At 75.2% G+C, this 55,412-nt stretch carries 49 protein-coding genes (1 of these 49 running past the window's edge); 22 read left to right on the top strand and 27 right to left on the bottom strand.

Annotated features, from left to right (window positions below; all coding sequences use genetic code 11):
- The 3 genes in view from ACWCOM_RS15020 to ACWCOM_RS15010 are tightly spaced (at most 38 nt apart) and all read right to left on the bottom strand, a layout consistent with a single transcriptional unit that may run on beyond the window.
- On the bottom strand, nt 1-694 hold the 5' portion of the coding sequence (locus ACWCOM_RS15020) for an FAD-dependent oxidoreductase (RefSeq protein WP_454549557.1). The gene continues 560 nt to the left of window position 1, outside the view; only the first 694 of its 1,254 coding nucleotides appear in the window; its start codon is at nt 692-694; the stop codon falls past the left edge of the window.
- 10 nt (nt 695-704) lie between these two features.
- Complete coding sequence (locus ACWCOM_RS15015) at nt 705-2,357, bottom strand: RecQ family ATP-dependent DNA helicase (protein WP_454549577.1); 1,653 nt, start codon at nt 2,355-2,357, stop codon at nt 705-707.
- A 38-nt stretch (nt 2,358-2,395) separates the two neighbouring features.
- Nucleotides 2,396-3,859, bottom strand: coding sequence for an aldehyde dehydrogenase family protein (locus tag ACWCOM_RS15010; protein WP_454549556.1), 1,464 nt, complete (start codon nt 3,857-3,859; stop codon nt 2,396-2,398).
- Nucleotides 3,860-3,984: 125 nt separating this feature from the next.
- Here ACWCOM_RS15010 and ACWCOM_RS15005 point away from each other — a divergent pair, with 125 nt between their 5' ends.
- The gene (locus tag ACWCOM_RS15005; protein WP_454549555.1) at nt 3,985-4,737 is read left to right on the top strand and encodes a TSUP family transporter; all 753 of its coding nucleotides are present in this window, start codon (nt 3,985-3,987) and stop codon (nt 4,735-4,737) included.
- A 17-nt stretch (nt 4,738-4,754) separates the two neighbouring features.
- On the opposite strand, the gene ACWCOM_RS15000 is transcribed toward ACWCOM_RS15005, so the two are convergent.
- Nucleotides 4,755-5,177, bottom strand: coding sequence for a ChaB family protein (locus ACWCOM_RS15000; protein WP_454549554.1), 423 nt, complete (start codon nt 5,175-5,177; stop codon nt 4,755-4,757).
- 38 nt (nt 5,178-5,215) lie between these two features.
- Nucleotides 5,216-6,118: an SDR family oxidoreductase gene (locus ACWCOM_RS14995; RefSeq protein ID WP_454549553.1), complete on the bottom strand. Its 903-nt coding sequence runs from the start codon at nt 6,116-6,118 to the stop codon at nt 5,216-5,218.
- 199 nt (nt 6,119-6,317) lie between these two features.
- Here ACWCOM_RS14995 and ilvD point away from each other — a divergent pair, with 199 nt between their 5' ends.
- Nucleotides 6,318-8,009: a dihydroxy-acid dehydratase gene (gene ilvD, locus ACWCOM_RS14990; RefSeq protein ID WP_454549552.1), complete on the top strand. Its 1,692-nt coding sequence runs from the start codon at nt 6,318-6,320 to the stop codon at nt 8,007-8,009.
- A gap of 69 nt (nt 8,010-8,078) precedes the next feature.
- Here ilvD and ACWCOM_RS14985 read toward each other — a convergent pair whose 3' ends face one another.
- From ACWCOM_RS14985 to ACWCOM_RS14970, 4 genes are all read right to left on the bottom strand, one after another.
- Complete coding sequence (locus tag ACWCOM_RS14985; RefSeq protein ID WP_454549551.1) at nt 8,079-8,906, bottom strand: SRPBCC family protein; 828 nt, start codon at nt 8,904-8,906, stop codon at nt 8,079-8,081.
- Between the two features lie 135 nt (nt 8,907-9,041).
- Nucleotides 9,042-10,001 (bottom strand): GNAT family N-acetyltransferase, encoded by a 960-nt coding sequence (locus tag ACWCOM_RS14980; protein WP_454549550.1) that lies wholly within the window; start codon nt 9,999-10,001, stop codon nt 9,042-9,044.
- 85 nt (nt 10,002-10,086) lie between these two features.
- A complete protein-coding gene (locus ACWCOM_RS14975) occupies nt 10,087-10,878 on the bottom strand; it encodes a nitroreductase family protein (RefSeq protein ID WP_454549549.1) in 792 nt (263 codons plus the stop codon).
- 25 nt (nt 10,879-10,903) lie between these two features.
- Nucleotides 10,904-11,290: a hypothetical protein gene (locus ACWCOM_RS14970; RefSeq protein WP_454549548.1), complete on the bottom strand. Its 387-nt coding sequence runs from the start codon at nt 11,288-11,290 to the stop codon at nt 10,904-10,906.
- A 123-nt stretch (nt 11,291-11,413) separates the two neighbouring features.
- Here ACWCOM_RS14970 and ACWCOM_RS14965 point away from each other — a divergent pair, with 123 nt between their 5' ends.
- The 4 genes from ACWCOM_RS14965 to ACWCOM_RS14950 all read left to right on the top strand — a co-directional run bounded on the left by ACWCOM_RS14965 (nt 11,414) and on the right by ACWCOM_RS14950 (nt 15,728).
- On the top strand, nt 11,414-12,181 hold the full coding sequence (locus tag ACWCOM_RS14965; RefSeq protein ID WP_454549547.1) for a methyltransferase domain-containing protein: 768 nt from the start codon (nt 11,414-11,416) through the stop codon (nt 12,179-12,181).
- Between the two features lie 49 nt (nt 12,182-12,230).
- On the top strand, nt 12,231-13,445 hold the full coding sequence (locus tag ACWCOM_RS14960; RefSeq protein WP_454549546.1) for an NAD-dependent epimerase/dehydratase family protein: 1,215 nt from the start codon (nt 12,231-12,233) through the stop codon (nt 13,443-13,445).
- A gap of 8 nt (nt 13,446-13,453) precedes the next feature.
- Entirely contained in the window at nt 13,454-14,641 is a 1,188-nt protein-coding gene (locus ACWCOM_RS14955; RefSeq protein ID WP_454549545.1) for a glycosyltransferase family 4 protein, read from the top strand.
- Nucleotides 14,642-14,924: 283 nt separating this feature from the next.
- The gene (locus ACWCOM_RS14950) at nt 14,925-15,728 is read left to right on the top strand and encodes a hypothetical protein (RefSeq protein ID WP_454549544.1); all 804 of its coding nucleotides are present in this window, start codon (nt 14,925-14,927) and stop codon (nt 15,726-15,728) included.
- Between the two features lie 123 nt (nt 15,729-15,851).
- On the opposite strand, the gene ACWCOM_RS14945 is transcribed toward ACWCOM_RS14950, so the two are convergent.
- Nucleotides 15,852-16,919, bottom strand: coding sequence for an FUSC family protein (locus ACWCOM_RS14945; protein ID WP_454549543.1), 1,068 nt, complete (start codon nt 16,917-16,919; stop codon nt 15,852-15,854).
- 109 nt (nt 16,920-17,028) lie between these two features.
- Between ACWCOM_RS14945 and ACWCOM_RS14940 the strand changes: the two genes are divergently transcribed.
- Both ACWCOM_RS14940 and ACWCOM_RS14935 read left to right on the top strand, forming a co-directional pair.
- Entirely contained in the window at nt 17,029-17,451 is a 423-nt protein-coding gene (locus tag ACWCOM_RS14940; RefSeq protein ID WP_454549542.1) for a fluoride efflux transporter FluC, read from the top strand.
- Entirely contained in the window at nt 17,448-17,819 is a 372-nt protein-coding gene (locus tag ACWCOM_RS14935; protein WP_454549541.1) for a fluoride efflux transporter FluC, read from the top strand. Before ACWCOM_RS14940 ends, ACWCOM_RS14935 begins: the two co-directional genes overlap by 4 nt.
- Nucleotides 17,820-17,865: 46 nt before the next feature.
- Here ACWCOM_RS14935 and ACWCOM_RS14930 read toward each other — a convergent pair whose 3' ends face one another.
- From ACWCOM_RS14930 to ACWCOM_RS14915, 4 genes are all read right to left on the bottom strand, one after another.
- Nucleotides 17,866-19,581, bottom strand: coding sequence for a dipeptide ABC transporter ATP-binding protein (locus ACWCOM_RS14930; protein ID WP_454549540.1), 1,716 nt, complete (start codon nt 19,579-19,581; stop codon nt 17,866-17,868).
- Nucleotides 19,582-19,594: 13 nt separating this feature from the next.
- Nucleotides 19,595-20,557 carry an ABC transporter permease gene (locus ACWCOM_RS14925; protein WP_454549539.1) on the bottom strand — a complete coding sequence of 321 codons (963 nt, stop codon included), beginning with the start codon at nt 20,555-20,557 and terminating at the stop codon, nt 19,595-19,597.
- Complete coding sequence (locus tag ACWCOM_RS14920) at nt 20,554-21,558, bottom strand: ABC transporter permease (RefSeq protein WP_454549538.1); 1,005 nt, start codon at nt 21,556-21,558, stop codon at nt 20,554-20,556. The genes ACWCOM_RS14925 and ACWCOM_RS14920 overlap by 4 nt, the downstream gene beginning before the upstream one ends.
- Before the next feature lie 92 nt (nt 21,559-21,650).
- Nucleotides 21,651-23,339 carry an ABC transporter substrate-binding protein gene (locus tag ACWCOM_RS14915; RefSeq protein ID WP_454549537.1) on the bottom strand — a complete coding sequence of 563 codons (1,689 nt, stop codon included), beginning with the start codon at nt 23,337-23,339 and terminating at the stop codon, nt 21,651-21,653.
- 273 nt (nt 23,340-23,612) lie between these two features.
- Between ACWCOM_RS14915 and ACWCOM_RS14910 the strand changes: the two genes are divergently transcribed.
- On the top strand, nt 23,613-23,870 hold the full coding sequence (locus tag ACWCOM_RS14910; RefSeq protein ID WP_454549536.1) for a DUF6480 family protein: 258 nt from the start codon (nt 23,613-23,615) through the stop codon (nt 23,868-23,870).
- 97 nt (nt 23,871-23,967) lie between these two features.
- Here ACWCOM_RS14910 and ACWCOM_RS14905 read toward each other — a convergent pair whose 3' ends face one another.
- The 3 genes from ACWCOM_RS14905 to ACWCOM_RS14895 all read right to left on the bottom strand — a co-directional run bounded on the left by ACWCOM_RS14905 (nt 23,968) and on the right by ACWCOM_RS14895 (nt 27,169).
- Entirely contained in the window at nt 23,968-24,798 is an 831-nt protein-coding gene (locus ACWCOM_RS14905; protein ID WP_454549535.1) for a VOC family protein, read from the bottom strand.
- A gap of 131 nt (nt 24,799-24,929) precedes the next feature.
- Complete coding sequence (locus ACWCOM_RS14900) at nt 24,930-25,946, bottom strand: DNA topoisomerase IB (protein ID WP_454549534.1); 1,017 nt, start codon at nt 25,944-25,946, stop codon at nt 24,930-24,932.
- 110 nt (nt 25,947-26,056) lie between these two features.
- A complete protein-coding gene (locus ACWCOM_RS14895) occupies nt 26,057-27,169 on the bottom strand; it encodes a hypothetical protein (protein WP_454549533.1) in 1,113 nt (370 codons plus the stop codon).
- A 395-nt stretch (nt 27,170-27,564) separates the two neighbouring features.
- On the opposite strand from ACWCOM_RS14895, the gene ACWCOM_RS14890 reads away from it, so the two are divergent.
- The gene (locus tag ACWCOM_RS14890) at nt 27,565-27,828 is read left to right on the top strand and encodes a hypothetical protein (RefSeq protein ID WP_454549532.1); all 264 of its coding nucleotides are present in this window, start codon (nt 27,565-27,567) and stop codon (nt 27,826-27,828) included.
- Between the two features lie 54 nt (nt 27,829-27,882).
- Here ACWCOM_RS14890 and ACWCOM_RS14885 read toward each other — a convergent pair whose 3' ends face one another.
- The 3 genes from ACWCOM_RS14885 to ACWCOM_RS14875 are packed head-to-tail and all read right to left on the bottom strand — an operon-like array spanning nt 27,883 to nt 33,031.
- A complete protein-coding gene (locus ACWCOM_RS14885; RefSeq protein WP_454549531.1) occupies nt 27,883-30,267 on the bottom strand; it encodes a GNAT family N-acetyltransferase in 2,385 nt (794 codons plus the stop codon).
- Nucleotides 30,264-31,568 (bottom strand): lysine N(6)-hydroxylase/L-ornithine N(5)-oxygenase family protein, encoded by a 1,305-nt coding sequence (locus tag ACWCOM_RS14880; protein ID WP_454549530.1) that lies wholly within the window; start codon nt 31,566-31,568, stop codon nt 30,264-30,266. The genes ACWCOM_RS14885 and ACWCOM_RS14880 overlap by 4 nt, the downstream gene beginning before the upstream one ends.
- Complete coding sequence (locus tag ACWCOM_RS14875; RefSeq protein WP_454549529.1) at nt 31,568-33,031, bottom strand: pyridoxal phosphate-dependent decarboxylase family protein; 1,464 nt, start codon at nt 33,029-33,031, stop codon at nt 31,568-31,570. Before ACWCOM_RS14875 ends, ACWCOM_RS14880 begins: the two co-directional genes overlap by 1 nt.
- A 205-nt stretch (nt 33,032-33,236) precedes the next feature.
- Here ACWCOM_RS14875 and ACWCOM_RS14870 point away from each other — a divergent pair, with 205 nt between their 5' ends.
- The 5 genes from ACWCOM_RS14870 to ACWCOM_RS14850 are packed head-to-tail and all read left to right on the top strand — an operon-like array spanning nt 33,237 to nt 38,493.
- Nucleotides 33,237-34,334 (top strand): iron-siderophore ABC transporter substrate-binding protein, encoded by a 1,098-nt coding sequence (locus ACWCOM_RS14870; RefSeq protein ID WP_454549528.1) that lies wholly within the window; start codon nt 33,237-33,239, stop codon nt 34,332-34,334.
- Between the two features lie 13 nt (nt 34,335-34,347).
- A complete protein-coding gene (locus ACWCOM_RS14865; RefSeq protein ID WP_454549527.1) occupies nt 34,348-35,430 on the top strand; it encodes a FecCD family ABC transporter permease in 1,083 nt (360 codons plus the stop codon).
- The gene (locus tag ACWCOM_RS14860) at nt 35,427-36,503 is read left to right on the top strand and encodes a FecCD family ABC transporter permease (RefSeq protein ID WP_454549526.1); all 1,077 of its coding nucleotides are present in this window, start codon (nt 35,427-35,429) and stop codon (nt 36,501-36,503) included. Before ACWCOM_RS14865 ends, ACWCOM_RS14860 begins: the two co-directional genes overlap by 4 nt.
- 53 nt (nt 36,504-36,556) lie before the next feature.
- Nucleotides 36,557-37,435: an ABC transporter ATP-binding protein gene (locus tag ACWCOM_RS14855; RefSeq protein ID WP_454549576.1), complete on the top strand. Its 879-nt coding sequence runs from the start codon at nt 36,557-36,559 to the stop codon at nt 37,433-37,435.
- On the top strand, nt 37,432-38,493 hold the full coding sequence (locus ACWCOM_RS14850) for a siderophore-interacting protein (protein WP_454549525.1): 1,062 nt from the start codon (nt 37,432-37,434) through the stop codon (nt 38,491-38,493). Before ACWCOM_RS14855 ends, ACWCOM_RS14850 begins: the two co-directional genes overlap by 4 nt.
- Before the next feature lie 18 nt (nt 38,494-38,511).
- Here ACWCOM_RS14850 and ACWCOM_RS14845 read toward each other — a convergent pair whose 3' ends face one another.
- The 4 genes from ACWCOM_RS14845 to ACWCOM_RS14830 form a co-directional block, all read right to left on the bottom strand.
- Nucleotides 38,512-39,702 (bottom strand): PQQ-dependent sugar dehydrogenase, encoded by a 1,191-nt coding sequence (locus ACWCOM_RS14845; RefSeq protein WP_454549524.1) that lies wholly within the window; start codon nt 39,700-39,702, stop codon nt 38,512-38,514.
- A gap of 216 nt (nt 39,703-39,918) precedes the next feature.
- Nucleotides 39,919-41,493, bottom strand: a complete 1,575-nt coding sequence (locus tag ACWCOM_RS14840; protein ID WP_454549523.1) for an alpha/beta hydrolase — start codon at nt 41,491-41,493, stop codon at nt 39,919-39,921.
- A 194-nt stretch (nt 41,494-41,687) separates the two neighbouring features.
- Nucleotides 41,688-43,268, bottom strand: a complete 1,581-nt coding sequence (locus ACWCOM_RS14835) for an MFS transporter (protein ID WP_454549522.1) — start codon at nt 43,266-43,268, stop codon at nt 41,688-41,690.
- A 44-nt stretch (nt 43,269-43,312) separates the two neighbouring features.
- The gene (locus ACWCOM_RS14830) at nt 43,313-43,660 is read right to left on the bottom strand and encodes a UBP-type zinc finger domain-containing protein (RefSeq protein WP_454549521.1); all 348 of its coding nucleotides are present in this window, start codon (nt 43,658-43,660) and stop codon (nt 43,313-43,315) included.
- Nucleotides 43,661-43,789: 129 nt separating this feature from the next.
- On the opposite strand from ACWCOM_RS14830, the gene ACWCOM_RS14825 reads away from it, so the two are divergent.
- From ACWCOM_RS14825 to ACWCOM_RS14815, 3 genes are all read left to right on the top strand, one after another.
- Nucleotides 43,790-44,716: a DUF5996 family protein gene (locus ACWCOM_RS14825; RefSeq protein ID WP_454549520.1), complete on the top strand. Its 927-nt coding sequence runs from the start codon at nt 43,790-43,792 to the stop codon at nt 44,714-44,716.
- Between the two features lie 155 nt (nt 44,717-44,871).
- A complete protein-coding gene (locus ACWCOM_RS14820) occupies nt 44,872-45,486 on the top strand; it encodes a hypothetical protein (RefSeq protein WP_454549519.1) in 615 nt (204 codons plus the stop codon).
- Nucleotides 45,483-47,084, top strand: a complete 1,602-nt coding sequence (locus ACWCOM_RS14815; protein WP_454549518.1) for a GMC family oxidoreductase — start codon at nt 45,483-45,485, stop codon at nt 47,082-47,084. The genes ACWCOM_RS14820 and ACWCOM_RS14815 overlap by 4 nt, the downstream gene beginning before the upstream one ends.
- Nucleotides 47,085-47,105: 21 nt before the next feature.
- On the opposite strand, the gene ACWCOM_RS14810 is transcribed toward ACWCOM_RS14815, so the two are convergent.
- The gene (locus ACWCOM_RS14810; protein WP_454549517.1) at nt 47,106-47,903 is read right to left on the bottom strand and encodes an IclR family transcriptional regulator; all 798 of its coding nucleotides are present in this window, start codon (nt 47,901-47,903) and stop codon (nt 47,106-47,108) included.
- A gap of 93 nt (nt 47,904-47,996) precedes the next feature.
- Nucleotides 47,997-48,317 carry a putative quinol monooxygenase gene (locus ACWCOM_RS14805; RefSeq protein WP_454549516.1) on the bottom strand — a complete coding sequence of 107 codons (321 nt, stop codon included), beginning with the start codon at nt 48,315-48,317 and terminating at the stop codon, nt 47,997-47,999.
- Between the two features lie 161 nt (nt 48,318-48,478).
- Here ACWCOM_RS14805 and ACWCOM_RS14800 point away from each other — a divergent pair, with 161 nt between their 5' ends.
- Both ACWCOM_RS14800 and ACWCOM_RS14795 read left to right on the top strand, forming a co-directional pair.
- Nucleotides 48,479-49,204: a FadR/GntR family transcriptional regulator gene (locus tag ACWCOM_RS14800; protein WP_454549515.1), complete on the top strand. Its 726-nt coding sequence runs from the start codon at nt 48,479-48,481 to the stop codon at nt 49,202-49,204.
- A 7-nt stretch (nt 49,205-49,211) separates the two neighbouring features.
- Nucleotides 49,212-51,425 carry a bifunctional anthranilate synthase component I family protein/aminotransferase class IV gene (locus ACWCOM_RS14795; protein WP_454549514.1) on the top strand — a complete coding sequence of 738 codons (2,214 nt, stop codon included), beginning with the start codon at nt 49,212-49,214 and terminating at the stop codon, nt 51,423-51,425.
- A gap of 43 nt (nt 51,426-51,468) precedes the next feature.
- Here ACWCOM_RS14795 and ACWCOM_RS14790 read toward each other — a convergent pair whose 3' ends face one another.
- Complete coding sequence (locus tag ACWCOM_RS14790; RefSeq protein ID WP_454549513.1) at nt 51,469-52,464, bottom strand: formyltetrahydrofolate deformylase; 996 nt, start codon at nt 52,462-52,464, stop codon at nt 51,469-51,471.
- A 185-nt stretch (nt 52,465-52,649) separates the two neighbouring features.
- On the opposite strand from ACWCOM_RS14790, the gene ACWCOM_RS14785 reads away from it, so the two are divergent.
- Both ACWCOM_RS14785 and ACWCOM_RS14780 read left to right on the top strand, forming a co-directional pair.
- On the top strand, nt 52,650-53,783 hold the full coding sequence (locus ACWCOM_RS14785; RefSeq protein ID WP_454549512.1) for an L-talarate/galactarate dehydratase: 1,134 nt from the start codon (nt 52,650-52,652) through the stop codon (nt 53,781-53,783).
- A 151-nt stretch (nt 53,784-53,934) separates the two neighbouring features.
- Complete coding sequence (locus tag ACWCOM_RS14780) at nt 53,935-55,209, top strand: ABC transporter substrate-binding protein (RefSeq protein ID WP_454549511.1); 1,275 nt, start codon at nt 53,935-53,937, stop codon at nt 55,207-55,209.
- Nucleotides 55,210-55,412 lie beyond the last annotated feature (203 nt).

Below are 55,412 nucleotides of genomic sequence, written 5' to 3'. Positions count from 1 at the left end.
GGATGATCAGGGCCGCCTGCCAGTACTCCCCCCGGTTCAGGGCGACCACCGCGCCGTCACCGGCGTTGAACAGCGGCGCCTCGCCGCCCGGGACCCGGGGCACCCGGAACCACAGGACGTCCATCCGCGAGGGCGAGGCGACCGGCCGCAGCCCGGCGGCCTCGCGCAGCACGGAGTCCCGGCCGTCCGTGGCCAGCACCAGCTCGGCGCGCACGTGCACGGGTGCCCCGGCGCGGTCGCGGGCGGTGACGCCGGCGCAGCGGCCGTCCTCGACGAGCAGTCCGTCGGCGGGCGTCGAGCGCAGGAGCCGGAAGGAGGGCAGCTCCGCGCCCCGGTCGGCGAGGAAGTCGAGGAAGTCCCACTGCGGCATGAACGCGATGAAGGGGCACCGGACGGGCAGGCGGTCGAAGCGGCCGACGACGACGCTCTCCCCGCCGAGCCCGATGCTCGCCCGGTCCACCCGCGTGTGCGGCAGGCGCAGGAAGCCGTCCAGCCAGCCGAGCTCGGCCATGAGCTCCGTGGTGGAGGGGTGGATCGTGTCCCCGCGGAAGTCGCGGAGGAAGTCGGCGTGCTTCTCCAGCACGACCACGTCCACCCCCTGGCGCGCGAGCAGCACCCCGGCCATCAGCCCGGCCGGTCCGCCGCCCACCACGCAGCAGGTGGTGCTGACGATCTCGGGAACGGCGTCGTCCATGCGGGCAACGCTACGCGCTCCCGCCCCGCTCGTGCACCAGCAGCCCGTCCCGCTCCTCGATCAGCCGCAGGGAGAGCTCCTTGTAGCCCACCGAGTCGAACAGGACCGTGATCCGGTCCGGCTCCGCGCCCATCACGATCCCGTGGCCCCACTCGCGGTGAGCGACCGGGGTCTGGATCTCCCAGCCGTGCGGGGTGGCCGCGGCCCGCTCCTCGGCCTCGGCCGCGGAGCCCTCCTCCGCGCACTGGTCGCAGTTGCCGCACCACCCGTCGGTCTCCTCGCCGAAGTAGTTCAGCAGCCAGTCCCGCCGGCACCCGTCGGTCTCGGCGTAGCCGCGCATCATCTCGATCCGGGACCGGTCGATCCGGTGCTGCGCCTCGGCGTCCTCGAGGGCGGCGGCCACCGCGGGGCCGGCCGCGGCGCCGCGGGCGGCCCGGTAGCCCCGGCGCTCGGCCCGGACGCCGCCGCTGTGCTCGAGCAGGTGCAGGGCCCGGGCCTGGGCGCGCGGGCCCAGGCCGGTGCGCTCCCGCAGCTCGCGCGCACGCACCGGGCCCTCGCGCCGGACCGCCCGGAAGACCTTCTCCAGGTCCCCCGGATCGGGGGCGGCACCGGCGAAGTACTGCTGGAGGCCGAGGTCCTCGGAGCGGTAGTGCAGCACGGCCAGGGCGGGAGCCCCGTCCCGGCCGGCGCGCCCGATCTGCTGGTAGTAGCTGTCCAGGGAGTCGGGGATGTCCGCGTGCACCACGAACCGCACGTCCGGCTTGTCGATGCCCATCCCGAAGGCGGTGGTGGCGACCACGACGTCGAGGGTGCTGTCGAGGAAGCGGGCGTGCACGTCCTCCCGCTCCGGCTGCCGGCGCCCGGCGTGGTACGCCTCGGCGCGCACCCCGCGCTCGCGCAGCTCGGCGGCGTACTCCTCCGTCTCCCTGCGGGTGGCCACGTAGACCAGGCCTGGCCCGACCAGGCCCTCGACCTGCCGGAGCAGGGCCCGCCGCTTGTCCGCGGCCTCGTGGTGGCGCACCACCCGCAGCTCGATGTTGGGGCGGTCGAAGCTCTGCACGATCACCAGCGGGTCCCGCATGCCCAGCCGCTCCACGACCTCGGCGCGGGTGTGCGGCGAGGCGGTGGCGGTCAGCGCGACCACGGGCGGGTGGCCCAGCCGCTCCACGGTCTCGCTGAGCACGAGGTAGTCGGGGCGGAAGTCGTGGCCCCACGAGGAGATGCAGTGCGCCTCGTCCACCACGAACAGGGACGGCCGGTGGGCGGCCAGACGCTCGACCGTCTCCTCGCGGGCCAGCTGCTCGGGGGCGAGGAACAGGAACGTCGCCCGCCCGTCCTCCACCGCCGCCCACGCCGCGCGCTCGCGGCGGGCGCCGACCCGGGAGTTCAGCGCGAAGGCGGCCTCCGCGCCGAGGGCCTCGTTGATCGCCTCGACCTGGTCGTGCTGCAGGGCGATCAGCGGGGAGACCACCACCGCGGTGCCGGGCAGGGCGGCGGCCACCACCTGGTAGATCGCGGACTTGCCGTGGCCGGTGGGCATCACCGCCAGCACGTCCCGGCCCCCGGCCGCCGCCTCCATGGCCTCGAGCTGCCCCTCGCGGAACTCCTCGATGCCGAAGCGGGACGCGGCGACCTCCCGCAGCTGCCCGGCCGTGCGGCCCATGCCGTCCTCCTGGTGTGTCACGGGTGCTCCGCCGGCGCCTAGAACGGGAACCGGGCGTGGCCCTCCTCCTGGACGGTGATCCACCGCCGCTCGCTGAAGGACTCCACACCGGCCTGACCGCCGAACTTCCCGTACCCGGACTCCTGGATCCCGCCGAAGGGCGCCTGCGGCTCGTCGGCCACGGACTGGTCGTTGACGTGCACGATGCCGGTCCTCAGCCGCTGCGCCACCGCGATGCCCTCGCCCAGGTTCTCGGTGATGACACCGGCGGTGAGCCCGTAGTTGGTGCTGTTGGCGAACTCCACGGCCTCGTCCGGGCCGTCCACCTCGAACACGGTGGTGACGGCGCCGAAGATCTCGTCGTGGAAGATGTCCATCTCGGGGGTCACGTCCGTGAGGACGGTCGCGGGGACCAGCGAGTTCTCCAGCCGGTGCCCGCCGGCCCGGAGCACGGCGCCCTTGGCCACGGCGTCGTCGATGAGCGCGTACTGCCGTGCGGCCGAGCGGGCGTTGACGGCCGGGCCGATCACGGTGCCCGGGTCGGTCGGGTCGCCGGTGGGCAGGTCCTGCACCTTGCGCGCGAAGCGCTCGGTGAACTCCTCGGCGATGCTCCGGTCCACGAGCACCCGGTCCACCGACATGCAGATCTGCCCGGCGTTCATGTAGGCGCCGAAGGCCGCGGCGTCCACGGCGTAGTCGAGGTCCGCGTCCCGGAGCACCACCAGGCTGTTCTTCCCGCCGAGCTCGAGCACCGCCGGCTTCAGGTGCTGCGCGGCGAGGGTGCCGACGGTGCGGCCCACGGCGGTGGAGCCGGTGAAGTTCACGATCCGCACCCGCGGGTCGGCGATCAGCGTGGAGACCACCTCCGCGGCGTCCGCGCGGTCGTTGGTGACCACGTTGAGCACGCCGGCGGGCAGTCCGGCGTCGACCAGGGCGTCCGCCAGGAACAGCCCGCACGCCAGGGGGGCGTCCTCGCTGGGCTTCAGCACCACGGTGTTGCCCACGGCCAGGGGCACGGCGATGGAGCGCATGCCGAGGATGAACGGGGCGTTCCAGGGCGAGATCGCCGCGACCACCCCGTAGGGCCGGCGCACGGACATCGAGCGCACGCCCGGCATGTCGGTGGCGAGCACCTCACCCTGGGGCAGGGTGGTGGCGCCGGCGGCCTCGCGCAGGATGTTGGCGGCCAGGTGGGTGTTGAACTCGGCCCAGCCGCGGACGCCGCCCACCTCCTGGGCCATGATCTCGGCGCCCTGCTCGATGCGCTCCTCCAGCAGGTCGGCCGCGCGCAGGAAGATCCGCCGCCGGGCGCTGGGGGTGGTGCCCGCCCACTCCTCCGCGGCCGACGCCGCGGCGTCGACGGCGCGGGTCACGTCCTCCGGACCGCCGGCGGCGACGGTGGCGAAGACCTCGCCCGTGTAGGGGTTGATGTCCTCGGCGGTGCGGCCGCTGAGGGCGGGCACGTGCGCGCCGTCGATGATCAGGTCTCGGGTGATGCTCATGGCGCACCTTTCACTGGACGTCGTCCCCCGGGAGGGACCTCGCATGGCCGCAAGCATACTTATCACCCGGGGGAACGCCAACGACGCCGGCGGGCCGGGCGGGGCGGCCGCGGCCGGGGCGCAGAATGGGGCCTGTGGAACTCGTCGTCGTCGCCGCCCTCGCCGTCCTCGTGGGCTCGGCGCTCCAGCGCGTCTCGGGCACCGGGGTCGGGCTCGTCGTCGCGCCCACCCTCGCGCTGCTGCTGGGACCCGCCACCGGGGTGCTCGTCACCAACGCCACCACGACGGTCTCCGGGTTCCTCATCATGCTCTCGGTGTGGCGGCACGTCGACTGGCGGCGCTTCGCGCTGATCGCCCCGGCCGCGGCCGTGGGCGCCGTGCCGGCCGCGCTCCTGGTCCGCGAGCTGCCGGCGGCCTGGCTGCAGGTCGTGGTCGGCGGCGTGGTGCTGCTGGCCCTCACCACCATGTTCGGCCTCCCCCGCCTGCCCGAGTGGCCGGGCCGGCTGCCGACGGTGCTCGCCGGGACGATCGGCGGGTTCTTCAACACCACGGCCGGGGTGGCCGCGCCGGTCATGGTCATCCACTCCCGGCTGGCCCGCTGGGAGCAGCGCTCCTTCGCCGCGACCCTGCAGCCGGTGTTCATGACGATGGGCGCCCTGTCCGTGCTCACCAAGACGCTGCTCGGGGCCGCCGGGACGGGCGGACTGCCCCCGTGGTGGGTGGCGCCCGGGGTGGTGCTCACCGTGGTGCTGGGCGTGCGGATCGGCGGGGTCGTCGCCCGCCGCGTGCCGCTGAGCGCGGCCCGCACCACCGCGCTCGTGCTCGCCGGCCTCGGCGGCGGCGTGACCCTGGTGCGCGGGCTGCTCGGCGTCCTCTGAGCACCGCGCCGGGCGGCTCAGTCCCCGCGCGCCCGGCGCGTCGCGGCGTCGTTGGCCTTCCGGATGGCCTCGACCAGCTCCTTCTTGGTCATGTAGGAGCGGCCCTCCACGCCGAGCCGCTTCGCCACGTCGTAGAGGTGCTGCTTCGAGGCGTTGGCGTCCACGCCTCCCGCGGTCCGCGCCCCGGAGTCCCGCCCGCCCGCGGCGTGCTCGTCGGAGGGGCCGGGCTCCTCCTTGGCCTCCCAGTGGTCGCCGACCTTCTCGTGGGTGTGCTTGAGCGCGCTGTAGGCGGTGCGGGCCGCGCGCTCCTCGTCGCCGTACTCCTCCAGCGCCGAGTCGTAGGTCTTGGCGAAGGTGTCCTGGGCCTTGCGCCCGGAGCGCTGCAGGGTGGAGGGCAGCTCGGACTTCTTGGCGTGGTCGTCCTTGCCGGTCTTCGGCACGGGGTGCTCCTTCCGTCGGGGGGATGTCGGGGCGCGGCTCAGAAGACGGGCAGTCCCCCGGTGACGCCGACGACGGTGCCGCTGACGTAGCTCGCCTCGGCCGGGCAGGCCAGGAAGACGTAGGCGCCGGCCAGCTCGGCCGGCTGGGCGATGCGCCCCAGGGGGGTGTCCCGGCCCATGTGCGCCACCGCCTCCGGCTCCTTGGTGGCCGGCTGCAGGGGGGTCCAGACGGGCCCGGGCGCCACGGCGTTGACCCGGACGCCCGCCGGGCCGAGGTCGGCGGCGAGGTTGGCGGTGACGTTGTTCAGGGCCGCCTTCGTGGCGGCGTAGTCGATCATGGTCGCGGACGGGTCGTAGGCCTGCACGGAGGTGGTGTTGATGATGCTGTCGCCGCGCCCCAGGTGCGGCAGCGCCGCCCGGCTGATCCACAGGGTGCCGTAGAGGTTCGTGCGCACCGCGCGCTCCAGGTCCTCCGTGCGCAGCCCCTGCAGCCCGGACTCGCCGCGGGCCCAGTGGTACCCGGCGTTGTTCACCACGACGTTGAGCCCGCCGAGCCCCTCGACCGCGTGGTCCACGATCTCCTGGCAGCTGCGCTCCTCGCGCAGGTCCCCGGGCACCAGGACGGCCGTGCGGCCGGCCTTCTCGATCCACCCGACGACGTCCTGGGCGTCCTCCTGCTCCTCGGGGAGGTAGTTGATCGCGACGTCGGCGCCCTCCCGGGCGAAGGCGATGGCCACGGCCCGGCCGATCCCGGAGTCCCCGCCGGTGATCAGCGCCTTGAGCCCCTCGAGGCGGCCGCGGCCCTGCCAGGAGGACTCCCCGTGGTCGGGCACGGGGTCCATGGCGGCGGTCAGGCCCGGCGGGCTCTGCTGCTGCTCGGGCATCCCGCCCTCGTCGTCGGCCATCGACCGGGCGTGCTGCGAGACGGGTGCTTCGGGCATGTCGGGCTCCTTCGATCAGGTTGCTTACGGTTCGTCTGCTCCCACCCTAGGAGCCGCGGGCCGCGTTGTCTGCCCCCGGGGCGCACAAAGTTCCGTGCCGGGGCGGACGGCCCTCGACGCTCCGCGAGTTCCGTTGATAGGTTCGCGGCACGCCCTGCCCCGCGCACCGCCCGGTGCGCCCCGACCCGGGAGAGACCGCATGAGCCCCGACATCAAGCCCCGCAGCCGCCAGGTGACCGACGGCATCGACGCCACCGCCAGCCGCGGCATGCTCCGCGCCGTGGGCATGGGAGACGCCGACTGGGAGAAGCCGCAGGTCGGCATCGCCAGCTCCTGGAACGAGATCACCCCCTGCAACCTGTCCCTGGACCGGCTCGCCCAGGGCGCCAAGGAGGGCGTGCACGCCGGCGGCGGCTATCCGCTGCAGTTCGGCACGATCTCCGTCTCGGACGGGATCTCCATGGGCCACGAGGGGATGCACTTCTCGCTGGTCTCCCGGGAGGTCATCGCCGACTCGGTGGAGACGGTGATGCAGGCGGAGCGGCTCGACGGCTCCGTGCTGCTGGCCGGCTGCGACAAGTCCCTGCCCGGCATGCTGATGGCCGCCGCCCGCCTGGACCTGGCCGCCGTCTTCCTCTACGCCGGGACTATCGCCCCGGGGTGGGTGAAGCTGACGGACGGGACCGAGAAGGACGTCACCCTGATCGACGCCTTCGAGGCCGTCGGCGCGTGCAAGGCCGGGCTGATGGGCCGACAGGACCTGGACCGCATCGAGCGGGCCATCTGCCCGGGCGAGGGCGCCTGCGGCGGGATGTACACGGCCAACACGATGGCGTCCGTGGCCGAGGCCCTCGGGATGAGCCTGCCCGGCTCCGCCGCCCCGCCCTCGGCGGACCGGCGGCGCGACCAGTTCGCCCACCGCTCCGGGGAGGCCGTCGTCGAGCTGCTCCGCCGGGGCATCACGGCCCGGGACATCCTCACCCGGGAGGCCTTCGAGAACGCGATCACGGTGCTCATGGCCCTCGGCGGGTCCACCAACGCCGTCCTGCACCTGCTCGCCATCGCCCACGAGGCGGGCGTCGAGCTGTCCCTGGAGGACTTCGACCGGATCGGGGACCGCGTTCCGCACCTGGCCGACCTCAAGCCGTTCGGGCGTTACGTGATGAACGACGTGGACCGCCACGGCGGCATCCCGGTGGTCATGAAGGCCCTGCTCGACGCCGGGCTGCTGCACGGCGACGCCCTCACCGTCACCGGGCGCACGCTCGCCGAGAACCTCGCCGTGATCGACCCCGACCCGGTGGACGGGGAGGTGATCCGCACCCTCGACAACCCGATCCACCGCACCGGCGGGATCACGATCCTGCACGGGTCCCTGGCCCCGGAGGGCGCCGTGGTGAAGTCGGCCGGGTTCGACGCCGAGTCCTTCGAGGGCCCCGCCCGCGTGTTCGAACGCGAGCAGGCGGCCATGGACGCCCTGGAGGCGGGCCGGATCACCGCCGGGGACGTGCTGGTCATCCGCTACGAGGGGCCCAAGGGCGGGCCCGGGATGCGCGAGATGCTGGCCATCACCGGCGCCATCAAGGGCGCGGGGCTGGGCAAGGACGTCCTGCTGCTCACGGACGGCCGCTTCTCCGGCGGGACCACCGGCCTGTGCATCGGCCACATCGCGCCGGAGGCGGTCGACGGCGGACCGATCGCCCTGCTGCGCGACGGCGACCGGATCCGGGTGGACCTCACCACCCGCCGCCTGGACCTGCAGGTGGACGAGGAGGAGCTGGCCCGGCGCCGCGGCGGATGGGCCCCGCTGCCCCCGCAGTTCGAGGGCGGGGTGCTGGGCAAGTACGCCAAGCTGGTGCGCTCGGCCTCGGTCGGAGCGGTCACGGGCTGAGCGGGCCGGCACGGGCCGGGCCCCCGACCGCGGTGCGGTCGGGGGCCCGGTCCGTGCGGGCGGCGGGTGCTAGAGCGCGCCGCCGGCGGGACGGCCGTCGATGCGCCCCGAGGTGGGGTCCACGTCCACGTCCGCGTCCACGGCGGGGTCGGTCAGCGCCGGACCGGTGGGGGTGACCGGCGGGATCTCACCCGGCACCGCCGTCTCCGGGGCCACCGGCGTGACCGTGGGGGCCGGAGGCGCCGCGGGCGCCTCGGCCTCGAAGGTGACCGGCTCCCCGTCCTCGTCGGAGTCCTTCTTCTTGGCGGCCGCGGCGGCCCCGGCGGCGGCCACTCCGGCGGCGGCCACTCCGGCGGCGACCACCTTGCCGGAGATCCCGGCCTTGCCGTCGTCACCGCGGGAGGCGGCGGCGGCCTCGACGCCGGGGGTCCCGACCGGGGCGCCCTCGTTGACCGAGCCGCGCCACGCCCCGGTGGCGTAGCCCTCGTCCTCGATGAACTTCTTGAACCGCTCCAGGTCGCCCTCGGCCTGGTTCTCGACCACGTTGAGCTTGTCCCCGATCTTCTCCACGAGGCCCTCGGGCTCGTACTCCAGGACGAGGTGGACCTCGGTGCGGCCGTTGCCGGCGTCGTGGAACATCACGGTGCCGGCGTTGGTGGCCCCCTCCGTGGCGGCCCAGGAGACCCGGCTGTCCGGGACCTGGTCCACGATCCGGGCCTCCCACTGGCGGCGGACGCCGCCGATCTCCGCGACCCACTCGAGCCGGGAGTCGCTCAGCTGGCGGACGCTCTTGACCCCGTTCATGAACTGGGGGAAGTCCTCGAACTGCGTCCACTGGTTGTACACCGTGCTCAGGGGCACGTCGACCACAACGGTTTTCTCGACCTTGGTGCTCATGGCATCTCCTTCGATCTGTCTCGTCGGTCAGGGGTGGCGATCTCGGACGATTTCGCCAGTGTGCTTACGGTACTCCCCCGGCACGGCCGATGGCCAGGCCTGCCGTGCGGCGCGGCGCCCGTCGTGCCCGGGCGCTCAGCCGCGGGGCGGCACGGTGCGGGCGAACGCGGCCTGCGTCCGGACGGGGACGAAGCCCACGGAGCGGTAGAGCGCGTCGGCGCGCGTGGGGTTGGCGGCGTCCACGGTCAGCTCCATCGTTGCCCACGCGCCCTCCGCCGCGGCGGCGGCCACCGTGGCGATCAGCACCGCCCGCGCCAGTCCGCGGCCGCGGGCCTCCTGCCGCGTGCCCACGCGGTCGACGTAGAGGGCGCCCTCGCGCCACTGGCTCACGGAGCAGTAGGCGAGGATCCGGCCTCCGGGCTCCCGGGCCACCCGCCACAGGTCCGTGCGGGCGCTGCGGGCGCCCACCACGTCCGCCCAGACCTCCGGCGACCGCGCCGTCGAGCCCCAGTGGGTCGAGAAGGCGTCGTTGTGCGCGAGCCGCAGCTCCTCGGCCATGGTGTGCTCGAACGGCTCCGCGCGGGCGTCGGCCGGGCCGGGGGGCGGGCCGGGCAGGGGGCGGGCCATGTCGGTGAACCACCGCACCGGGGCGTAGCCGCGCCCGGCGAGGAAGGCCCGGGCGTCCGCGCCGTCGGCGCCGCCCGAGGCGGACAGCTGCACGGGGGCGCCCGGGTGGCGCCGGCCGGCGATCGACAGCGCCCGCGCCTCCATGCGTTCGAACAGCGCGGTGGCGAGGCCCCGGCCGCGCCACCGCGGGTGCACCCCGCCGCCCAGGTGCGCACGGGCGAGGCCCCCGGCGGTCAGGGCCGTGCCCACGTGCACCTGCCCGTAGGCCACCAGGGCCGGGCCGTCCCAGACGCCCCAGGTGTCCGCCGAGGCGTCCACGCCGGCCTGGTCGAGCTCCTCGGCCAGGTCGCCGGGCTCGTAGGTCTCCCCGGTGGCGTCGGCCGCGGCCAGCACGTGGATCAGCGCGGACCACGCGGGGGTGTCCGGGAGGCTCAGCGGGCGGAAGGTCGGCTCCGTATCGTGGGTCACAGGACGGACGCTAGCCGATCCGCCGCCCCTCCGGGGCGCAGCCGGTGCGGGCGGCGGCGGGGCCGGGCCGCACCGGCTGCGCCGCTCAGTCGTCCCAGCCCTCCTGCGGGGTGGCGCAGGACTCCCGGTAGACGTACTGGGAGATCCGCCGCCGCTCGCGGGAGGACCAGTCGATCGCGGGCCGGCGGTGCGCCTCCGGCACGTAGCCGAGGCGGTAGACGGCCATGAGCTCGAGGTCCTCGGGCACCTCCAGCAGCTCCACGATCTCGGCCCACCGGGCCGGGGCCTCCATGGGGAACGAAATGAACTGGATGCCCATGCCCAGCTCCACCGTGGTCAGCCAGAGGTTCTCCATCGCCGCGCCCATCGAGAACAGCGAGTAGAACCCGGAGAGCTCCCCGGGCCGGTACTCGCGGCGGTCGAGCATCACGCCCAGCAGCAGCGGCGCCCCGGCGACGAGCTTGTGGTTCTCCGAGCCCAGCGTCTGCGGCACCCGCAGCCGGTTCATCATGGCCTGCCCGCCCGGGGTGAACGCCTTTCTGGTGAACGGGCGCAGCACGGCGGGCAGCTTGTCGAAGAGCATCCCGAAGCGCTGCTCCTCCATCTCCTGCCTGCTGAAGCGGAAGTAGCGCTTGTACCGGTCGAAGAACGTCCCCTCCGCCATCACCTGCGTCATGGACTCGGCGCTGATCCGGGCGATCCGGTCGATGGTCCCCCGGTCCTCGATCAGCACGAACCGCCACGGCTGGCTGTTGAACTGGGAGGGCGCCGCCGCGGCGGTGCGCAGCAGCAGCCGCTGGTGCTCCGGGGACACCGGGTCCGGCAGGAACGGCCCGTTGGTGGTGCGGCGGTTGAAGACGACGTCGAGGAACTCCATGTGCTCTCCGGTTCGGTCGGTGCGGTCAGCGCGCGCGGTCGGCGCGGGCTCGGATCAGGGCGGTGGCGTAGAACGGCGCCGCGGACAGCGCGGCCACGGCGTGCCGGCGCGGATGGCCCTGGGCGGGCGTGCCCACGTACGGCAGGGCCAGCAGCGGCAGCAGCGCCGGGGCCAGCGCGCGGGCGGCCGCCCGTCGCCCGGCGGAGGACGAGCCGGCGCCGAGGAGCGCGGCCAGGGCCGTCGTCGTCGTCGTGGCGATGTAGAGGGCGTGGTGGATCCAGCGGAACCGGCCCGTGTGCACGAGTCCCGCCCCCACGGACGCCCCCAGCGCGGCGTTGGCCGCCCAGCACGCGCCCGCCAGGCCGATCCACGGCCCGGGCGGCGGGCCCGGGGCACGCACGGTGTCTCCCACGGGACTCCCCTTCCGGTCTGCCCGTCCGGCACCGGACGGGAGGCCCAGTCTAGTGACGCCGGGGGCGGGGACTCGGCGGCGCCGCTCCTTGGCATACGTGCCGGGCCGCACGAGAATGGGCAGATGCCCCGCACCGACCCGCGCCCCCGCACCGACCTCTCGCGGCGGGACCCGGACCTGCGGGAGCTCATGGACGACCCCGGCTGCGACCTCGGCGCCCTGCGGCGCACCTACGCGCGCTTCGAGGCGGTCAACTCCCTGCTCGCCGGGTGGTCGGCCACCTACCGGCGGCGGATCCGCCCGCTCGCGGTCCCCGGCCGGCCCCTGACCGTCCTCGACGTGGGCTCCGGCGGCGGGGACGTCGCCCGGGCCCTGACCCGCTGGGCGCACCGCGACGGCGTCGACCTGCGGCTCACGGGCGCGGACCCGGACGCCCGCGCCCTCGAGTGGTCGGTGGGGCGCACGGCCCGCTGGGCGGCCCGGCGCCCGCACCTCGCGCCCCCGGCCTTCCGGCGCACCACCAGCCGGGAGCTCGTCGCGGCGGGCGAGACCTTCGACGTCGTGGTCTCCAACCACCTGCTCCACCACCTGGACCCCGCGCAGGTGCGGGAGCTCGTGGCGGACTCGGAGCGGCTGGCCCGCCGCCTCGTGGTGCACAACGACCTGGTGCGCAGCCCGGCGGCCTACCGGCTGTACTCGGTGGGCGTCCTGCCGCTGGCCCCCGGTTCCTTCCTGCGCACCGACGGGCTGCGCTCGCTGCGCCGGGCCTACGTCCCCGACGAGCTGCGCGCGCTGGCCGGGCCGGGCTGGGAGGTCCGCCCGGGCACGTTCGCGTACCAGCAGCTGGTGCGCGTCCGTTCACTTCCGGTTCAGCCGGATGGCCCACGCTGACAGTCACGACCAGACCAGCGGGCCGGACCGGCCCGGGAACGGAGACCACGTGAAGATCGCGATCCTCGGAGGCGACGGCTTCTGCGGCTGGCCCGCCGCTCTGCACCTGTCGGCCCGGGGCCACGACGTGCTCGTCGTCGACAACTTCTCCCGGCGCGCCATCGACGCCGACCTCGGCACCGAGTCGCTGACCCCCATCCGCGGCCTCGACGAGCGCCGCGCGGCGTGGGCGGAGCTCACCGGCCGGAGCATCGGCGCCGCGGAGCTCGACCTGGCCCAGGACTACGAGGAGTTCCTCGGGCTGCTGCGCACCGAGCGCCCGGACGCCGTGGTGCACTTCGCGGAGCAGCGGGCCGCCCCCTTCTCCATGAAGACCCCCCGGACGAAGCGGTACACCGTGGACAACAACGTCAGCGCCACGCACAACGTGCTGTGCGCGATCGTGGAGTCCGGCCTGGACGTCCACCTGGTGCACCTGGGCACCATGGGCGTCTACGGGTACGGCACCGCCGGGATGCGGATCCCCGAGGGCTACCTGGACGTGGAGGTCCCGGGCCCCCACGGCAGCGTCCCCCAGGAGATCCTCTACCCCTCGAACCCCGGCTCCCTATACCACATGACCAAGGTGCTGGACCAGACCATGTTCGCGTTCTACGCCAAGAACGACGGGCTGCGGATCACCGACCTGCACCAGGGCATCATCTGGGGCACCAGCACCGCGGAGACGGCGCTCGACGAGCGGCTGGTCAACCGCTTCGACTACGACGGCGACTACGGCACCGTGCTCAACCGGTTCCTCGTCCAGGCGGCGGTCGGCCACCCGCTGACGGTGCACGGCACCGGGGGGCAGACCCGGGCGTTCATCCACATCCAGGACATGGTCCGGTGCGTCGAGCTGGCCCTGGGCCACCCTCCGGCGGCCGGGGACCGGGTGCGGATCTTCAACCAGATGACCGAGACCCACCGGGTCCGCGACCTCGCCCGGCTGGTCTCCGAGCTCACCGGCGCGCAGGTCGAGACGGTGCCCAACCCCCGCCAGGAGTCCGCGGAGAACGACCTGCACGTGGTCAACGAGGCCTTCCTGAGCCTGGGGCTGCAGCCCACCACGCTCTCGGAGGGCCTGCTCCTGGAGGTCGAGCAGACGGCCGAGCGGTGGGCGCACCGCGTGGACCTCTCCCGCATCCCGGCGACCTCCGTGTGGAACGGGCGGCGCCGGCCGGGGGTCCCTGCCTCGGTGTCCCGCCCGGCGGCGGTGGGCGCCTGAGCCGCCGGATGCGGATCGCGCTGTTCACGGACGTCTTCCTGCCGAACGTCGACGGGGTGGTGACGCGGCTGCTGCGCACCCTCGACGAGCTCGGCGGCCTCGGCCACGAGGTCCTGGTGCTCACCCCGGGACGGCCGCCGGAGACGTACGGGCCGCACCGGGTGGTCCGGGCCCGGTCCGTCGCCTTCCCCTGGTACCCGGACATCCGGGGCGGGCTGCCCACCCCGGCGGCCGAGCGCGCCGTGACGGCGTTCCGCCCGGACGTGGTGCACGCGGTGAACCCGGTGTGGTTCGGCGCCTGGGGCGCCCTCTCGGCCCGGTGGCGGGCCCTGCCCCTGCTGGCCTCCTTCCACACCGACGTGCCGCAGTACATGAGCGCCCTGGGCCTGGGACCCCTGCGCGGGGGCGTGGAGCGGTGGATCCGCGCCACGCACAACCTGGCCCAGGTCAACCTGTGCACCTCCGGGCCGATGCTCGAGCGGGCCGCCGGGATGGGCGTGCGGGACCCGGCGCTGTGGCCCAAAGGCGTGGACACCCGCCTCTTCTCGCCCGCGAAGGCCTCCCCCGCCGTCCGCCGGCGCCTCACCGGCGGGCACCCGGAGGAGCGGCTGGTGCTCTCCGTGGGACGGCTGTCCAAGGAGAAGAACCTGGAGGCCCTGCTCGAGCCGATCCGGCGGCTGCCGGGCACCCGGCTCGCCGTGGTGGGCGCGGGCCCGCACCGGGCGGAGCTCGAGCGGCGCTTCGCCGGCACGCCGACGACGTTCGTGGGGCCGCTGGCCGGGGACGAGCTCGCCGCCGCCTACGCCTCCGCGGACGTGTTCGCGTTCCCGTCCACCACCGAGACCCTCGGCCTGGTGGCCCTGGAGTCCCTGGCCAGCGGGGTGCCGGTGGTCGGCGCCCGGGCCGGCGGCATCCCGTTCGCGGTCGACCACGGGCGCACGGGTCTGCTCGCCGCGCCCGGCAGCCCCGGTGAGCTCACGGCGCACCTCGCCCGGCTGCTCGGCGACGACGCCCTGCGCGCCCGGATGGGCGCCGCCGGCCGGGCCGACGCCGAGGGGCACGGCTGGCGGGCCGCGACCGAGGCGCTCGTGGGCTTCTACGACCAGGCGGTCGAGCGGCACCGGACCGGCCGCGACGGCGCCGGGGCCGTGTCCCGGGGAGCCCGGACACGGCCGCGCCCCCGGGCGCGCTCCTGACGCCTCGGGCGGGACCGGCGCCGCGGCCCGGGCGGTCCCGCCTGTTCGCTATTGCCAATGGTGACTGCCGGCACGTAGTTTGGCGGCACAGCAGTCCTTCGGCCGCCGTCCAGGTGCCCCACCGCTCGGCGGGGTCCTTCCGCGCCGCCGCGCGACCAGCAGCTCGACGTCTCCTGTCGCCTCCGCCGCCGCGCGCGGACGGGTGACGCCGGAGGGGTCCTGCCGCGCGCTGCAGGCCGCGGGACCGGCCCGGGGCCACGACCGGATTCAGGAGACACACGACATGACCGCTGCCAAGACCTGGGCCGCCGCGGGGTCCGCGGCCACGATGCTGGTGGGGGGCCTCGTCCTGGGCGCCCCGGCCGCCGTCGCCGCACCCGGCGACGCTGCCTGCCTGCAGGCCACGAGCCAGTTCGACGCCGCGCTGGCCGGCGCCGGCATCACCCCGGACGCCATCATGTCCCTCGACCGGACCGCGGACGCCGTGGCCACCGCCGAGGCGCAGTACACCGCGCTGGTGGTCCCCGCGGGCGGCCCGAGCCTGGCCGAGCTCCAGGCCGCCGCGACGGCGCTGGCGGCGGCCCAGGAGTCCGGCGACCCGGTGGCCCTGGCCCAGGCCGAGGCCACGGTCGCCGAGCTGGACGCGGCGCTGGCCGCCGCCCTCGGCGCCGTGGACCCCGCCGCCCTCGAGGCGGCGGTCCTCGAGACCGGCGCGGCGTTCGACGCCCTCCTGGCGGAGCTGGTGCTCGACGAGGCGACCGTCAACCAGCTGCTCGCGCTGCTCGAGCAGGCCGTCGTGGCGTGCGAGGGCGAGCTCGGCCAGCTCCCCGTCGGCGCCCCCGTGGCCCCGACCCCCGTCGCCCCGGTGGCGCCCGCCCCCGTGGTGGAGGCACCCGTCGTGGAGGCTCCCGTGGTGGAGGCTCCCGCCGAGGCCGCTCCGGTGGCCGTCAACCCCGGGCTCAACATGCAGACCGCCGCGGAGCCGGCCGAGGGTCCGGGCGCGGGCCTGCTGGCCGGTCTGTTCGCCGCCGGGGCGGCGATGTCGGCGGCCGCCGTGCTGCGGCTGCGCCGGCGCGGCCGGGCCTGAGCCGCACGGCCGCGCCGGACGCCCGCGCGGGCGCCCGGCGCGGCCGGACCGGTCGTGGCGGTGCGGGTCACGGCCTCCGCCCCCGGGCGGCTCCGCGGCCCCGTGCCGGGTGCCCGGCGGGGGTCAGCTGCGGGCCACCGCGCTGCTGCCCTGGGTGGGCGCGCTGGGGGGATCCAGCACGGCCACGAGCCGGGCGAGGTCGTGGGCCGCGGTGATGACCAGGCGCCCCTCGTGCCCCGAGGGGTCCGTGACCTCGGCGCTGAGCCGCCCCGCCAGGGAGCGGACCCGCTCGGCGGCCTCCGCCGGGTCCTCCTCCGCCGCCCACGCCCGGACGCCGTCGGCGGAGGACTGCGCCGCCTCGGCGAGCCGGCCGCTCAGGACCGGGGGGATCACCCAGTCGTGCCCCTGGTGGTCGTAGAGCTCGCGCAGCGCGTCCGTGAACCCGCGGAGGTGGAAGACCACGCTCTCGAGCTGGAGCATCGAGGCGTATCCCGGGTCCGTCGGCCGCCCGCGGCGCAGGACCACGCGGGGATTGCCCCGGGCGCTCTGCGCGGACTCGTCGACCGCCTCGCGGACCTCGGCCGTGATCCGCACGAGCGAGTGGTTGCGCTCCTGCCAGTCCCGCCCGGCGGTGCTCCCGGGCTCGGCCAGCTCCCGGGCGGCGTCCTCGAGGTAGTCCACGACGACGCCCTGCAGCCGGTCCAGCTGCAGGCGGGCGGTGCGGAAGTCCAGCGGGGGGAACACGAGCGCGTTGACGAGCAGGCCGATCGCGACCCCCACGGACATCTGCACCAGGAACCCGGCGGAGAAGCCCTCGGCGTCCTGGCCGCCGATGATGAGCACGAACAGCGCCCCCACGGGCACGTACTCCGCCCCGGCCCCGAGCCGGCGGATCCCGGCCAGCAGCACGCCGATGCCCACCGCCACGGCGACCGTCACCAGGTTCGGGTCGCCGATCAGCAGCACCCCGGCCGCGAGGGCGATCCCGAGGGTGATGCCGGCCACCGTCTGCAGGCCCGCGCGCACCGAGCCCAGCACGGTGGGGTACATCGCCGAGATCGCCCCGAGGGGCGCGTAGTAGGGGTACTGGTCGATCACCCCCGGCATCCGCTGGGCCACGATCCAGGAGAGGGCCACCGCCAGGGACGTCTTGAGCGCGAGCAGGATCCTGGCGCCTTGTATGGTGTGCATCCCGGCCATCCTACGGACCGGCCGGTAGGATCGAGCCGCCCGCCCGGATCTTCGGGCGCACCGTGCGCCGACCGGCCGTCGCGCTGAGGCCGACCACGAGGAGACCTCCATGCGCCGACTCCCGCCCCGACTCCCCCACCGGCGCCTGCTGCCGGTCCTCGCCGTGGGCCTGGGCGGCGCCCTCGGCACCGGGGCCCGCCACGGGGTCGCGGCGGCGCTGCCGGCGGTGTCCGGCTGGCCGGTGGCCACCCTTGCGGTGAACCTGCTCGGGGCCTTCCTGCTGGGGATGCTCCTGGAGGGCCTCCTGCTGCGCGGTGCGGAGACCCCCCGCCGGCTGCTGCTGCGCCTGGGCGCCGGGACCGGGTTCCTGGGCGGGTTCACGACCTTCTCCGCCCTCGCCCTCGAGGTGCAGCGGATGCTCTCTGCCGGGTCGCCCGGCCCGGCGCTGGCCTACGCGGGGGTCTCCCTGGCCGGCGGCTTCACCGCCTGCCTGGCCGGCGTCCTGCTCGCCGCCCGGGGACGGCCCGCATGACCACCCTGCTGATCTGCCTGCTCGGCGGGGCCGGGGCGACGGCCCGGTTCGTCGTCGACGGCATGGTGCGACGGCGCGCGGCGACGTCCTTCCCGGTCGGCACGGTGACCGTCAACGTGACGGGGTCCTTCCTCGCCGGGGTGCTGACCGGCGCGGCGCTGGCCGGGGCCCTGGGCGGTCCCGCGCTCACCGCGGCCGTCACCGGCTTCTGCGGCGGGTACACCACCTTCTCCACCGCGATGGCCGACACCGTGCGGCTGGCCAGGGACGGCCGGGTGCGGGACGCGGTGCTCAACGCCGTGGGCACCGCGGCGCTCACCGTGCTCGCCGTGCTCGCCGGCCTGGCCGCGGCGGCGCTGCTCCTCTGAATCCCCGGGCCGCGGCACGGCCCGGCCGGCGGTCCCGGTCCGCGGCTCAGGCCCCGACGCGCAGCTCGTTGCCCGGGATCGAGGCCAGCAGCCGCCGGGTGTAGGGATGGCGCGGGTTCGTGAAGATCTCCTCGCTCGCGGCGGCCTCCACCAGCTCGCCGTCCTTCATCACGCACACCTCGTCGGAGATGAGCCGGACCACCGCGAGGTCGTGGGAGATGAACAGGTAGGACAGCCCGAACTCCTCCTGCAGCCGGCCGAGCAGGTCCAGGATCTGCTTCTGCACGAGCACGTCGAGCGCCGACACCGGCTCGTCGCACACGATGAGCTCCGGCTGCAGCGCCAGGGCCCGCGCGATCGCCACGCGCTGGCGCTGCCCGCCCGAGAGCTCGTTGGGGTAGCGGTTGACGGTCGAGGGCGGCAGCGCCACCTCCTCGAGCAGCCACTTCACCCGGTCCCGCCGCTCGCCCCGGTCGCCCCGGCCGTAGGTGGACAGCGGCTCCTCGACGATCCGCCCGATGGTGAACATCGGGTTCAGGGACGAGTAGGGGTCCTGGAAGATCGGCTGCACGCGCTGGCGGAACGCCGCCAGCCGCTTGCCGCGCAGCCCCGTCACGTCCTGGCCGTCGAAGCGGATCGACCCGGAGGTGGGCTCGTAGAGCTTCAGCAGCATCCGCGCCGTCGTCGTCTTGCCCGACCCGGACTCCCCCACGATCGCCACCGTCCGGCCCCGGGGCACGGTGAGCGAGACGTCCCGCACCGCCGTGAAGTCGGGCTGCCCCAGCCGCCCCTTGAAGACCTTGGTGAGGTCCTCGATCACCACGAGCGGCTCCCGCGGGGCGCCGGACCCGGGATCGGCGGGGACCGCCGTCGAACCGTGCGCCGGGGCCGCCGGGCCCCGGCGCGGGTCCGCGGCCGGCGCGGAGGGCGCCCCGACGCGGGCCGCCGCCACCGAGGGCGCCGCCTGCACGAGCCGGCGCGTGTACTCGTGCCGCGGGTCCTCCAGCACCTGCGCGGACGGGCCGGCCTCCACGATCCGGCCCCGGTGCATCACCACGATGTCCTGGGCGCGCTCGGCGGCCAGCCCGAGGTCGTGGGTGATCAGCAGCACGGACGTGCCGATCTCCTCGGTCATCCGCTCGATCTGGTCCAGGATGGTCCGCTGCACGGTGACGTCCAAGGCGGAGGTCGGCTCGTCGGCGATGAGTAGCCGCGGCCGGCAGGCCAGCCCGATCGCGATGAGGGCGCGCTGGCGCATGCCCCCGGAGAACTCGTGCGGGTACTGGGCGGCGCGGCGCTCGGGCTCGGGCAGGCCGGCGGCCGCCAGGGCCGCGACGACGTGCTCGTGCACGTCCTTGCGGGTGGCCAGGCCGTGCACGAGCAGCGTCTCGGCGACCTGCTGCCCCACCGTGGTCACGGGGTTGAGGTTGGACATGGGGTCCTGCGGCACCAGGCCGATCTGGCGGCCGCGGACGGCCCGCATCCGGGACTCGTCCAGGCCCACGAGCTCCTGCCCGGCGAACCGCACGGACCCGCCGGTGACCCGGCCGTTGCCGGGCAGCAGGCCGATCACGGACATCGCCGTGGTGGACTTCCCGGAGCCGGACTCCCCCACGATGGCCAGGGTGCGGCCCTGGCGCAGCGTCAGGGACGCCTCGTGGACGGCCTGGACCGGCCCGTTCATCGTCGTGAAGGCCACGGCGAGGTCCTCGACCTCGAGCAGGGGGGCGTCGGCCCGGGGGACGGGGTTCTCTGCGCTCATCGCTGGGTGCACCTCACGCGGTTCGGGACTTGGGGTCGAGGGCCTCCCGCAGGGACTCCCCCAGCAGGGTGAAGCCCAGGGCGGTGACGGCGATGCACAGCCCGGACAGGAACGCCAGCTGCGGGGCGATCGCCAGCTCGGCCTGGGCGTAGGTGAGCATCCGGCCCCACTCCGCCGTCTGCGGCACACCGCCGCCCAGCCCCAGGAAGGACAGGGCGGCCGCGTCGATCACCGCCGTGGCCAGGGTCAGGGTGCCCTGCACGATGACCGGCCCGGTGCTGTTGGGCAGCAGGTGGCTCATGGTGATGGTGCTCCGGGACAGTCCCAGGGTCTGGGCCGCCAGGACGTAGTCCGCGCCCTTCTGGGAGAGCATCGAGGAGCGCAGCAGCCGGGCGAAGATGGGCACCTGCGAGGCGCCGATCGCGATCATCACGGCCCACTGGCTCTGCCCCATGATCGCGGCGATGGACACCGCGAGGAGCAGGTTGGGCACGGAGAGCAGGATGTCGACGAAGCGCATGATGACGCTGTCCACCCAGCCGCCGAAGCCGCCCGCCAGCAGGCCGAGCAGCACGCCGCCGGCCAGGCCCAGCGCGGTGGAGACCACACCGATGACCAGGGAGGCGCGGGCGCCCCAGATCAGCTTGGACAGCAGGTCCCCGCCGAAGCGGTCCAGGCCCAGCGGGTGGCCCTCGACGTCGCCGGGGCCGGGGATCACGGTGGGGGTGATCTCGGTGCGCCCGGGCAGCTCCTCGCCGCCGAACGGGGCGAGCCACGGGGCGAGGAGGGCGACGAGCAGGAACACGCCCACGATCACGGCCCCGGCGATGGCCGCGGGGTTGCGGCGCAGCCGCCGGAAGGCGTCCTGCCACAGGCTCGTGCCGGTCTGCTCGACGGTGCCCGGGACGACCCCGACGGCGTCGGGGCCCTCGGGGTGCGCGGGCCCGGAGGGGGCGGGGGGAAGTGTGGCACTCATTGAACACGCACCCGGGGGTCGATGAGGCTGTAGGAGATGTCCACCAGCAGGTTGATCAGGGAGTAGGCCAGGGCGATGAAGATGATGAAGCCCTGCAGCACGGGGTAGTCCAGGTTGAAGATCGCGTCCCGCAGGAACCGGCCGATGCCGTTGAACGCGAACACGGTCTCGGTCAGCACCGCCCCGGAGATCAGCAGGCCGGTCTGCAGGCCGATGGTCGTGATCACGGGCAGCATGGCGTTGCGCAGGATGTAGCGGCCGCGGATCAGGCCGCGGGTGAGCCCCTTGGCGCGGGCGGTGCGCACGTAGTCGGCGCTCTGCACCTCCAGCACGGAAGCGCGGGTGATGCGCACGATGATCGCCAGCGGGATCGTGCCCAGGGCCACCCCGGGCAGGATCAGGTGCAGGAACGCGTCCCACGCGGCGTCCCACTCCCCGGTGAGCAGACCGTCGAGGACGAAGAAGTTGGTGTAGTGCGTCGCGTCGATGCGCGGGTCCTGCCGCCCGTCCGCCGGCAGCAGCGGCACCTGGATGGCGAGCAGCCACTTGAGGATGAACGCCAGGAAGAAGACGGGCACCGTGATCCCCAGCAGGGACAGCACCACGGAGGAGTGGTCCAGGGTCCGGCCGCGGTGCCGGGCGGCCACGTAGCCGAGCGGGACGCCCACGCCCACCGCGAAGACCAGCGCCACGAGCGCGAGCTCCAGGGTGGCCGGGAAGCGGGTGAGGAACTCCTCCACCACGGGCCGGCCGGTCACGATGGAGGCGCCGAAGTCCCCCCGCAGGAGCTGCCCCATGTAGACGAAGTACTGCTCGATCAGGGGACGGTCGAAGCCGTAGACCTCGTTGATGCGGGCCACGGCCTCGGGGGTGGCCTTGTCCCCCAGCAGCGCCGTGGCGGGGCCCCCGGGAAGGGCCCGGACCCAGGCGAAGAGCAGGATCGACAGGCCGAGGAGGGTGGGGATCAGCAGGGCGAGCCGCTTGCCGATGACTCGGAGCATTCCGGTCCTTCCGGACGGGGAGGGGCGGGGGAAGACCGTCGGGAGACGGGGGCGGCCCGGGGGCGGCGCGCGCCGCCCCCGGGCCCCGAGGCTCACTCGCTGAGCTGGATGCGGTTGAAGACCTCGTCGTTGACCGGGCTCACCGGGTAGGACTCCACGCGGGCGTCGAAGGCGAGCGACGGCGCCGGGTTGGCCAGGGGCACGGCCGGCAGCTTCTGCATGATCTGGTCGTTGATCTCCTCGTAGACCGGGGTCTGCTCCTCGATGCTGGTCAGCTCGCGGGCGTCGGCCAGCGCCCGGAACAGCTCGGGGTCGTCGAAGCCGAACTCGGGCTTCTCCTGGCCGAAGAACACGCCCACGAAGTTGTCGGTGTCGTTGTAGTCACCGGTCCAGCCCAGCAGGTGCAGGTCGTGCTCCGAGGTGCCGTTGACCCGGTCCAGGTAGTCCGGGGACCACTTGTCCGGCTGCGGGTTGACGGTGATGCCCACCTCCTCGAGCTGGGCGGTGAGCGTGGTGAACGTCTGCTCCGGGTTGGGCATGTAGGGCCGGGAGACGCCCGTGGGGTAGCTGAAGTCCAGCTCGAGGCCGTCCGCGTAGCCGGCCTCCGCGAGCAGCTCGCGGGCCCGCTCGGGGTCGTACTCGTACTGGGTGACGTCCTCGTTGTAGCCGTTGACGGACTCCGGGATGAACTGCGTGGCCACGGTGGTGCCCTCGGGCAGCGTCTGGGAGACCAGGGCCTCCTTGTCGATCGCGTGGGCGATGGCCTGGCGGACGGCGGGCTCCGCGAGCTCCTCCTGGGCCTGGTTGAAGCCGAGGTAGAGGATGGTGAACGGGTCGCGGGTGACCACGTTGTAGCCGCCGTCCTTCAGCGCCTGGGTGTCGGCCGGCGCCACGAGGTCGTAGCCGTCCACGCTGCCGGACTCGAGGGCCTGGCGGCGCGCCTGCGGGTCGTCGATGATGCGGAAGATGACGTCGGTGACCTGGCCCTGCTCGCCCCAGTAGTCCTCGTAGGCGGAGAGGACCACCTGGTTGCCCACGTCCCAGGACTCGAACCGGAACGGGCCGGTGCCCACGGGGTGGCCCTGCGCGTACTCGGAGAGCTCCGGGGACTCCGCGGTGCCGCCGGCGGTGTCCGCACCGTACTCCTCGAGCGCCGTGGGGGACTGCATGGCGAAGGCCGGCAGGGACAGGGCGGCGATGAAGCCGGCGAACGGCTTGTTCAGCGTGACCTGGGCCTCCTGCGCGCCGGTGGCCTCGCAGCCGGCGTAGATGGCCTGCTCCGGGGAGTCCGCGAAGCCCTTGAAGAGCGAGCCGTAGTAGTAGGCCATGTTCTCGGACTGGAGCAGGCCCTCGAAGTTGTACCAGCGGTCGAAGTTCGTGCAGACCGCCTCCGCGTCGAAGGCCGTGCCGTCGTGGAAGGTCACGCCGTCCTTGAGCTGGAACGTGTAGGTCCTGCCGTCCTCGGACTGCTCCCACGACTCCGCCAGCAGCGGCTCCGGCTCCGCCGAGCCCTCCTGCACGCCCACGAGCCCCTCGAAGATCTGGCGTGAGACGCGGAAGGACTCGCCGTCCTGGGCGAACGCGGGGTCCAGGGACTTGGGGTCGGACGACGCCGCGAAGACGAACGTGCCGTCGACGTCGCCGGCGGCGGCCTCCCCGGACCCGCCCTCCTCCTCCCGGTCCGAGGCGAGGCAGCCGGTGAGCGCCAGGGAGGCCGCGGCGGCCAGGGACGTGACGGCGAGGGCGCGGCGGGCGCGCCCCGGGCGGAATGGCGTGGACATGAACGGACTCCTCGGAAGGGCGAGTGGCAGCCCCCGCTCCGGGGCGCGGAGCAGGGACGTGGTCCCCGGGCTGCCGACAGGTGTGACGGGCACCACACGGTACAAGTGATACCACGAGTAGCAGCCAATTCTTTCCACACGCACATGGCGCGCATGTTTCCGGCGCCTCACGGCGGCGATCCGTCGCCCGCCACCCACCCAAACCACCAGCAGGCTTGCTAGTCTGCTGGGGAAGGCATTCCGAGCAGGACCGACCGGAGAAAGCAGGGCCCCGTGGCCGAGATCAATCCCGAGCAGGCGCGCAACGACCCGGAGAAGGCCCGGGAGGCCTTGAACGAGGAGTCCGGCCGCAGCATCGCCGGCGACAGCCCGCCCGACGCCGGACTGGGCGTCGGGCCCGACAACCCGGACCTGGACGTGGACCACCCCGGGGACTCCGCGAAGGGCAAGATCGCGATCGCCGCCATCCTGGGCCTGGTGCTGCTGTTCGCCGTGCTGTGGTTCGTGGGAGCCGTCGTCGGCCTGTTCTGAGCCGGCGGGCCGCGGGCGCCCGGGCGCGGCAGTGCCTGGGCCTACCGGCCCCCGACCGCGTCCCCGGTCCGCGGCACGCCGCGGATCCGGGACGCGGTCACGACTCGTCGTCGTCCTCGTCGTCCGCCTCGGCCCAGTCCTGCGAGGAGGGGCCCATCAGGGCGAAGCGCTCCCCGTCCGGGCCGGCGGCGAACACCAGCTCCCCGTAGCCGAACTCCTCCGGCTCCCGGAGCAGGGTGCCCCCGGCCCCGACGACCCGCTCGGCGGCGACGTCGGCGTCGTCGACCTCGAAGCACACCCACCACAGCGGCGGCACCTCCTGCAGGGGGTCGACGTCCTCGGCCGGCACGCCGATCCCGCCCGCGCTGCGGTCCATCCCCGGGACCGTGAACACCGCGTAGGCCTCGTGCCGGGTGCCGATGTCCTGGTAGGTGTAGCCGAAGACCTGCGCGTAGAACCGTTCGGCGGCCTCCTGGTCCGAGGTCAGCAGGTCGCACCACGCCACGGTGCCGTGCCGGCCGACGAGGCTGAAGCCCGTGTGGTCCCCGGGCTGCCACACCCCGAAGGCGGCCCCCGTGGGGTCGATCCACACGCCCATGGTGCCGAAGCGGCCCACCTCCATCGGCTCGAACAGCTGGCGCGCCCCGGCGGCCACGGCGGCCCGGCCGGTCGCCGCGATGTCGTCGGAGGCGAGGTAGACCGCCCAGGCGTGGGGGTCGTCCTCCGTCTCCGGCAGGGCCGGGGACAGGCCCGCCACGGGCTCGCCGCCCACCAGGGCGTTGCAGTAGCCGCCGTACGCGGGGTCCGAGGGCGTGAACCGCCAGCCGAGCACGGCGGCGTAGAAGTCCATGGAGCGGTCCAGGTCGGAGACCATGATGTCCGCCCAGCACGGTGCCCCCGTGGGCCACCGGTCGATGCGCTCGGCCATTCCTGCGTCCTCTCGTGCCGCGCCGGGACAGGGTCCGCCCGGTGCGCGTGGCGCGGACCACGCCCGGGCTCCTCCGCCCCATGGTCGTCCTCCGCGGCCCGGAAGGGAACACCCGGGCGGGCGGGACCGGATCAGGTCAGGAACGACCGCAGGTTCCGCTCGGCCGCCCGGTAGGTGTCGGCGTCGATGGTCTCCCCGTGGTGGAAGCGGTCGATCACCCGCGGGTCCACGTAGGAGCTGCGGGCCACGGTGGGCGTGTTCCCCAGGTGCTCGGCGACCTCCCGCACGGCCGCGGAGACCGCCTTCTTGCGGGCGCTCTGGGTGGGGCGCGTGTCCGCGCGGGCGGCCAGGGCGAGGGCGGCGCTCACCGTGCCCTGCCAGGTGCGGAAGTCCTTGGCGGTGAAGTCCGGCCCGCACCGCTCCCGGACGAAGTCGTTGAGCCGGGCGCTGGTGGTGGTGGCCCACTGCCCGTCCTCGTCCCGGTAGGCCAGGGCCGGCTCGTCCGGGTCCCGCTCCAGCATGGGGGCCAGCGCGGCGGCGAGGTCGGCGTCCCGGAGGGCCAGGGACCACTGGTGCCCGCTCTTGCCGGGGAAGTCCAGGTGCACGTCGTCCCCGTCCACCCGCACGTGCCGCACCAGCAGGGTGGTCACCCCGTAGGAGCCGTTGGACTGGGCGTACTCCTCGTTGCCGATGCGCAGGGCCGCGTCGTCCATGAGCCGGAAGGCCGCGGCGCACGCCTTGTCCTCCGTGAGGCCCTCCGCGCGCAGCAGCCGCGTCACCGCCGGCCGGGCCCGGGGCAGGGTGTCGCCGAAGTCCAGGACCCGGTCGAACTTCTCCCGGTCCTTCAGCTCCCGCCACCGGGGGTGGTAGATGTACTGGCGCCGCCCGGCGCCGTCCACCCCCGTGGCCTGGATGTGGCCGTTGGGCTGCGGGCTGATCCATACGTCCTTCCAGGCCGGGGGGATCGCCAGGCCCCGGATCCGCTCGAGCTCCTCGGGGGCCTCGACCTTGGTCCCGTCCGCGTGCCGGAACACGAAGCCCTTGCCGTGGCCGCGGCGCGTGATCCCGGGGCGGTGGCAGTTGCTGCGCCGGAGCCGCGGCCGGCGCGGGGTGCGGGGCGTGGGCTGGGTCTGCTGCGTGGCGGTCATCGTGTCCTCCCGGGATGAGCTCCCGGACCACGCCCGGGACACCAAGTCTACTGATCACCGCGGCGGCGACGCACGGCCCCCACCCCGGGCCGTGTCGCACGGCGCGGCGCTCAGGGCTCCGAGCGGGTGTACGCGGCGGCGCGCACGGCGTCGTCGTCCTCGAGCCCGGCGCCGAGGGCCCCGCCCACGGTGGCGAGCGTGGCCGTCAGCCACGCCAGCTTGCCGTACTCGGCCGCCCCGGCCGGGGCGCCGATCACCGCCGCGAAGACGTCGCCGTCCACGAGCAGCAGGGCACCGAGCCAGGACAGGGCGAAGACCGCGGCGTAGAACACGACCACGCCGATGGCCACGGTCGCCGCCGTGGCCAGGTTGAACAGCGCCACCTGCTCGCGCTCGGCGCGCCGCCGCGGGCGCTCCCAGAGCCGGGCGCCCACGATCAGCGCACCGGTCACCGCCCCCACCGAGAGCAGGCCCAGCAGCCCCAGGCGCCACGGCCCGTAGGCGGCGGCGAGCAGCCACAGGTCCGAGGCCACCAGGGTCAGCACCCCGGTGGCCGCGGCCAGGGCGAGCAGCCGGGACAGCCGCACCACCAGGGTCCAGGGCCGGTTGGCGCGGATCATCCCCAGCAGCAGGCGCACGTTGCCGCCCAGCACGCGGGCGGTGAACTGCACGGCGTTGTCCTCCGGGTGGTCCTCGAGGTCCTCCGCGCGCTGCCGGGCGCGCCGGACGAGCTCCTCCTGCGCCTCGGCGTCGTCCGCGTCCTCGGCGTCGTGGCCCAGCAGGTGGCCGACCACCCGGACCACGGTCTGCCGGACCTTCTGCCCCACGTGCACCGGGCCGAGGGCCGGGACGGCGACGAGGCCCACGCCGTGCACGGGACTCAGCTGCGTGAGCACCGGGCTGCGGCCGTCCTTGAGGGGGACGTCCGTGAGGACGACGACGAGGTCCCAGTCCTCGTCGAGCATCCGGTCGCGGGCGGCCTCCAGCAGGTCGAGCCCGTCGGCCGGCGGGACCACCAGCCGGTCCTCGGCCGCGGACACGCGCCAGCGCACCCCGGGATAGCGCTCGTGCAGCGGGGCGATCAGGGTGCCGGCGAGGTCCCGGGGCAGGACGCCGGCGATCTGGGGCGAGAGGACGAGGCCGACCAGCAGCTCCGGCACGGGCTCGTGGGCGGCGGGGTTGGCGGCGGCGGGGTCGGCGGCGGTGGAACGGTCGTCGGGCACCGCTCAATCCTGGGCCAGGACCCGGGGAAACGCCACTCGCCGCGGTCCCGCGGCGGCTCCGCCCGCCCGATGACGCGGGCGGGCCGGGATGGCCAAGACCGGGCGTCTCGCCTACGGTGGGACCAGGTCGAGCACACGGCCTGCCCCATGGCGGTTGCACACCAGGAAATCCGGACCGCCGTCCCCGCACTGGCGTCCGACGCGCCCCCGCCACGGCCCCTCCGCACGCCCCGCCCCGTCCCCGACGCACGGGCGGGCGGACCGGCCACCGCGGATCCTCCCGCATCGTGACCATCACCGTGACCATCACCGCGCCCTATCGGCCCGTCACCCGCGCAGCGGGGGCGGCCTCCGCTCCGCACACCCGCTCCGCACTTCCCGTGAAGGACACCACCATGAGCGCACCCACCACCGTGACGCACCGCAGCCCCGCCCCGCCCCCGGCCGCCCAGGACCAGCCCTGCTCCTGCCTGGGCCCGGACGAGATGTTCCCGGCCGCCCTGGCCGCCCTGAGCATGGACGAGCTGCAGGTGCTGCACTCGCGGATCTGCCGTCAGCTCGACCGCGAGTACCTCACCGCGCCGGACGGCCCCCACCCCTGCACCGCCGACCGGCTCCAGGAGCTCGTGCACGAGCTCGACGCCCGCGACGCGGCCTGAAGACCCCGCGTCCGCCCCGCCCGCCCCGGGGCGGGCGGGGCGGACGCGGGCCGGTCAGCGGACGGGCACCCGGGCCGTCACCGGGTTCTCCAGGGTGCCGGCGTACTGCAGGGACGCGGCCTGGTCCGTGAGGTCGACCATCTGCAGGGTGTTGAGCAGCTGCAGCCGGTTGAGGCAGGAGTGCTCGAAGCGGGGCGCGAAGAGCGGCACCCGCGCCGCGCCCGCCGGGTCGGTCCCCGCCACCTCGTGGAGGCAGTCCGCCGCGAGCTCCCAGAACGTGCCGGCCGCCAGCAGCCCGTCGGCCTCGAGCAGGCCCGCCACGTGGCGCAGCACGCCGTCGAACACGTCGGTGTGCACGGACAGGGCCGCCGTCGCGGGGTCCACGACGTGCCGGATCCGGTCGAGGCCCTCCGGCAGGGGACGGTCGGTGACCACGGCGACCTCCTCCCCGATGTCCTTCATGATGGCCCGCCGCGGCACGTGCTCGTGCAGCACGAGGACCACGTTCTCGCCGTGGGGCATGAACACGAGGTCGTGGGCGAGCAGGCACCGGGCGACCGGGGCGAGGTAGGCGTCCAGCAGCCGCCGGACCCACTCCTCGGCGCTCAGCCCGGAGGCGCGCACGTGCACGGAGACCAGAGGGGTGCCCAGGGCGTCCACGTGCAGCAGGGAGGCGAGGGTCGCCAGCCGCTCCCCCGGCCCGGTGCGCCCCACGGGACTCTCCCGCCACAGCGCCGCGAGCATCTTGGTGTGCGGGCCCTCCTCGCCGTGCCCCGAGGCGGCCGCGCGGTGGTAGGCGTCGCCGGTGTAGCCGATCGCCGCGACCTCCCGCAGGACCGAGAACCCGGCCCCGGCCAGCACCGGGTCGGCGGCCACGAGGTCGGCCACCCAGTCGTTGATCGCGGGGGTGTCGCGCATGTACCGGGGGGAGAGCCCGCGCAGGAAGCCCATGTTCTGCACGGCCAGGGCCGTCTTCACGTAGTGCCGCTCGGGACGGGTCGTGTTGAAGAAGGTGCGCACGGACTGCTGGGCCCGGTGCTCGTCGCCACCCTCCCCCAGCAGCACGAGGTCCCGGCGGGCGAGGTCGGGGGCGAAGGTCACGGTGACCCGGTGCTCCCACTGGTGGGGGTGCACCGGCAGGAAGCGGTAGTCCTGCGGGTCCAGGCCCAGCCCGGTCAGCCGGGCCCGGAAGCGGGCGCGGGTCCCGGGGTCGAGCTCGGCGGCGTACAGGGCGTCCTCGTCGAGGCCGCGCCCGGTGTCCACGCGGCTGAGCGAGCGGCGCGCGGCCACCCACACGAGACGCACGGGCCGGGCCGCCTCGGGGGCGTACCGGTCGTGCTCGGTGACGCCCAGGCCGATCCGCCCGTTGTTGGCCACGAAGCCGGGGTGCCCCTCGGTCATGGCGGCCTCGACCTCCTGGAACCCGGCGTCCGCGAGCGCGGACGCCGGGCGGGTGCGGTGCATCAGCTTGTAGGCCGCGGAGGCGAGGGTGCTCGCGATCTCCTCGAGGTAGGTGGCCAGCAGGTGCGCGGGGATGCCCAGCTGCGGGGCGAGCTCGGTGATCAGGGCCTGGGCGTCGGGCTCGGCGTCGGCGCCGGCCACCGTGCGGCGCAGCGAGCCCTCGTCGAGCACCCAGTGCTCCAGCGCGGTGCGCCGTGCCCGGAACCGGTAGCGGGCGGTCCCGGCGCGGACCTCGAAGACGTCCTCGCCCACCGCTTCGGGGTGCACCAGCCGCTCGTGGGCGAACTCGGCCAGGACCTTGCAGCACAGGTGGCGGTGGGCGACGCGCATCGGGTGCAGGCCCAGGTGGGCGGCGGCGGCGGGCCCGGCGGGGACGGCGGCGGCCGGGACCGGGCGGGCGGTTCCCGCCAGCTCGGAGGCCTCGAACTGCTCCCGGGTGCAGGTGCTGAGCAGCGCGGTCTTTCCCGGCAGGGGCAGGGGCCCGTGGACCTCGAAGCCCGCCCGGGCGTTGAGCCGGTGCACGGCCTCGTTGCGGACGTCGGGCTCCACGACGACGCGCCGGGTCCCGGGCCGCTCGAACAGCCCGCGCAGCGTGGCGGCCATCAGGGCGGCGCTCGTGCCGGGCACCGGGGTCCGGGCCGGGGCGAGGAGCAGGTGCATCCCCACGTCGCCGGCGCGGTGGGCGTAGCGGCCGGCGAGGAGCACCTCGGCGGGGTCGTAGGTCTCCACGACGCCCAGCGGGACCCCGTCCAGGCGGGCCAGCCGGGCCTCGCAGCGGGGGTGGTCGGCGACGGCCTCGAAGGCGCGGCGGACGGTGGCGGGGTCGGCGTCGAGCAGGCCCCAGAAGCGGGACCGGGGGTGGGTCAGCCACGCGTGGAGCAGCTCCACGGTGGGCCCGTCCAGCGGCAGCGGCTCGAGGGTGAGGACGCCGCCGGGGGTGGCGAAGCGCTCGGCGGGGGCGGGGTGCGGGGTGCTCATGCGGTCTCCTGGGGAATGCCGAAGGTCTGGAAGGCGATGGCGGGCTCGACCGGGTAGACCTCCCGGCCCGTCACGGCCCGGAGGATCACGCTGTTGCGGTAGGCGCCCATGCCGAGGTCGGGGGCGGTCAGGCCGTGGGTGTGCACCTCGGCGTTCTGCACCCAGATCCGGCGGCGCTCCCGGTCGATCGCGTAGTCGCGGGAGACGTCGTAGCGCCCGGCGTCGTCCCAGGCGATGTCCTCGCGCACCGGGTCGAGGAAGGCCGGGACCTCGGCGCGGTAGCCGGTGGCGAGCACCAGGGCGCCGGTCGTGTGCCGCCAGCAGCGCTCGAGCTCGTCGTCGCGCAGCGCCAGCTCCACCGTCCCGGCCGCGGCGTCCCACCGGGCCCCGGTCAGGGAGGTGTTCGTGGTGAGCAGTCCCGCCGGGCGCCCGTGCACCGAGCGGCGGTAGAGCAGGTCGTGGATCTCGTTCACCAGGTCGCCGCTGATGCCCTTGTAGAGCGTCGTGTGCTCGCGGTTGAGCCGGTCCCGCCGCTGCCGGTCGAGGCCGTGGAAGTGGTCGACGTACTCGGGGGAGGTCAGCTCCAGGGTGAGCTTGGTGTACTCCATGGGGAAGAACCGCGGGGAGCGGGTGATCCAGTCGACCCGGGGGCCGTCCGCCCCGGCGCGCTCCAGCAGGTCCCGGTAGACCTCCGCGGCGGACTGTCCGCTGCCGAGCACGGTCACGCTCTCCCGCCCCAGCAGCTCCTCGCGCCGGGGCAGGTAGTCGCTGGTGTGCAGCACGGGACCGGTCCCGGTCTCGACGCCGGTGGGCACCCACGGCACGGTGCCCACGCCGAGGACCAGGCGCCGGGTCCGCCAGCGCTCGGTCCCGGCCCGGGTGCGGGCGGTGACCGTGTACGCGTCCGCGGCGGCGTCGCGCTCGACGGCGACGACCTCGCGGCCCCAGTGCAGGCTCTCCAGCTGCTCGCTCGCCCACCGGCAGTAGGCGCTGTACTCGGCGCGCAGCGGGTTGAAGTCCTCGCGGATGTAGAAGGGGTAGAGCCGTCCGGTCCGCTTGAGGTAGTGCAGGAAGGACCAGGGGGAGGTCGGGTCGGCCAGCGTGACGAGGTCGGCGAGGAACGGGACCTGGATGGTGGCGTCCTCGAGCATCAGCCCCGGGTGCCAGTCGAAGCCCTCGCGGGCGTCGAGGAACACCGCGTCGAGGTCCTCCAGCGGCGCGGCGAGGCAGGCCAGGCCCAGGTTGAAGGGGCCGATCCCGATGCCCAGCAGGTCGTGCACGCGCCCGGTCGCGGCGGCCATCAGCGCACCCCCGCCGCGGCGGCCAGGGGCGCGGCGTCCCGCGCGGCGGCGCGGACCAGGTCGAGCACCCGCTCGACGTCCGCGGCGGTGGTCAGCGGGTTCAGGAACGTGAACTTCAGGCAGCGGCGTCCGCCGACGACGGTCGAGGCCACGACCGCGCGCCCCGAGTCGAACAGCGCGGTCCGGACCGACTCGACGAGACGGTCGGCCGCGTCGTCGTCGGTGCCCGGGGGCCGGTGCCGGAACAGGACCGTGGAGAGCACCGGCCGGGCCACCAGCTCCATGTCGGGGGCGTCCGCCACGATCCGGCCGGCCTCCTGGGCGAGGTCCAGGACCCGGTCCAGGGCCCGGCCGAGCTCGGGGGCCCCCACGGTGCGCAGGGTCATCCAGAGCTTGAGCGCGTCGAAGCGCCGGGTGGTCTGCAGGGACTTGTCCACCAGGTTGGGCCGCACCGCGTGGCGGGGGTTGAGGTACTCGGCGCTCCAGGTCGAGAAGCGCAGGTCCCGCCCCCGGGCCAGCAGCAGCGCGGAGGCCGCCACCGGCTGGAACCAGGACTTGTGGAAGTCCACGGTCACGGAGTCGGCCCGCTCGATCCCGTCCAGCAGGTGCCGCCGGGTGGGCGAGACGAGCAGGCCCCCGCCGTAGGCGGCGTCCACGTGCAGCCACACGTCGTGCGCCCGGCACGCGTCGGCGACCGCCGGCAGCGGGTCGATCACGCCGAGGTCCGTGCTCCCGGCGGTGGCCACGACCGCGGCGACCTCGTCGCCGGACGCGGCGATCTCGTGCAGGACCCGTTCGAGGGCCACCGGGTCCAGCGCCCCGTCCCGGCCGGCGGGCACGGGGACGACCGCGTCCCCGGGCAGCCCGAGCAGGTGGGCGGCCCGGTCCACGCTGAAGTGCGCGTGCTCGCCCGCCACGACCCGCAGCCGCCCGAGGCGCTCCTGGCGCGGGGCCGGGTGCGGGCGGGACAGCCGCTGCTCGCGGGCGGTGAAGAGGGCCTGCAGGTTGGACTGGGTGCCCCCGGAGGTGAACACCCCGTCCGGCTCCCCCGCCGCGGGGAAGCCGATCCGGGCGGTGGCCCAGTCCACGAGCCGCTGCTCCACCAGGGTCGCGGTGGTGGACTGGTCCCACGTCTCGACCGCGGTGTTCACGGCGGCGGTGAGGGCCTCGGCGGCCACGGCGGGAATGGCCACCGGGCAGTTGAGGTGGGCCATGTAGCCGGGGTCGTGGAAGTGCACGGCGTGGTCGAGGTAGAGCCGGCGCGTCTCCTCGAGCACGGCGGCGACGTCGCCGAGGGGGCGGTCGAGGTCGACCTGCGCGACGAGGTCCTCGAGTTCGGCGGGGGTGGCCGCGGAGCGGGGGCGCTCCGTGCCGGCCAGGTGGACGGCCACCGCGTCGACGGTGCCGTGCAGGGCGCTGGCGTACTGGGCCGGGGTCCGACGGGTGAACAGGAAGTCGTTCATGGGCTCCTCGCAAGGGGGATCGATGGGGCCGGGGGCACGCCTCGGAGTGAGGCAAGCCTTACCTAACCACATCGGCGGAGCGATTACATCATGTCCGTATTGCGTATTCGCCGCCCTCCGCCCTAGGGTGATCCATGTCCGGCGGTTAGGCAAACCTTCCCTAACCGCACTCGCACCGACGGCGCCGCCGTCGTCCGTCGAAAGGGTGGCCGTGGCCCCTCTCCTTCCCCGCGCTCCGCGCCCGCTGTCCTCCGCCCGCCGCGCCCTCGCGCCGGTCGCCCTGCTGGCCACCGGGGCCCTGCTGCTCACCGGGTGCTCGACCGGGACCGCGGGCGGGGAGTCCGAGGGCGGGTCCGCCACCGCGGCCGGTGCCACGGGCGAGTTCCCCCGCACCGTGCAGCACGAGTTCGGCGAGACCACGATCGAGGAGGCCCCCGAGCGCGTGGCCACGGTGTCCTGGGTGAACCACGACGTGGCGACCGCCCTCGGCGTGGTCCCGGTCGGGGTGCCCTCCCTGGACTTCGGCGCCAACGAGAACGGGTCCACGGACTGGTTCGACGCCGCGCTGGAGGAGTCCGGCGCCGAGGCGCCGGAGACCTACTCCGAGACGGACGGCATCAACTTCGAGGCGATCGCCGCCCTGGAGCCGGACGTCATCCTGGGCGCCTACTCCGGGCTGACGCAGGAGGACTACGACAAGCTCTCGGAGATCGCCCCCGTCGTCGCCTACCCCGAGGACGCCGTGGCCTACGGGACGTCCTGGCAGGACTCCACGGAGCTCATCGGCCAGGCCCTGGGCCGGGAGGAGAGGGCCGCCGAGGTCGTGGCGGACGTCGAGCAGCAGATCGCCGACGCGGCCGCCGAGCACCCGGAGCTGGAGGGCACCTCCTTCGTCTACGGCACGCTCGACCCGTCCGCGGCCGACCAGATCTTCGCCTACACCGCGGTGGACAACCGCCCCAAGTTCCTCGAGTCCCTCGGCATGGTCCAGTCCGAGGCGGTCACGGAGGCCGCCCGGGGCAAGGACGACGAGTTCTACATCACCTGGTCCCCGGAGCGGGCCGACGAGCTGACCTCCGACGTCTTCGTCAGCTGGGCCGAGGACGAGAGCGTGCGCGAGGCCATCGAGAAGGACCCCCTGCTCAGCCGCGTCCCCGCGGTGGCCGGCGACGCCCTGGTGCTCCAGAGCGACCAGCAGGAGGTGCTCTCGGTCTCGGCGGCGTCCCCGCTGAGCATCCCGTGGGCGCTCGAGAACGTGCTGCCGGACATCGCCGAGGCCGCGGCCTCCGCCGACGGTCAGTGAGCTCCCGGTCCCGGTGAGCAGCACCAGCACGGCCTCCCCCGCCGCCCCCCGGGTCCCCGGCGCCGCCCAGCGGCGCCGGGGCCTCGCCCTGCTCGCCGCCCTGCTGCTCCTGGCGGTCTGCGCGGCGGCGTCCCTGTTCTGGGGCGCCCGCTCGGTGGACCCCGCCACGGTGGTCCAGGTGCTCGCCGGCCTGCCCACCGCCCTCCTGGACGGCGGGCCCCAGCTCACCGCCGGGCTGGGCATCGACGCGGCCGTGGTGCAGAGCCGGGTCCCGCGGACCCTCACCGCCGTGCTCGTCGGGGCGGCGCTCGCCGTGGCCGGCGCCGGCATGCAGGGCGTCAGCCGCAACCCCCTGGGCGACCCCGGCCTGCTGGGCCTGACCGCCGGCGCCTCCTGCGCCGTGGTCCTGGGCCTCGGCTGGCTCGGGGTGGTGGCCACGTGGCAGCTGACCGCGCTGGCCCTCACCGGCTCGGCCGTGGCCGCCGTGCTCGTCTTCGGCTCCTCGCGGCTGGGCGGCGGCGCCCCCACCCCGGCGGGCCTGGTCCTCTCCGGCGCCGCGGTCAGCGCCGGGTTCACCGCGCTGACCACCTCCGTGGTGCTCAGCCGGCCGGCGGTGCTGGACAGCTTCCGGTTCTGGAGCATCGGCTCGGTCGCCCGCGCCGAGGGCACCGACCTCACCGCCGTGGCCCCCCTCGTGCTCCTCGGCGTGCTGCTCGTGCTGGGCGGCGCCTCCGGGCTCAACGCCATGGCCCTGGGCGACGAGCTCGCCCGCGGCCTCGGCGTGGACCTGGGCCTGCAGCGCGTGCTGGTCTTCGTGGGCGTGGTCCTGCTCTCGGGCTCCGCGACCGCTCTGGCCGGGCCCATCGCCTTCGTGGGCCTGCTCGTCCCGCACGCCGTGCGCCGCTTCCTGGGCGGCGACTACCGCTGGATCGTGCTGTTCAGCGCGGTGCTCGGGCCCGCGCTGCTGCTGCTGGCCGACGTCCTCGGGCGCGTGCTCACCCCGCCGCAGGAGATCCACGTGGGCGTCACCACGGTGGTCCTCGGCGTGCCCGTGCTGCTGGCGCTGCTGCGCCGGGGACGGAGCGTGACCCTGTGACCGGCACCGCGCTCGCCCCCGCCCCCGCCCCGGAGGACGCCGGGGCCGCCGAGGCCCTGCGGGCGGTCCGCCGCACCCGCGCCCGGCGGACCCGCCGGGCCGTGGCCCTGCTCGCCCTCGCCCTGCTGGCGGCCCTGGCCGTGCGGGTGCTGCTGGGGCGCTACACGGTGACGATCCCCGACTTCTTCGCGATCCTCGCGGGCGAGCGGATCCCCGGGGCCAGCTTCATCGTCCTGCAGGAGAAGCTGCCGCGGGCGGTGCTGGGCGCCCTGGCCGGGACCGCCCTCGGCTGCTCCGGCGCGCTGTTCCGCCGGGTGCTGCGCAATCCGCTGGCCAGCCCCGACATCCTGGGCATCACCTACGGGGCCGCGGCGGGCGCCGTGGCGGGCGCCGCGCTGTGGGGCCTGCGCGGCACCGCGGTGTCCTGGACGGCGCTGGCCGGCGCGCTGCTGGCCGCCGCCCTGATCGCCACCGCCTCGGTGCGCCTGCGCGGCGGCGGGATCGTGGGCGAACGGTTCCTGCTCGCCGGGATCGGCGTGGCCGCCCTGGCCCAGGCGGTCACCGCCGCCATGCTGACGCGGCTGGCCCTGAACTCCGCCCAGGACGCCGCGGTCTGGACCGCGGGGTCCCTGAGCGCGGCCACGTGGGAGCGGATCACCGTGCTGGGCGCGTGCCTGCTGGTGGCGGTGCCCGCGGCCGTGGCCGTGCACCGGGCCCTCGAGCCCGCCGAGCTCGGCCCCGAGCTCGCCGCGGGACTGGGCGCGCACCCGGGCCGCAGCCGGGCCCTGGCCCTGGGGCTCGGCGTGCTGCTCGCCGCCGCCGCGACGGCAGCCACCGGCCCGCTGGCCTTCGTGGCCCTGATGTCCACCCCGGTGGCCACCGCCCTGACCCGCGGCCGGACCTCGATCGTGGCCTGCGCCCTGGTGGGCGCGGTGGTCGTGGTGGTCGCCGACTCGCTGGGCTCGGACCTGCTGGCGGGCACGCAGCTGCCGGCCGGCGTGGTCACCGGGGCCGTGGGCGCGCCCGTGATGCTGTGGCTGCTCGTGCGGCAGCGGAGAGGAGGAACCACGTGACACCCGACCTGCACGCCGTGGCGGACCCGGAGGCCGAGGCCCCGGCGTTCCGGATGCGCGGGCTGTCCCTGGGCTACGACGACCGCACCGTGGTGCGGGAGGTCGACCTGGACATCCCGCACGGCGGCACCACCGTGCTCATCGGCGCCAACGGGTGCGGCAAGACGACGCTGCTCAAGGGCCTGTCCCGGCAGCTCAGGCCGTCGGCCGGGACCCTCGAGGCCGACGGCCGCGGGGTGCGCGAGTGGCACTCCCGCCAGTACGCCCGCTCCGTCAGCCTCCTGCCGCAGTCCCCGGTGGTGCCGGAGGGGCTGACCGTCGCCGAGCTCGTGGAGCGCGGGCGGCACCCCCACCGCCGCTGGTGGGGCGCCCCCTCCCCCGACGACGACGCGGCCGTGGCGCGGGCCATGGAGCTCACCGAGCTCACCGCGCTCGCCGGGCGCCCGGTGGAGGAGCTCTCCGGCGGGCAGCGCCAGCGGGTCTGGATCGCCCTGACCCTGGCCCAGCGGGCCCGCACCATGCTGCTCGACGAGCCCACCTCCTACCTCGACCTGGCCCACCAGGTGGACCTGCTGGACATGCTGCGCGGGCTCGAGCACCCGGCGGGGCCGGGCCGGGGCCGGGCCACCGTGGTGGCCGTCCTGCACGAGCTCAACCTGGCCGCCCGCGTGGCCGACCGGCTCGTGGCGATGGCCGCGGGACGGATCGTGGCCGTGGGCCCGCCGGCCGAGGTGCTCACCCCGGAGCTGCTGGCCGAGGTCTTCGGGCTGCGCGCCGACGTGGTGCCCGACCCCGTGGGCGGGCGGCCCGTGGTCCTACCCCGTGGGCGGGCCCGGGAGGGCGCCCACCCCGCTCCGCCCGCCGGGATCCCCGTCCCGACCCCCGCAGGGGGCGCCCGCCCCGCCGCCGACACCGTGAGGAACCTGCCGTGACCGTCACCAGCATCCCGGGGACCGTCCCCGCCGCCCCCGTGCTCTGCGTCGAGGCGGCCGTGACGTCCGTGACGCAGCTGTGCCCGTCCTTCCGCCGCATCACCCTGGCGGGCCCGGAGCTCGCCGGCCTCTCCCCCGCCCTGCTCGGGGCCGGGGACCTGACCCGGTGCCGGGACGCCTACATCAAGCTGCTCGTCCCGCCGCCCGGCCGGGACCCCGAGCGGGTGGACCTGTCCCTGGGCCTGCGCGAGAGCTGGTTCGCCCGTCCCGCCGAGGAGCGCGGCTGGATGCGCACCTACACCGTGCGCGGCGTCCGGCGCACCACCTTCTGCGGGATCGCGGTGCCGGAGCTGGTGATCGACGTCGTGGTGCACGACGGGCACGGACAGGACGGGCCCGGCAGCCGGTGGGCGGCGGCCGCGGCCCCCGGCCAGCGCGTCTATCTGCTGGGCCCCGGGCCCGAGGAGCGGCCGTGGGCCGCCTGGGACCACGGCGGCGCGCGCCACGTGCTCGCCGTGGGCGACGAGACCGCGGCGCCGGCCCTCATGTCCGTCGCCGAGGAGTTCGCCGAGGAGTTCGCCGGGACCGCGCACGCGGCCGCCGCCGACGGGTCCCGTCCCCGCCTCGACGTGGTGCTGGAGGTGCCGCACCACGACGACGTGGCCGCCCACCGGCTTCCCGCCGAGCTGCCCGACGTGCGCCTGCACGTCCTGCCCCGCGCCGGGCGGGGGGCGCCCGCGGGGCACGGGCACCGGGCCGCCGCGCGGCTCGCGCGCCTGCTGGACCTGCCCGGCGGGGCCGTGGACGACGTCCTGGCGGGCCGGCGCCCGCAGCGCGGGGAGCACGCGCCGGTGCCGCTGCGGATCGGCGAGCGGCCCGAGGAGCCGCGGGCCTGGTCGGTGGCGGCCCCCGGGCGCGCCGACGTCCCCTACGTCTTCCTCGCCGGGGAGTCCGGCACGGTGAAGGCGCTGCGCCGGCTGTGCGTGGACGCCGCGGGCATCCCCAAGGACAACGTCTCCTTCATGGGCTACTGGCGGCAGGGGCAGGCCGAGTCCTGAGCCCCGCCCGCGCCGAGGTCAGCCCTCCCCGGCGCGGGCCGTGACGCGCAGCACGGCGTCGTCCTCGCCGTTGGAGGTGGTCACCCACAGGGCGCCGTCCTCGGCGAGGGTCAGCGAGCGCAGGCGGCCGTGGTCGTTCTCGAGCTCCGCCATGCGCGTGCTGCCCGTGATCCCGGTGCCCTCCACCCGGTGGACCCCCACGCCGGTGTTCTTCAGCTCCGCCACGGCGAGGGCCCCGTCCCACGCCCCCCACTGCGGGCCCTCGAGGAAGGCGGCGCCGCTGACGGCCACGGTCGGCCGGCCGGAGGACCACGCGGCCCCCACGGCGTCCGGGAACTTCCCGAGGTCGGTCATCGGGGTGGACTCGTCGTAGCCGGGCACCGGGTCCCACCCGTAGTTGCCGCCGGGGCGCAGGACGTTGATCTCGTCGTCGCGGCCGGGGCCGTGCTCCGCGGACCACAGGGTGCCCGTGCCCGGCTGCACCGCGAGGCCCTGCACGTTGCGGTGGCCCAGGGTGTACACGGCGGCGGCGCTCCCCGGCCGGTCGGCGAACGGGTTGTCGTCCGGGACCGTGCCGTCGGGGTGCAGCCGCAGCGTCTTGCCCCCGGGCGAGCCGAGGTCCTGCGGGTTCCCGCCCTGTGCGGCGTCCCCGGTGCCCACGCGCAGGGTGCCGTCCGGGGCGAAGCGCAGCCGGCAGCCGCTGTGCCGGCCGGAGCTGATGGGCAGCCCGTCGACCACCGTCCCGGTGCGCTCGGCCGCCCGGGCGGGATCGTCGAGGCGCCAGCGGGTGACCCGCACGTCGCGCGGCCCGCCGTCCTCCGCCCGCGTCGCGTGGCACAGGAAGAACTCGCGGGTCCGCTCGAAGTCCGGGGACACCGCCAGCCCCATCAGCCCCGCCTCGCTGCCCACGAACAGGTCGCCCAGGTCGGCGGCGACCTCGCGGGTGCCCTGCGCGTCGTGGGCGAGCAGGCGGCCGCCGCGCTCCGTGACCAGGGCGGTGCCCTCGGGGGTCAGGGCCACGTCCCAGGGGTTGCTCAGCCCGTCGACGACGGTCTGCACCTCCAGGTCGGGCGCGGCGGCCGGGGCGCCCAGCTGCTCGCCCGCGGGTCCGACACCTCCCGCGGCGCAGCCGGTCAGCAGCAGCGCGGCGCACGCCGCGGCCGCCGCTCCCGCCGCGCCCTGCTGCCGCCGCACGTCCCGCTCCCCCATGGTCTGCTCCTCTCCACCGTCCAGCATCCTCCCCCCGGCGCCCGTCCGGTACCCGTGCCGGGTCACGTTCTGCGGGAAAAATCAAGTGCTGAACCGTGACCGGGGGCTCAGTAGGATGGGCCGGAGCCGCCGGATCTTCCTGATTTCCCTGGTGGCTGGGCCGGTGCGGGGACTCTCTCGCGCCGGCCCGCTCATGAGCCGGGCCGGCGCCCCCGCTCAGCAGGTCCTCTCCTGCGCCGGGAGCACACCCCGGAGCAGGTAGCCGTCGACGACCTCGTCCACGCAGAGGTTGCCCCGCAGGTAGGAGCCGTGCCCCTCCCCTCGCCGGGTGAGCAGGTGCCCGCCCTCCAGCTGGGCGGCGAGCGCCAGGGACCAGGCGTAGGGCGTGGCCGGGTCCCCCGTGCCGCCGACCACGAGGACGGGCCCGGCCCCCGCCCCGTCGACCGGTGCCGGCGGGGAGACCGGCTCGTGGGGCCAGACCCCGCAGGTGATCTCGTCGTGGCTGAAGTGGTCCCCGAGCGTCGGCGCGACCTCCTGCAGCCGCGCGTCCAGGGCGGCCATCGCCGCGGGGTCGGCGTCCACCGGGTAGTCCAGGCAGTTCACGGCGGTGTTCGCCTCGTCGGCGTTGGAGTACGTCCCGTCGGGGTTCCTGCCGTAGGCGGCGTCGGCCAGGAACATCAGGGCCGTGCCGTCCCCGTGGTGCAGGGCCCGGTCGAGCGCCTGACCGAGGAACCACCAGATCCGGGCGTCGTAGAGGGGCGTGTAGATCCCGGCGACCGCGTCGTCCACGGTGAGCGGGCGGCCGTCGGCGGTGGGCAGCGGCTGCGTCCCGAGCCGGTCCAGCAGGGCGTCGATCTGCGCGACGGCCTCGTCCACGGTGCCCTCGAGCGGGCAGCCGTCCTGCGGCAGGCAGGAGGCGGCGAAGACCCGCAGGGACCGCTCGAACGCGGCAGCCTGCTGGACGGTCAGCTCGGCGAGGTCCAGGGCCGGGTCCACGGCCGCGTCCAGGACGAACCGGCCGGTGCGCTCCGGGAACAGCTCGGTGTAGGCGGCCCCGAGCTGGGTGCCGTAGGAGTAGCCCAGGTAGTTCAGCCGCTCGTCCCCCAGCGTCGCGCGCAGCAGGTCCAGGTCCCGGGCGGCGCTGTCGGTGTCGACCTCCCCCAGCAGCGGCCCGGTGGCGGCGGCGCAGGCGGCCGCGTACTGCTCGGCGCGCGCCGTGCGCTCGGCCAGTCCCTGCGGGGTGTCCGGGTCCACCGGGTCGGCGCGCCAGGCGTCCACGGTGGGTCCGTCCACGCAGTCCACCGCCGTGGAGGCGCCCACGCCCCGGGGGTCGAAGCCCACCACGTCGTAGGCGGCGCGCACGCCCGGGCCCAGGCCGGCCGCCCAGCGCTCGATCGCCGCCGTGCCGGAGCCGCCCGGGCCGCCGAAGTTCACGAGCAGCGAGCCCTGCCGCACGGCGGCGTCGGTGCTCGCCACCCGGGTGAGGGCGAGGTCGATCTCCCCGGCGGCCGGGTCGGCGTGGTCCAGCGGGGCGCGCACCGTGGCGCACTCGGCGGCCGCCCCGCACGGGGTCCACACGATCTCCTGGGCGTAGAGCCGCTCGAGCCCGGGAGGGGCCTGGGCTGCGACCACGGGGGCGGCGCCCGGGGCCGCGCCCGCCCCGGTGGCGGGTGCGGCCACGAGGACGGCGGTGAGGGCGAGCGCGGACGCCGCGCCGCGGGCCCGGGGGCGGGCGAGCCGCCCCCGGGTGCGCGGTACGGCGGGAGCGGTGGTGGGCTGACGACGGTGCACGGCACATCACGTCCTCGGGACGGGTGACCGGGATGCGGATCAGGATCGCGCACGACGGCGCGGGCCGACCGGTGCCCACCGGTCTCGCGGGCGACCGGACGACCGGGCGTCCCGGTGCGCCGCCGTGTCCGGGCGCTCACGACCGACTGTGCTGTGACGAGGGGTTTCAGGGTAGAGGCGGGGCGCCGCGGGGGTCAACGGTGTGTCGGGGCCGCCCCCGGTGCGCCCGGACCCGCGCTCGGGGGCAGCGCGGCGGGCGGCCCGCCCACGGCGCAGTGCGTCGGCGCGACCGCCCGCCGCGGAGCCGGCCGGCCGGCCGGGGGCCCGGCACGGGAGGGGGCCTGTTCGGCGGGGACCCGGACGAGCAGCGCGGACAGCAGCCCGCCCGCGACCAGCATCCCGGCGCAGGCCCGGGTGATGAGCACGAACGCGTCGCGCACCCGCTCGGGCTCGGCGAGGCCTCCGTCGCCGAGCCCGCCGAGCAGCGGCAGCGCGGCGACGGCGAGCAGGCCGCCGGTGCGGGCGACCGCGTTGTTCACCCCGCTGGCCAGCCCCGCCTGCTCCTCGGGCAGGGCCGCGAGGACGGTGGCGGTCAGCGGGGTGACCAGCAGGGTCAGTCCGGCCCCGAACACGGTCGCGGGCACGAGGACGTCGAGCGTGTAGTCGGCCCCGGGCCCGACGCGGCCCAGCAGGGCCACCCCGAGCCCGGCGACCAGCGGTCCGAGCGTCATCAGGGGCCGGGGGCCGGTCCGGCCCATGAGGGCGCCGACGGGCGCCGAGAACACCAGCATGACCACGGTGACCGGCAGCAGGGACAGCCCGGCCGCCAGCGGGGAGAACCCCGCGCCCACCTGCAGGGCGACGACGAGGGCGAAGAACACCGCCCCCAGGGCCGCGTAGACCAGCAGCGTGATGAGGTTCACCGCCACGAACAGGCGCACCCGGAGCACCGCGGGCGGCAGCACCGGGGCGCGCGAGCGCCGCTCCCCCAGCAGGAACCCGGCCAGCAGCACCAGGCCACCCGCGAGCAGGCCCAGGGGAACAGGAGCGCCGGGACCCTCCTCGGCCGCCGCGGTGAGCCCGTAGGTCAGCGCGCCGAGGGCCAGCACCAGCAGCGCGGAGCCGGGCACGTCCGGTCGTGCGGCGGCCCCGGGGTCCCGCGACTCGGGCACGCAGCGCAGGCTGATGACGACGACGGCCAGCGCGAGCGGCAGGTTGATCAGGAACACCCAGCGCCAGCTCACGGCCTGCACCAGCCATCCGCCGAGGAACGGGCCGACCGCCGCGGCGACCCCCGTCAGACCCGACCAGGCACCGATCGCGCGGGCCCGGTCCTCGGGCGCGAACGAGGCCTGCAGGATCGCCAGGCCGGCCGGCGTCAGCAGCGCCCCGCCCACGCCCTGGGCGGCCCGGGCGAGCACGAGGACCGTGATGTCCGGGGCGAGGCCGCACAGCACGGAGGCCGCGGCGAAGACCGTCACGCCGACGAGGAAGATCCGGCGCCGCCCGTACCGGTCCCCCAGCGCGCCGCCCAGCAGCACGAACGCCGCCAGCGTCAGGGCGTAGGCGTTGACGACCCAGGTCAGCCCGGCCGTCCCCGCCCCGAGGTCGGCCCCGAGGGAGGGCAGGGCGATGGTGACGACCGTCCCGTCGAGGAAGGACAGCGCCGAGCCGAGGACCGTCGCCGTGAGCACCCACCGGGCGCGGGGCTGCCCCCAGGCCAGCGGTGCCGACGGGCCGGCGGCCGGATCGGCGTGCGCGGAGGAGTCGTTCATCGCGGCAGGACCCGGTCGTTCCCGGCGGCCGTCATCGGCGGGCGTCACCGGTGGATGTGCCGGCGCCAGTCGGCGGGAACGGCCCCCGCCGGGCCGGGGACCGGCTGGTCCTCCGGGCGGTGCCGCGGCGGGGCGAGCTCGGGGCCCTCCACGAAGGCGCCGGCGACGTAGTCCCACCACCAGGACTCCCCCGGCTCGAAGCTGCGCACGTACCGGTGGCCCGTCCGCCGGTGGTGGGCGGTGGCGTGCTGGGCCGGGGAGGTGTCGCAGCACCCGATGTGCCCGCACCGGGCGCACCGGCGCAGGTGCACCCACCAGCCTCCGTCCGCCAGGCACTCGGCGCACCCGGTCCCGCTCGGACCGGCGCCCACGTCGATGTCGTCCTCGGCCATGCCGACCACCCCCGCGTCGCGGGCCGCCGCGCTCCGCGGCGCCCGGCACCACTGTCCCACGCCGGCGGGCCCCCGACCAGCCCTGGATTTCCCGGGGCGGCGGCCGCACACTGGGCCGAGGAGGACGCCATGACCCACACCGCTTTCCCCGAGATGCCCTACGAGCCCTGGGGGGAGACCCGGGAGACCGTCCACCGGTTCCTGCAGGTGGTCGGCAAGGTGCGGCTGGCGGCCGCGCCCCGCCGCAACCACTGGTGGCACGTGCCGCTGCACGTCACCGGGCGCGGCCTGACCACCCGCCCGATGGGCCGCGACCCGGTCTTCTCGATCGACCTGGACCTGCTCGACCACCGCCTGGACGTCAGCACCGCCACGGGCGCCCGGCACTCCTTCGCCCTGCCGGGGCTGTCCGTGGCGGCGTTCCACGCCCGCCTGCTGCACGCCCTCGAGGCCGCCGGGGTGGACGTCACCATCGCCGTCCCGCGCCCCTTCGACCTGCCCGACTCGGGGCGCCCGTTCGCCGAGGACACCGAGCACGCCGCCTACGACCCCGCCGCCGTGACCCGGTACTGGCAGGTGCTGGGCCAGGTGAACCTGCTGCTCGAGCGCTTCGCCGGGGAGTGGTCGGGCAAGACCAGCCCGGTCCACCACTTCTGGCACACGTTCGACCTCGCGGTGACCCGCTTCGCCGACACCGCCGTGGACGTCCCGCCCGGCGCGGACCCGGTGACCGGCGAGGCCTACTCGCGGGAGGTCATCAGCTCCGGCTTCTGGTTCGGCGACGACGCCTTCCCCGAGCCGGCCTTCTACTCCTACACCGCCCCGGAGCCGGAGGGCCTGGCCGCCGAGCCGCTGCGGCCCGGCACGGCGCGGTGGACCGAGCGGGGCGGGAGCCACCTGGCGGTCCTGCGCTACGACGACGTCCGGGACCTGCCCGATCCGCACGGCGCCGTCCTGGAGTTCTGGGACAGCGCCTACCGGGCCGGGGCCCGCCGCAGCGCGTGGGACTTCACCCGCTACGACTGCCCGGGCGGGGTCACCGACCCCCGCGTCTGAGGAACGGCGCGGCGCCCGGGCAGCCCCTCCCGCCCGGCCCGTGCTCCCGCGCGCCGGGCGGGCGTTCTCGCCCTGCGATAACGCGTCTGGCCCGTCCCGGTGATCTGACTCACACTCGGTGGTGACACCTGGCCGCGCCGACGAGGAGGAGACCCATGGTCTATCCCGCGAAGTACTCCGCCCTGAACGCCCTCGCCCTGACGGACGAGGCGAAGCGCACCCTGACCCGGGTGGTGCGGGTCGCGTTCCCGCACCCGCAGCTCCCGGACGGCCCGTACGAACGGATGACCGAGAAGATCGTGGCGGAGGCCGAGGACTCCACGTGGTTCCGGATGGCCCTGACCCAGGGGCTGCTGACCCTCGACTCGCTGAGCGAGGAGCGGTTCGTGGACCTCCCCGACGAGGCCGCCCTGAACGTGCTCAGGCGGATCGCCGACCTCGAGTTCTTCGGGTTCGTCCGCCGCACCACCGTGCTGCACTTCTACGACGACCACGAGGTGTGGGAGGCCCTGGGCTACGAGGGCGAGTCCTTCTCGAAGGGAGGCTACCTGCACCGCGGCTTCGACGACCTCGACTGGCTGCCCGATCCGCGCGTCGAGGAGTCCGAGGAGGAGCTGCCCGAGTGCGGCGGCCTCGGCTACGCGGTGGTGACCGCCGCACCCAAGGAGGGCTGGAACCTGGACCGGCAGGGCGCCTCCGAGACCACCGGGCAGCCCTTCAGCGACCTCTTCAAGGGGTCGGACGTCGTCGAGACGGGAGAGACCGCATGACCACCACGCCCCAGGACCAGCAGCAGCGCACTCCCCGGATCGAGCTGGACGACGACTCCGCCGTCGTCGTCATCGGCTCCGGCGCCGGAGGCGGAACACTGGCCCACGAGCTGACCGAGAAGGGCGTCAAGGTGGTCCTGCTCGAGGCCGGGCCGCACCTGACCAGCGAGGACTGGGTCAACGACGAGTGGGAGGCCTTCCACCAGATGGCCTGGCTGGACCCCCGGACCACCACGGGGTCCTGGCGCATCGCCCGGGACTTCCCCAACCTCCCGGCGTGGCTGGTCAAGGCCGTCGGCGGGACCACCACGCACTGGTCGGGGGCCACGCCGCGGTTCAAGGCCCACGAGTTCCGCACGCGCAGCGTCTACGGGCGCGTGGACGGCGCCAACCTCCTCGACTGGCCGATCACCCTCGAGGACCTGGCCCCGTACTACGACCGCGCCGAGCGGAAGATCGGCAGCACCCACCGCCACGGCCGCCCCCCGCTGCCCGCGAACAACAACTACAAGGTGCTCGCGGCCGGCGCCCAGAGGCTCGGCTACCGGCACTACGCGACCGGCCCGTACGGGACCAACGCGGAACCGTACGACGGGCGCCCGGCCTCCGTCCAGGACGGCTTCAACTTCCAGGGCGACAAGAACCGCTCCAAGTGGTCCACGCTCGTCTCGGAGATCCCCAAGGCCCTGCGCACCGGCCTCCTCGACCTGCGCCCGGGGTGCCACGCCGTGCAGATCACCCACACGGAGAAGGGCCTCGTCGACAGCGTCGTCTACGTGGACGGGGACGGCCAGGTGCAGCGGCAGCGGGCGCGGCTCGTGGCCGTGGCGTGCAACGCGATCGAGACGCCGCGGCTGCTCATGCTCTCGGCGTCCCCTCTGTTCCCGGACGGGCTCGCCAACTCCTCGGGGCAGCTGGGCCGCAACTACATGCGCCACACCACCGGATCGGTCTACGCGCAGTTCGACCGCCCGGTGCACATGTACCGGGGCGAGACGATGGCCGGGATCGTCGCCGATGAGTCCCGGCACGACGTGGACCGCGGCTTCGCCGGCGGCTACTACATGGAGACGATCTCCCTGGGGCCGGCCTTCCTGGCCAGCTTCGGGGACCCGGGCGCGTGGGGACCGGACTTCACCGCCCTGCTCGACGGCTACGAGAACACCGCCGGGATGTGGGTGGTGGGCGAGGACATGCCGCAGGAGACCAACCGGGTGACCCTCAACACCGCGGTGACCGACCATCTGGGGCTGCCCGTGCCCAACGTGCACTTCGACGACCACCCGAACGACGTCGCGATGCGCAACCACGGCTACCAGCAGGGCTGCCTGCTCTACGAGTCCGTGGGCGCGGTGTCCACGCACCGCACCCCGCCGTACCCGGCGACGCACAACATGGGCACGGCGCGGATGAGCGAGCGGCCCGAGGACGGGGTGACCAACGCGTTCGGCCAGACCCACGACGTGCCGAACCTGTTCGTCTCCGACGGCTCGCTGTTCACCACGGGAGCGGCGGCGAACCCGACGCTGACGATCGTGGCGCTGGCCACCCGTCAGGCCGACTACATCGCCGAGCAGCTGGCGGGCCGGCACCTGTAGCGCGCCCGCGGCGGAGGCTCCTCAGTCGGCCCGGCGGCCGGCCGGGCAGTCCTCCGCCGCGCGCAGGGCGCGGCCCACCCGGTCGGCGGCGTCCCGCAGCACCGGGGCGATCGCCCGGTGCCGCCGCTCGAAGTCCGGCGGGCGCAGGGACACCGCGACGGAGCCGAGGGTGCGGCCCGCGGCGTCGAGCACGGGCGCGGCCAGGCAGGAGGCCCCGGGCACGAACTCCTCCCGCTCCACTGCGATGCCCTCGGCGCGCACCCGCCGCAGCTCCTGGTGCAGGGCCTCCGGCGTGCGCAGGGTCCGGTCCGTCAGGCCGGGCATGCCGCGGCGCTGGAGGTACTCCGCCACCTCGCCGCGCTCCATCCGGGCGAGCAGGATCTTGCCGAAGGCCGTGGCGTGGGCCGCGTCGGTGAACCCGAAGTCCAGGGGGTCGAGCCGCGGCCGGCGCGGGGAGTCCACCACGTGCGCCACCACGATGGCGTCCCCGCGGTACACCGCGAAGTAGGCGGCGGCGTCGGCCGTGGCGTGCAGGTCGCGGACCGCGCGCCGGACCGTGCCGGGCGTGCCGACCTGCTGACGCAGGGAGGTGTCTAGGGCGTGCACCTTGTACCCCAGGCCGTAGCGCCGCTGGTCGCGGAGGTGGACCACGTGCTCGGAGGCCACCAGGGTCTGCAGCAGCCGGTAGACCGAGGGCAGCGGGATCCCGAGCGCGGCGCTGATGTCCTTGGCCGTCGCGCCCCGGGGGTCCCGCGCCACGACGTCGAGCAGCGCGAAGGCCTTCTGGACGGAGGCCATGCCGGCGTCACGTGTGGTCATGCCTCATATTGTGTCGGCCGGCGTTGCAGGTGCCAATGGCCCGGGAGCGCCGCTCCCGGGCCACCGACGGTTCCCGGGGGCCCCGCCGGGGCCTCACCCGACCGTGATCTCGCCCATCCGGTTCCAGCCCTCGGCGGAGATGGTCTCGCTGATGATCTGCGGGGTCTCCACGAGCGCCTGGGGCGCCTCCGCCGTGAACGTCCGGAAGTGCTCGCTGTTCACGTGCGGGCCCGCGGCGTCGTCCTGAAAGGCCTCGACGAGCACGAACTCGTTCGGGTCGTCCACGCTGCGGGACCAGTCGAACCACAGGTTGCCCGGCTCCTGGCGGGTGGCCTCCGTGAAGTCCCGCGAGAAGTCGATCCAGCGCTCCGACCACTCCGGCTTCACCTTGAACTTGACGACGATGAAGATCATCCCTGCTCCCTTCTCGGCGGACGCCCGGGCACGGGTCCCGGTGCTCTCCTGGTCAGTGTCGCGGCCCGCGGCACGGCCCGCCAAGGCAGGTTATCGCGGAACGATAACCCGGGTACGCCCGCGCGCAGCGCCTCCTGCCGCCGGGGTGAGATCATGGGCCCATGACCCGCAACCTCACCACCGCTCTCGTGGACGACCTGCGGGCACGCATCGTCGACGGGCGCATCGCCCCCGGCGAGCGCCTGCCCAGCGAGAGCACCCTGATCGCGGAGCACGGGGTGAGCCGGACGGTGGTCCGGGAGGCCGTCGCCCGGCTGCAGGCCGAGGGCCTCGTGCACACGCGGCGGGGCAGCGGCAGCTTCGCCCTCACCCCGCCGGCCGCTCCCGCCGGGGCCGGGCGGCCCGTGCGGACGCTCCGGGACCGCCGCAGCCTGCTCGCCTTCCGCACCGGGGTGGAGTCCGAGGCCGCGGCGCTGGCCGCCACGGCCCGCGACGAGCAGCAGCTCGCCCGGATGGAGCGGGCGCTGCTGCGCACGGAGCAGGACGCGGACCACCCGGCCGCCGCCCTGGAGCACGACTTCGAGTTCCACCGGACCGTGGCCGAGGCCAGTCACAACCCCTACTACGTCGACGCCCTGACCGGTCTGGGCGCCGCCATGATCACCATGCCGCCGCGCCGGCTCGACGGCGCGGCCGGAACCGCCGAGACGGGGCGCCGCACCGCCCGCGTCCTGGCCGAGCACCGGGCGGTCCTGGACGCCATCCGGGCCGGTGACCCGTTGGCGGCCTCGGCCGCCATGCGCCTGCACCTGGCGAACTCGCTGTGGCGCCTGGAGGACGAGGCGGGCAGCCCCGGACGCCGCACGGCCGCCCCGGGAGAGGGCTGAGCCGGGGATGCGCGAGACGGAGGTGGTCGCCGGCGCCGCGGTGTCGCCGGTGCAGATGCTGCGGGCCCTGCGGGACCAGCCCGGGCTGGTGGCCCTGTTCGGGGACTGGGACGGCGGGGACGCCCTGATCGGCTTCCGGCCCGTGCACGTGCTGGCCCCGGAGGAGGACCCGTTCGCCGCCCTGGACACGGTGCCCCCGGCGGCCGCCCCGGGCACCGCACCCACGCCCCCCGCCCCGGGCACCGCGCCCCCGCCCCCCGGCCCCGACACGGTGTCCCCGCGCCCCGCCCCCGACGCGGTGTCCCCGGCCGCGGACACGGTCCCGCCGGGGCCGGGCGGGACCGCGGCGGCCGGGCCGGGCTGGATCGGGTACCTCGGCTACCAGCTGTCCCGGCGGCTGGAGCGCCTCCCCGCGCCCCCGCCGCGCCCGGCGCGGCTGCCGGAGCACCACCTGGGCTTCTACGACCACGTGCTGCGCCGGCGGGCCGGCCGCGGCGACTGGGTGCTCGAGCGGTGGCCCGGGGCCGACCCGGCCCGGACGGCCGCAGCCCGCGCGACCGTCCGGGCCGCCCTGGCGGGCCCGAGCGGGCCGGAGGCCTACCGGTGCGGGCCCTTCCGCGCGGACGCCTCCGCGGCCGAGCACGCCGCCGCCGTGGCCGCCGCGCTCGGCCACATCCGGGACGGTGACATCTTCCAGGCCAACATCTGCCGCGGCCTCGAGGCCGCCTTCGAGGGCGACCCCCTGGACCTCTTCTGTGCCGGGCACGAACGGCTGGCCCCGCGCTTCGCGGCCTTCCTGCGGCTGCCCGGCGGCGCCGTGGCCAGCCTCTCGCCGGAGCTGTTCCTGCGCCGCACCGGCCGCACCGTGCTGAGCTCCCCCATCAAGGGCACCGCGCCGGCCGTCACCGACCCGGCGGAGCTGCACGCCTCGGCGAAGAACCGCGCCGAGAACGTCATGATCGTGGACCTGATGCGCAACGACCTCTCCCGGGCGTGCGTGCCCGGGTCCGTGCGGGCCCCGGCCGCGCCGCGGGTCGAGCCGCACACCGGGGTGCACCACCTCGTGGCGGACGTGCGGGGCCTGCTGCGCCCGGGCCTCGGCGACGGCGACCTGCTGCGGGCCACCTTCCCGCCCGGCTCCTGCACCGGCGCCCCCAAGATCCGGGCCATGGAGATCATCAATGCGCTCGAACCGGCCGGCCGCGAGGTCTACACGGGCGCTATCGGCTGCGCCGGTCCGGGCGGGCTGGTGCTCAACGTGGCGATCCGCACGTTCGAGTTCACCGGGGACCGGGTCCGGCTCGGCGTGGGCGGCGGGATCGTGGCCGACTCGGACCCGGCCGACGAGGCCCACGAGACGCTGGTCAAGGCGGTGCCCCTGCTCGACGCCGTCGGGGCGGAGCTGGACGCCGCCCTGCGGCAGGACTGGGACGCCCACGGCGCCCCGCCCCCGCCGGCCGCGCCGCCGGCCGGGGCCCCGCTGTTCGAGCTGCCGGCCCGGGTGCCCCGGCGCGCCGAGGGCGTGTTCACCACGCTGCTCGTGGAGGAGGGCGAGCCCGTCCAGCTCGACGCCCATCTGCGCCGTCTCGGCGCCAGCTGCCTCACCTGCTGCGGCGCGGCGCTGCCGCGGGGCGTGCGCGAGGAGGTGCTGGCGCACGCCGCCGAGCTGCCCGGCCCCCACCGGCTGCGGATCACCGCGGCGCCCGCCCCGGAGGGCGGCCTGGACGTGCGGGTGACGGCCACGGCGCTGCCCCCGGGACCGGTGCCCCCGTGGCGGCTGGTCCCCGTGCGGCTGCCCGGCGGCCTGGGCGGGCACAAGTGGGCGGACCGGCGGGCGCTCGTCCCCGAGCCCGAACCCGGGCTGTGGTCGCGCAGCTGCGACCCGCTGCTCGTGGACGCCGACGGCACGGTCCTGGAGACCGGCCGCGCCAACCTCTTCGCGGTGCTCGACGGCACCGTGATCACCCCGCCCGCGGACGGCCGCATCCTGCCCGGGGTGGTGCGGGCCCGCGCGCTGGGGGCGCTGCGCCGGTCGGGGCGCCCCGTGGACGAGCGGGCGCTGCGGCTCGAGGAGCTCGCCGCGGCCACGGAGGTGTTCGTGACGAACTCGGTGGCCGGCGTGCACCCCGTCGGCTCCGTGGACGGCGTGGCCCGCTGGTCACCGGGCCCGGTCGCGCGCGCCCTGCGCTCCCTCCTCGCTCCCCGACCGGACCGCGGGTGACGTCCAGCTCCCGGACGGGACCGAGGCCGCGGACGAGCGGGGGTCAGAACACGATCGTCTGCCGGTCGTGGCGGACGACCCGGTCCTGGCAGTGCCACAGCACCGCGCGGGCCAGCACCTGCCGCTCCACGTCGGCGCCGCGCCGGGCGAGGTCCTGGGCGGTGTCCCGGTGGGAGACCCGCACCACGTCCTGCTCGATGATCGGGCCCTCGTCGAGGTCCTCGGTGACGTAGTGCGCCGTGGCGCCGATGATCTTCACGCCGCGCTCCTTGGCCTTGCGGTAGGGCTCGGCGCCCACGAAGGCGGGCAGGAACGAGTGGTGGATGTTGATCACCGGCACGCCCACGGCCTCGAGGAACGGTGCGGAGAGGATCTGCATGCAGCGGGCCAGCACCACGAGGTCGACGTTGCCGTCCAGCAGCCGCAGGTGCTCCGCCTCGGCGGCGGCCCGGTCTCCGGCGGGCACGTGGAAGAAGGGGATGCCGAAGCCCCGCACGTCCTGCGCCAGGTCCGGGTGGTCGGGGACGACCATCGAGATCGTCATGGGCAGCTGACCGCGCCGCTGGCGCCAGATCAGGTCCAGCAGGCAGTGGTCGGACCGTGAGGCGAAGACCGCCACCCGCTCCCCGCCGAACCGGCGGACCCAGCAGGCCGTGGCCCCCAGACGGCCGAAGGTGTAGAAGTGCAGCCGCACCGGCCCGTGGACCCCGGCGTCATTGCCGGCGGCGAGGTCGTCCAGGAACCGGTCGGGGCCGGCGGTGTCGAGGCCGAACGGGGTGACCACCGTGGCCTCGAGGCCCTGCTCGCGCAGGGCGGTCGTCCTGGCCGCCAGCGCCGCCCACAGGACGTCGTCGTCGACGGCGGGGTGGCCCTCCGGACAGCCGCCGATGCCGACCCGGCGCACGCCGTGGCGCTGGAGGGCCCCGCTGCGGATGACGGCGAGGGAGTCCTCGTAGGGACCCTGCGGCGTTCCGGGATCCCCGCCCACCACGAGCAGCTCCTCGGCGGCCGGACTCCCGGCGGGCGCGCTGCTGGGCATGGGTCCCGTCCTCTCCGCGGCGCCGGACCGGCCGGGCGCCGCGCACGGGCGTCCGCGCCCCGTCGCGGCGTGCTCCCCCAGCATGCACAGCGTCGTGCCGGACCGGAGCGGAGTACTAGTCATACAAGTTATGCACTTGTACTATTCGTGGTGCAGCCCCACCAACCCGACCGCGAGGACCCACCATGACCTACACCCCGGACGCCGTCCGTCACCTGCAGCTGTCCACCGTCACCCTGCCGCTGAGCACCCCGATCTCGGACGCCAAGGTCTTCACCGGCCGGCAGCGGCCGATGACCGAGGTGGTCTTCCTCGTCGCGGAGATCACCACCGAGCAGGGCCACGCCGGCGTGGGGTTCAGCTACTCCAAGCGCGCGGGCGGACCGGCCCAGTACGCCCACGCCAAGGAGGTCGCCGAGGGCCTCATCGGCGAGGACCCCAGCGACATCGCCAAGGTCTACGACAAGCTGCTGTGGGCCGGGGCCTCGGTGGGCCGCTCCGGCGTGGCCACGCAGGCCCTCGCCGCGATCGACGTGGCCCTGTGGGACCTCAAAGCCAAGCGCGCGGGACTCCCCCTGGCCAAGCTGCTGGGCGCCCACCGGGACTCGGTGCGCACCTACAACACCTCCGGCGGCTTCCTGCACGCCTCGCTGGAGGAGGTCAAGGACCGCGCCACCGCCTCCCTCGAGGCCGGCATCGGCGGGATCAAGATCAAGGTGGGCCTGCCCGACTCGGCGGAGGACCTCCGGCGCGTGGCCGGGGTGCGCGAGCACATCGGGACGGCCGCGCCCCTGATGGTCGACGCGAACCAGCAGTGGGACCGGGCCACCGCCCTGCGCATGGGCCGGCGGCTCGAGGAGTTCGACCTCACCTGGATCGAGGAGCCCCTGGACGCCTACGACGTCGAGGGCCACGCCCGCCTCACGGCCGCCCTGGACACCCCGATCGCCACCGGCGAGATGCTCGCCTCCGTCGCCGAGCACGTGCGGCTCATCGAGGGCCGCTCCTGCGACATCATCCAGCCCGACGCCCCGCGGGTGGGCGGCATCACCCAGTTCCTGCGCCTGGCCGCCCTGGCCGACCAGCGCGGCCTGGACCTCGCCCCGCACTTCGCGATGGAGATCCACCTGCACCTGGCCGCCGCCTATCCGCGCGAGCCCTGGGTGGAGCACTTCGACTGGCTCGACCCCCTCTTCGAGGAGCGCCTCGAGACCCGCGACGGCCGCATGCTGGTCCCGTCCCGCCCGGGTCTGGGCATCACCCTCAGCGAGCAGGCGCGCGCCTGGACCACGGACACCGCCGGGTTCGGCACCGCGTAGCCGCTGCCCCGGGGCCGGACACCCGGCCCCGGGGCAGGAAGACCGGATGTCGGAAGAAGTCCGCACCACCTCTTGACCCGTGAGCTGGATCACAGCTACGCTCGGGAAAACGCTTTCCAGCACCGATCGACCGTCAGGAGACACGAAGAGCATGAAGAGCACCGGACCCCTCGCCAAGGCCGTGACGGCCCTCGCCGTCTCGGCCCTCGCCCTCACCGGGTGCGGCAGCGCCGACGGCGCCAGCGACGACGGCAACGTCGAGCTCCGCTTCGCCTGGTGGGGCTCGGACACCCGCCACCAGCAGACCCAGGAGATCATCGACGCCTTCGAGGAGCAGAACCCCGGGATCACGGTGGTCGGGGAGTACGGCGACTACAGCGGCTACTGGGACAAGCTGGCCACGCAGACGGCATCCAACGACGCCCCGGACATCATCCAGATGGACGACAAGTACATCCGCGAGTACGCCGACAACGGCGCCCTGCTGGACCTCTCCGACGTGGACGTGAGCGAGATCGACGAGGAGGTCGTGGACAGCGGCCGCACCGACGAGGGCCTGTTCGGCGTGGCCACCGGCGTCAACATCATGGCGATCATGGCCAACCCCGCCCTCTACGAGGAGGCCGGGGTGGAGCTGCCGGACGACAGCACGTGGACGTGGCAGGACTACTCGGACGTCGCCGCGGAGATCGCCGAGAAGTCGGAGGCCTACGGGGCGAGCGGGCCCAACGAGCCGGCCGGGTTCCAGATCTGGCTGCGTCAGCAGGGCAAGGAGCTGACCACCGCGGACGGCACGCTCGGCTTCGAGGAGGCCGACGCCGCCGAGTACCTGGCCCTGCAGAAGCAGCTCGTCGAGGACGGGGCCCTGCCCCCGGCCTCGGTGATCACGGAGGACCAGAGCCCGGGCCCGGACCAGTCCCTGAGCGGCACCAACGGCGCCGCGATGGGCATGTGGTGGACCAACCAGCTGAGCGCCCTCAACGCCGCGTCCGGCAACCAGCTGGTCCCCCTGCGCTTCCCGAGCTCCGACGGCTCCGAGGGCGGCGCTCAGCTCTTCCAGAAGTCGGCCATGTTCATGTCCGGCTCCGCCCGGACCGAGCACCCGGAGGAGGTCAAGAAGTTCATCGACTTCATGGTCAACACCGAGGACGCCGGCAAGCTCAACCTCGCCGACCGCGGCCTGCCCGCCAACCAGTCGGTGCGCGAGGCGGTCCTCCCCGAGCTGAGCGAGGCCGACACCGTGGCCGCCGAGTTCGTCGAGGAGGTCCAGCCCGAGCTCGGGGACCCCATGCCGGTCCCGCCCCTGGGCTTCAGCACCCTCCAGGAGATCCTCTACCGCTACGAGCTGGACGTGGTCTTCGACCGCTCGAGCCCCGAGGACGCCGCCCGGAGCATGGTCCCCGAGATGGAGTCGGCGATCAGCTGACCCGCACGCTCCGCGGGCGCCGGCCGGCCCGGCGCCCGCGGCTCCACCCGGTCCGCCCCCGGCGGACCGCCCACACCGCTCTTCTCCTTCGGATCGTCCGGCACGTGCCTGCCGGGAAAGAGGCTTGGACCCATGTCTGCTGTGCGCTACGCCCATGTCACCTGTCAGTACCCCGGGGCCGCCCGCCCCTCGGTCACCGACCT

Source organism: Kocuria sp. KH4 (assembly GCF_053711175.1).
Note: the sequence above shows the minus strand (reverse complement) of the source record. Positions and strands in the feature narration are given on the sequence as shown.

Excerpts from the sequence above, each read along its gene's own strand:
- ACWCOM_RS15015 (WP_454549577.1), bottom strand. The coding sequence starts at position 2,357 with ATGGGCCGCACGGCCGGGCAGCTGCGGGAGGTCGCCGCGTCCCGCTTC.
- ACWCOM_RS15010 (WP_454549556.1), bottom strand. The coding sequence starts at position 3,859 with ATGAGCATCACCCGAGACCTGATCATCGACGGCGCGCACGTGCCCGCC.
- ACWCOM_RS15005 (WP_454549555.1), top strand. The coding sequence starts at position 3,985 with ATGGGGCCTGTGGAACTCGTCGTCGTCGCCGCCCTCGCCGTCCTCGTG.
- ACWCOM_RS14995 (WP_454549553.1), bottom strand. The coding sequence starts at position 6,118 with ATGCCCGAAGCACCCGTCTCGCAGCACGCCCGGTCGATGGCCGACGAC.
- ilvD (WP_454549552.1), top strand. The coding sequence starts at position 6,318 with ATGAGCCCCGACATCAAGCCCCGCAGCCGCCAGGTGACCGACGGCATC.
- ACWCOM_RS14985 (WP_454549551.1), bottom strand. The coding sequence starts at position 8,906 with ATGAGCACCAAGGTCGAGAAAACCGTTGTGGTCGACGTGCCCCTGAGC.
- ACWCOM_RS14975 (WP_454549549.1), bottom strand. The coding sequence starts at position 10,878 with ATGGAGTTCCTCGACGTCGTCTTCAACCGCCGCACCACCAACGGGCCG.
- ACWCOM_RS14965 (WP_454549547.1), top strand. The coding sequence starts at position 11,414 with ATGCCCCGCACCGACCCGCGCCCCCGCACCGACCTCTCGCGGCGGGAC.
- ACWCOM_RS14955 (WP_454549545.1), top strand. The coding sequence starts at position 13,454 with ATGCGGATCGCGCTGTTCACGGACGTCTTCCTGCCGAACGTCGACGGG.
- ACWCOM_RS14950 (WP_454549544.1), top strand. The coding sequence starts at position 14,925 with ATGACCGCTGCCAAGACCTGGGCCGCCGCGGGGTCCGCGGCCACGATG.
- ACWCOM_RS14945 (WP_454549543.1), bottom strand. The coding sequence starts at position 16,919 with ATGCACACCATACAAGGCGCCAGGATCCTGCTCGCGCTCAAGACGTCC.
- ACWCOM_RS14940 (WP_454549542.1), top strand. The coding sequence starts at position 17,029 with ATGCGCCGACTCCCGCCCCGACTCCCCCACCGGCGCCTGCTGCCGGTC.
- ACWCOM_RS14935 (WP_454549541.1), top strand. The coding sequence starts at position 17,448 with ATGACCACCCTGCTGATCTGCCTGCTCGGCGGGGCCGGGGCGACGGCC.
- ACWCOM_RS14930 (WP_454549540.1), bottom strand. The coding sequence starts at position 19,581 with ATGAGCGCAGAGAACCCCGTCCCCCGGGCCGACGCCCCCCTGCTCGAG.
- ACWCOM_RS14925 (WP_454549539.1), bottom strand. The coding sequence starts at position 20,557 with ATGAGTGCCACACTTCCCCCCGCCCCCTCCGGGCCCGCGCACCCCGAG.
- ACWCOM_RS14920 (WP_454549538.1), bottom strand. The coding sequence starts at position 21,558 with ATGCTCCGAGTCATCGGCAAGCGGCTCGCCCTGCTGATCCCCACCCTC.
- ACWCOM_RS14915 (WP_454549537.1), bottom strand. The coding sequence starts at position 23,339 with ATGTCCACGCCATTCCGCCCGGGGCGCGCCCGCCGCGCCCTCGCCGTC.
- ACWCOM_RS14905 (WP_454549535.1), bottom strand. The coding sequence starts at position 24,798 with ATGGCCGAGCGCATCGACCGGTGGCCCACGGGGGCACCGTGCTGGGCG.
- ACWCOM_RS14900 (WP_454549534.1), bottom strand. The coding sequence starts at position 25,946 with ATGACCGCCACGCAGCAGACCCAGCCCACGCCCCGCACCCCGCGCCGG.
- ACWCOM_RS14890 (WP_454549532.1), top strand. The coding sequence starts at position 27,565 with ATGAGCGCACCCACCACCGTGACGCACCGCAGCCCCGCCCCGCCCCCG.
- ACWCOM_RS14885 (WP_454549531.1), bottom strand. The coding sequence starts at position 30,267 with ATGAGCACCCCGCACCCCGCCCCCGCCGAGCGCTTCGCCACCCCCGGC.
- ACWCOM_RS14880 (WP_454549530.1), bottom strand. The coding sequence starts at position 31,568 with ATGGCCGCCGCGACCGGGCGCGTGCACGACCTGCTGGGCATCGGGATC.
- ACWCOM_RS14875 (WP_454549529.1), bottom strand. The coding sequence starts at position 33,031 with ATGAACGACTTCCTGTTCACCCGTCGGACCCCGGCCCAGTACGCCAGC.
- ACWCOM_RS14855 (WP_454549576.1), top strand. The coding sequence starts at position 36,557 with ATGCGCGGGCTGTCCCTGGGCTACGACGACCGCACCGTGGTGCGGGAG.
- ACWCOM_RS14845 (WP_454549524.1), bottom strand. The coding sequence starts at position 39,702 with ATGGGGGAGCGGGACGTGCGGCGGCAGCAGGGCGCGGCGGGAGCGGCG.
- ACWCOM_RS14835 (WP_454549522.1), bottom strand. The coding sequence starts at position 43,268 with ATGAACGACTCCTCCGCGCACGCCGATCCGGCCGCCGGCCCGTCGGCA.
- ACWCOM_RS14830 (WP_454549521.1), bottom strand. The coding sequence starts at position 43,660 with ATGGCCGAGGACGACATCGACGTGGGCGCCGGTCCGAGCGGGACCGGG.
- ACWCOM_RS14825 (WP_454549520.1), top strand. The coding sequence starts at position 43,790 with ATGACCCACACCGCTTTCCCCGAGATGCCCTACGAGCCCTGGGGGGAG.
- ACWCOM_RS14820 (WP_454549519.1), top strand. The coding sequence starts at position 44,872 with ATGGTCTATCCCGCGAAGTACTCCGCCCTGAACGCCCTCGCCCTGACG.
- ACWCOM_RS14815 (WP_454549518.1), top strand. The coding sequence starts at position 45,483 with ATGACCACCACGCCCCAGGACCAGCAGCAGCGCACTCCCCGGATCGAG.
- ACWCOM_RS14810 (WP_454549517.1), bottom strand. The coding sequence starts at position 47,903 with ATGACCACACGTGACGCCGGCATGGCCTCCGTCCAGAAGGCCTTCGCG.
- ACWCOM_RS14805 (WP_454549516.1), bottom strand. The coding sequence starts at position 48,317 with ATGATCTTCATCGTCGTCAAGTTCAAGGTGAAGCCGGAGTGGTCGGAG.
- ACWCOM_RS14800 (WP_454549515.1), top strand. The coding sequence starts at position 48,479 with ATGACCCGCAACCTCACCACCGCTCTCGTGGACGACCTGCGGGCACGC.
- ACWCOM_RS14795 (WP_454549514.1), top strand. The coding sequence starts at position 49,212 with ATGCGCGAGACGGAGGTGGTCGCCGGCGCCGCGGTGTCGCCGGTGCAG.
- ACWCOM_RS14790 (WP_454549513.1), bottom strand. The coding sequence starts at position 52,464 with ATGCCCAGCAGCGCGCCCGCCGGGAGTCCGGCCGCCGAGGAGCTGCTC.
- ACWCOM_RS14785 (WP_454549512.1), top strand. The coding sequence starts at position 52,650 with ATGACCTACACCCCGGACGCCGTCCGTCACCTGCAGCTGTCCACCGTC.
- ACWCOM_RS14780 (WP_454549511.1), top strand. The coding sequence starts at position 53,935 with ATGAAGAGCACCGGACCCCTCGCCAAGGCCGTGACGGCCCTCGCCGTC.